At 71.2% G+C, this 53,241-nt stretch carries 60 protein-coding genes and 1 pseudogene (1 of these 61 cut by a window edge); 21 read left to right on the forward strand and 40 right to left on the reverse strand.

The annotated features are described in order from the left end of the window. The first annotated feature begins 103 nt into the window (after positions 1-103). A complete protein-coding gene (locus ACFWPQ_RS01255; protein ID WP_384028668.1) occupies positions 104-388 on the forward strand; it encodes a DUF6332 family protein in 285 nt (94 codons plus the stop codon). Here the strand turns inward: ACFWPQ_RS01255 and ACFWPQ_RS01260 are convergent. From ACFWPQ_RS01260 to ACFWPQ_RS01270, 3 genes and pseudogenes are all read right to left on the reverse strand, one after another. Next, on the reverse strand, positions 349-1,014 hold the full coding sequence (locus ACFWPQ_RS01260; RefSeq protein WP_384028670.1) for a response regulator: 666 nt from the start codon (positions 1,012-1,014) through the stop codon (positions 349-351). The two genes, ACFWPQ_RS01255 and ACFWPQ_RS01260, sit on opposite strands and share 40 nt — an antisense overlap. Then, positions 1,011-2,311: pseudogene (locus tag ACFWPQ_RS01265) on the reverse strand (histidine kinase). The gene ACFWPQ_RS01260 and the pseudogene ACFWPQ_RS01265 overlap by 4 nt, the downstream one beginning before the upstream one ends. Before the next feature lie 82 nt (positions 2,312-2,393). Further along, positions 2,394-3,056, reverse strand: coding sequence for a TetR/AcrR family transcriptional regulator (locus ACFWPQ_RS01270; RefSeq protein WP_384028672.1), 663 nt, complete (start codon positions 3,054-3,056; stop codon positions 2,394-2,396). 290 nt (positions 3,057-3,346) lie between these two features. Here ACFWPQ_RS01270 and ACFWPQ_RS01275 point away from each other — a divergent pair, with 290 nt between their 5' ends. Continuing rightward, positions 3,347-4,444, forward strand: coding sequence for a medium chain dehydrogenase/reductase family protein (locus ACFWPQ_RS01275; protein WP_384028674.1), 1,098 nt, complete (start codon positions 3,347-3,349; stop codon positions 4,442-4,444). Between the two features lie 11 nt (positions 4,445-4,455). Here the strand turns inward: ACFWPQ_RS01275 and ACFWPQ_RS01280 are convergent, their stop codons facing one another. Both ACFWPQ_RS01280 and ACFWPQ_RS01285 read right to left on the reverse strand, forming a co-directional pair. Continuing rightward, positions 4,456-5,757 carry a GDSL-type esterase/lipase family protein gene (locus ACFWPQ_RS01280; protein ID WP_384028676.1) on the reverse strand — a complete coding sequence of 434 codons (1,302 nt, stop codon included), beginning with the start codon at positions 5,755-5,757 and terminating at the stop codon, positions 4,456-4,458. Then, positions 5,754-6,356, reverse strand: a complete 603-nt coding sequence (locus tag ACFWPQ_RS01285; RefSeq protein ID WP_384028678.1) for a TetR/AcrR family transcriptional regulator — start codon at positions 6,354-6,356, stop codon at positions 5,754-5,756. The genes ACFWPQ_RS01280 and ACFWPQ_RS01285 overlap by 4 nt, the downstream gene beginning before the upstream one ends. A 93-nt stretch (positions 6,357-6,449) precedes the next feature. Here ACFWPQ_RS01285 and ACFWPQ_RS01290 point away from each other — a divergent pair, with 93 nt between their 5' ends. Next, the gene (locus tag ACFWPQ_RS01290) at positions 6,450-6,944 is read left to right on the forward strand and encodes an FBP domain-containing protein (RefSeq protein WP_384028680.1); all 495 of its coding nucleotides are present in this window, start codon (positions 6,450-6,452) and stop codon (positions 6,942-6,944) included. Between the two features lie 10 nt (positions 6,945-6,954). On the opposite strand, the gene ACFWPQ_RS01295 is transcribed toward ACFWPQ_RS01290, so the two are convergent. Further along, on the reverse strand, positions 6,955-7,653 hold the full coding sequence (locus ACFWPQ_RS01295) for a TetR/AcrR family transcriptional regulator (protein WP_384028682.1): 699 nt from the start codon (positions 7,651-7,653) through the stop codon (positions 6,955-6,957). A gap of 203 nt (positions 7,654-7,856) precedes the next feature. On the opposite strand from ACFWPQ_RS01295, the gene ACFWPQ_RS01300 reads away from it, so the two are divergent. Then, positions 7,857-8,306, forward strand: coding sequence for a nitroreductase family deazaflavin-dependent oxidoreductase (locus tag ACFWPQ_RS01300; RefSeq protein WP_384028684.1), 450 nt, complete (start codon positions 7,857-7,859; stop codon positions 8,304-8,306). Here ACFWPQ_RS01300 and ACFWPQ_RS01305 read toward each other — a convergent pair. After that, entirely contained in the window at positions 8,296-9,585 is a 1,290-nt protein-coding gene (locus ACFWPQ_RS01305) for a geranylgeranyl reductase family protein (RefSeq protein ID WP_384028686.1), read from the reverse strand. The two genes, ACFWPQ_RS01300 and ACFWPQ_RS01305, sit on opposite strands and share 11 nt — an antisense overlap. 198 nt (positions 9,586-9,783) lie before the next feature. On the opposite strand from ACFWPQ_RS01305, the gene ACFWPQ_RS01310 reads away from it, so the two are divergent. The 3 genes from ACFWPQ_RS01310 (at position 9,784) to ACFWPQ_RS01320 (ending at position 12,528) form a co-directional block, all read left to right on the forward strand. Beyond that, positions 9,784-11,139, forward strand: a complete 1,356-nt coding sequence (locus tag ACFWPQ_RS01310) for a dipeptidase (RefSeq protein ID WP_384028688.1) — start codon at positions 9,784-9,786, stop codon at positions 11,137-11,139. A gap of 68 nt (positions 11,140-11,207) precedes the next feature. Beyond that, entirely contained in the window at positions 11,208-11,477 is a 270-nt protein-coding gene (locus ACFWPQ_RS01315) for a hypothetical protein (RefSeq protein WP_384028690.1), read from the forward strand. A gap of 10 nt (positions 11,478-11,487) precedes the next feature. After that, complete coding sequence (locus tag ACFWPQ_RS01320) at positions 11,488-12,528, forward strand: protein kinase family protein (RefSeq protein ID WP_384028692.1); 1,041 nt, start codon at positions 11,488-11,490, stop codon at positions 12,526-12,528. Here the strand turns inward: ACFWPQ_RS01320 and ACFWPQ_RS01325 are convergent. From ACFWPQ_RS01325 to ACFWPQ_RS01355, 7 genes are all read right to left on the reverse strand, one after another. After that, the gene (locus ACFWPQ_RS01325) at positions 12,516-13,568 is read right to left on the reverse strand and encodes an ABC transporter ATP-binding protein (RefSeq protein WP_384028694.1); all 1,053 of its coding nucleotides are present in this window, start codon (positions 13,566-13,568) and stop codon (positions 12,516-12,518) included. The two genes, ACFWPQ_RS01320 and ACFWPQ_RS01325, sit on opposite strands and share 13 nt — an antisense overlap. After that, positions 13,565-14,695 (reverse strand): ABC transporter ATP-binding protein, encoded by a 1,131-nt coding sequence (locus ACFWPQ_RS01330; RefSeq protein WP_384028696.1) that lies wholly within the window; start codon positions 14,693-14,695, stop codon positions 13,565-13,567. The genes ACFWPQ_RS01325 and ACFWPQ_RS01330 overlap by 4 nt, the downstream gene beginning before the upstream one ends. Continuing rightward, a complete protein-coding gene (locus tag ACFWPQ_RS01335; protein ID WP_384028698.1) occupies positions 14,692-15,612 on the reverse strand; it encodes an ABC transporter permease in 921 nt (306 codons plus the stop codon). The genes ACFWPQ_RS01330 and ACFWPQ_RS01335 overlap by 4 nt, the downstream gene beginning before the upstream one ends. Continuing rightward, entirely contained in the window at positions 15,605-16,591 is a 987-nt protein-coding gene (locus tag ACFWPQ_RS01340; RefSeq protein WP_384028700.1) for an ABC transporter permease, read from the reverse strand. The genes ACFWPQ_RS01335 and ACFWPQ_RS01340 overlap by 8 nt, the downstream gene beginning before the upstream one ends. A 72-nt stretch (positions 16,592-16,663) precedes the next feature. After that, on the reverse strand, positions 16,664-18,481 hold the full coding sequence (locus tag ACFWPQ_RS01345) for an ABC transporter family substrate-binding protein (RefSeq protein ID WP_384028702.1): 1,818 nt from the start codon (positions 18,479-18,481) through the stop codon (positions 16,664-16,666). A gap of 257 nt (positions 18,482-18,738) precedes the next feature. Beyond that, complete coding sequence (locus ACFWPQ_RS01350; RefSeq protein WP_384028704.1) at positions 18,739-19,779, reverse strand: NUDIX domain-containing protein; 1,041 nt, start codon at positions 19,777-19,779, stop codon at positions 18,739-18,741. 144 nt (positions 19,780-19,923) lie between these two features. Further along, positions 19,924-20,115 carry a hypothetical protein gene (locus tag ACFWPQ_RS01355; RefSeq protein WP_384028705.1) on the reverse strand — a complete coding sequence of 64 codons (192 nt, stop codon included), beginning with the start codon at positions 20,113-20,115 and terminating at the stop codon, positions 19,924-19,926. Positions 20,116-20,309: 194 nt separating this feature from the next. Here ACFWPQ_RS01355 and ACFWPQ_RS01360 point away from each other — a divergent pair, with 194 nt between their 5' ends. Together ACFWPQ_RS01360 and ACFWPQ_RS01365 are read left to right on the forward strand one after the other, a co-directional pair. After that, positions 20,310-20,684, forward strand: a complete 375-nt coding sequence (locus tag ACFWPQ_RS01360) for a hypothetical protein (RefSeq protein WP_384028707.1) — start codon at positions 20,310-20,312, stop codon at positions 20,682-20,684. 162 nt (positions 20,685-20,846) lie between these two features. Beyond that, complete coding sequence (locus tag ACFWPQ_RS01365; RefSeq protein WP_384028709.1) at positions 20,847-22,862, forward strand: NPCBM/NEW2 domain-containing protein; 2,016 nt, start codon at positions 20,847-20,849, stop codon at positions 22,860-22,862. Positions 22,863-22,953: 91 nt separating this feature from the next. Here the strand turns inward: ACFWPQ_RS01365 and ACFWPQ_RS01370 are convergent, their stop codons facing one another. After that, on the reverse strand, positions 22,954-23,916 hold the full coding sequence (locus ACFWPQ_RS01370) for an ROK family protein (protein ID WP_384028711.1): 963 nt from the start codon (positions 23,914-23,916) through the stop codon (positions 22,954-22,956). Between the two features lie 213 nt (positions 23,917-24,129). On the opposite strand from ACFWPQ_RS01370, the gene ACFWPQ_RS01375 reads away from it, so the two are divergent. Together ACFWPQ_RS01375 and ACFWPQ_RS01380 are read left to right on the forward strand one after the other, a co-directional pair. Then, the gene (locus ACFWPQ_RS01375; RefSeq protein WP_361281880.1) at positions 24,130-25,215 is read left to right on the forward strand and encodes a LacI family DNA-binding transcriptional regulator; all 1,086 of its coding nucleotides are present in this window, start codon (positions 24,130-24,132) and stop codon (positions 25,213-25,215) included. Positions 25,216-25,222: 7 nt separating this feature from the next. Then, the gene (locus ACFWPQ_RS01380; protein WP_384028714.1) at positions 25,223-26,056 is read left to right on the forward strand and encodes a hypothetical protein; all 834 of its coding nucleotides are present in this window, start codon (positions 25,223-25,225) and stop codon (positions 26,054-26,056) included. Here ACFWPQ_RS01380 and ACFWPQ_RS01385 read toward each other — a convergent pair. Both ACFWPQ_RS01385 and ACFWPQ_RS01390 read right to left on the reverse strand, forming a co-directional pair. Further along, positions 26,002-27,891 carry a protein kinase gene (locus tag ACFWPQ_RS01385; protein WP_384028716.1) on the reverse strand — a complete coding sequence of 630 codons (1,890 nt, stop codon included), beginning with the start codon at positions 27,889-27,891 and terminating at the stop codon, positions 26,002-26,004. The two genes, ACFWPQ_RS01380 and ACFWPQ_RS01385, sit on opposite strands and share 55 nt — an antisense overlap. A gap of 104 nt (positions 27,892-27,995) precedes the next feature. Then, entirely contained in the window at positions 27,996-29,300 is a 1,305-nt protein-coding gene (locus ACFWPQ_RS01390; protein ID WP_384028718.1) for a DUF6986 family protein, read from the reverse strand. 194 nt (positions 29,301-29,494) lie between these two features. On the opposite strand from ACFWPQ_RS01390, the gene ACFWPQ_RS01395 reads away from it, so the two are divergent. Beyond that, positions 29,495-30,433 carry an endonuclease/exonuclease/phosphatase family protein gene (locus ACFWPQ_RS01395; protein WP_384028720.1) on the forward strand — a complete coding sequence of 313 codons (939 nt, stop codon included), beginning with the start codon at positions 29,495-29,497 and terminating at the stop codon, positions 30,431-30,433. A gap of 66 nt (positions 30,434-30,499) precedes the next feature. Here the strand turns inward: ACFWPQ_RS01395 and ACFWPQ_RS01400 are convergent, their stop codons facing one another. The 4 genes from ACFWPQ_RS01400 to ACFWPQ_RS01415 form a co-directional block, all read right to left on the reverse strand. Further along, a complete protein-coding gene (locus ACFWPQ_RS01400; RefSeq protein WP_384028722.1) occupies positions 30,500-31,462 on the reverse strand; it encodes an electron transfer flavoprotein subunit alpha/FixB family protein in 963 nt (320 codons plus the stop codon). 52 nt (positions 31,463-31,514) lie between these two features. Beyond that, positions 31,515-32,303 (reverse strand): electron transfer flavoprotein subunit beta/FixA family protein, encoded by a 789-nt coding sequence (locus ACFWPQ_RS01405; protein WP_361281867.1) that lies wholly within the window; start codon positions 32,301-32,303, stop codon positions 31,515-31,517. A gap of 241 nt (positions 32,304-32,544) precedes the next feature. Further along, positions 32,545-33,054, reverse strand: a complete 510-nt coding sequence (locus tag ACFWPQ_RS01410) for a flavin reductase family protein (RefSeq protein ID WP_361281865.1) — start codon at positions 33,052-33,054, stop codon at positions 32,545-32,547. Positions 33,055-33,262: 208 nt separating this feature from the next. Continuing rightward, entirely contained in the window at positions 33,263-33,676 is a 414-nt protein-coding gene (locus ACFWPQ_RS01415; protein WP_089105871.1) for a thioredoxin family protein, read from the reverse strand. 105 nt (positions 33,677-33,781) lie between these two features. Between ACFWPQ_RS01415 and ACFWPQ_RS01420 the strand changes: the two genes are divergently transcribed. Further along, positions 33,782-34,198: a DUF4395 domain-containing protein gene (locus ACFWPQ_RS01420; protein ID WP_384028725.1), complete on the forward strand. Its 417-nt coding sequence runs from the start codon at positions 33,782-33,784 to the stop codon at positions 34,196-34,198. Positions 34,199-34,386: 188 nt separating this feature from the next. Next, positions 34,387-35,115 carry a lysophospholipid acyltransferase family protein gene (locus ACFWPQ_RS01425; RefSeq protein WP_384028727.1) on the forward strand — a complete coding sequence of 243 codons (729 nt, stop codon included), beginning with the start codon at positions 34,387-34,389 and terminating at the stop codon, positions 35,113-35,115. A 30-nt stretch (positions 35,116-35,145) separates the two neighbouring features. On the opposite strand, the gene ACFWPQ_RS01430 is transcribed toward ACFWPQ_RS01425, so the two are convergent. The 5 genes from ACFWPQ_RS01430 to ACFWPQ_RS01450 form a co-directional block, all read right to left on the reverse strand. Beyond that, positions 35,146-35,847, reverse strand: a complete 702-nt coding sequence (locus tag ACFWPQ_RS01430; RefSeq protein ID WP_384028729.1) for a B3/4 domain-containing protein — start codon at positions 35,845-35,847, stop codon at positions 35,146-35,148. 10 nt (positions 35,848-35,857) lie between these two features. Further along, the gene (locus tag ACFWPQ_RS01435; protein ID WP_384028731.1) at positions 35,858-36,451 is read right to left on the reverse strand and encodes a transglutaminase domain-containing protein; all 594 of its coding nucleotides are present in this window, start codon (positions 36,449-36,451) and stop codon (positions 35,858-35,860) included. 78 nt (positions 36,452-36,529) lie between these two features. Next, entirely contained in the window at positions 36,530-37,600 is a 1,071-nt protein-coding gene (locus ACFWPQ_RS01440; RefSeq protein WP_384028733.1) for a threonine aldolase family protein, read from the reverse strand. Beyond that, entirely contained in the window at positions 37,597-38,343 is a 747-nt protein-coding gene (locus ACFWPQ_RS01445; protein WP_361282424.1) for an SDR family NAD(P)-dependent oxidoreductase, read from the reverse strand. The genes ACFWPQ_RS01440 and ACFWPQ_RS01445 overlap by 4 nt, the downstream gene beginning before the upstream one ends. 41 nt (positions 38,344-38,384) lie before the next feature. Beyond that, on the reverse strand, positions 38,385-39,782 hold the full coding sequence (locus tag ACFWPQ_RS01450; RefSeq protein ID WP_384028735.1) for a DUF6421 family protein: 1,398 nt from the start codon (positions 39,780-39,782) through the stop codon (positions 38,385-38,387). Positions 39,783-40,194: 412 nt separating this feature from the next. Between ACFWPQ_RS01450 and ACFWPQ_RS01455 the strand changes: the two genes are divergently transcribed. After that, a complete protein-coding gene (locus ACFWPQ_RS01455; RefSeq protein ID WP_384028737.1) occupies positions 40,195-40,878 on the forward strand; it encodes a glycerophosphodiester phosphodiesterase in 684 nt (227 codons plus the stop codon). Positions 40,879-40,893: 15 nt separating this feature from the next. Here ACFWPQ_RS01455 and ACFWPQ_RS01460 read toward each other — a convergent pair whose 3' ends face one another. Then, positions 40,894-41,433, reverse strand: a complete 540-nt coding sequence (locus tag ACFWPQ_RS01460) for a GNAT family N-acetyltransferase (RefSeq protein WP_384028739.1) — start codon at positions 41,431-41,433, stop codon at positions 40,894-40,896. A 123-nt stretch (positions 41,434-41,556) separates the two neighbouring features. Here ACFWPQ_RS01460 and ACFWPQ_RS01465 point away from each other — a divergent pair, with 123 nt between their 5' ends. Beyond that, on the forward strand, positions 41,557-41,949 hold the full coding sequence (locus ACFWPQ_RS01465) for a VOC family protein (RefSeq protein ID WP_384028741.1): 393 nt from the start codon (positions 41,557-41,559) through the stop codon (positions 41,947-41,949). 177 nt (positions 41,950-42,126) lie between these two features. Here ACFWPQ_RS01465 and ACFWPQ_RS01470 read toward each other — a convergent pair whose 3' ends face one another. Both ACFWPQ_RS01470 and ACFWPQ_RS01475 read right to left on the reverse strand, forming a co-directional pair. Next, positions 42,127-42,723: a MarR family winged helix-turn-helix transcriptional regulator gene (locus ACFWPQ_RS01470; protein WP_384028743.1), complete on the reverse strand. Its 597-nt coding sequence runs from the start codon at positions 42,721-42,723 to the stop codon at positions 42,127-42,129. Then, positions 42,720-44,393, reverse strand: a complete 1,674-nt coding sequence (locus ACFWPQ_RS01475) for an FUSC family protein (protein ID WP_384028745.1) — start codon at positions 44,391-44,393, stop codon at positions 42,720-42,722. Before ACFWPQ_RS01475 ends, ACFWPQ_RS01470 begins: the two co-directional genes overlap by 4 nt. Before the next feature lie 164 nt (positions 44,394-44,557). On the opposite strand from ACFWPQ_RS01475, the gene ACFWPQ_RS01480 reads away from it, so the two are divergent. Together ACFWPQ_RS01480 and ACFWPQ_RS01485 are read left to right on the forward strand one after the other, a co-directional pair. Further along, positions 44,558-45,100, forward strand: a complete 543-nt coding sequence (locus ACFWPQ_RS01480; protein WP_384028747.1) for a DUF5134 domain-containing protein — start codon at positions 44,558-44,560, stop codon at positions 45,098-45,100. 526 nt (positions 45,101-45,626) lie between these two features. After that, positions 45,627-46,250, forward strand: coding sequence for a GntR family transcriptional regulator (locus ACFWPQ_RS01485; RefSeq protein WP_384028749.1), 624 nt, complete (start codon positions 45,627-45,629; stop codon positions 46,248-46,250). 153 nt (positions 46,251-46,403) lie between these two features. Here ACFWPQ_RS01485 and ACFWPQ_RS01490 read toward each other — a convergent pair whose 3' ends face one another. Next, the gene (locus tag ACFWPQ_RS01490; protein WP_384028751.1) at positions 46,404-46,628 is read right to left on the reverse strand and encodes a hypothetical protein; all 225 of its coding nucleotides are present in this window, start codon (positions 46,626-46,628) and stop codon (positions 46,404-46,406) included. A 166-nt stretch (positions 46,629-46,794) separates the two neighbouring features. On the opposite strand from ACFWPQ_RS01490, the gene ACFWPQ_RS01495 reads away from it, so the two are divergent. After that, complete coding sequence (locus tag ACFWPQ_RS01495; protein WP_384028753.1) at positions 46,795-47,061, forward strand: GntR family transcriptional regulator; 267 nt, start codon at positions 46,795-46,797, stop codon at positions 47,059-47,061. A gap of 52 nt (positions 47,062-47,113) precedes the next feature. Beyond that, entirely contained in the window at positions 47,114-47,293 is a 180-nt protein-coding gene (locus ACFWPQ_RS01500; protein WP_384028755.1) for a hypothetical protein, read from the forward strand. A 110-nt stretch (positions 47,294-47,403) separates the two neighbouring features. Here the strand turns inward: ACFWPQ_RS01500 and ACFWPQ_RS01505 are convergent, their stop codons facing one another. Next, on the reverse strand, positions 47,404-47,616 hold the full coding sequence (locus tag ACFWPQ_RS01505; RefSeq protein WP_384028757.1) for a hypothetical protein: 213 nt from the start codon (positions 47,614-47,616) through the stop codon (positions 47,404-47,406). Positions 47,617-47,697: 81 nt separating this feature from the next. Then, entirely contained in the window at positions 47,698-47,904 is a 207-nt protein-coding gene (locus ACFWPQ_RS01510) for a hypothetical protein (protein ID WP_384028758.1), read from the reverse strand. A 24-nt stretch (positions 47,905-47,928) separates the two neighbouring features. Between ACFWPQ_RS01510 and ACFWPQ_RS01515 the strand changes: the two genes are divergently transcribed. Further along, on the forward strand, positions 47,929-48,282 hold the full coding sequence (locus ACFWPQ_RS01515) for a DUF6233 domain-containing protein (protein WP_384028760.1): 354 nt from the start codon (positions 47,929-47,931) through the stop codon (positions 48,280-48,282). Positions 48,283-48,302: 20 nt separating this feature from the next. Here ACFWPQ_RS01515 and ACFWPQ_RS01520 read toward each other — a convergent pair whose 3' ends face one another. From ACFWPQ_RS01520 to ACFWPQ_RS01555, 8 genes are all read right to left on the reverse strand, one after another. After that, positions 48,303-49,322, reverse strand: a complete 1,020-nt coding sequence (locus ACFWPQ_RS01520) for a tyrosine-type recombinase/integrase (protein WP_384028762.1) — start codon at positions 49,320-49,322, stop codon at positions 48,303-48,305. Beyond that, a complete protein-coding gene (locus ACFWPQ_RS01525) occupies positions 49,319-49,666 on the reverse strand; it encodes a DUF6248 family natural product biosynthesis protein (RefSeq protein WP_384028764.1) in 348 nt (115 codons plus the stop codon). Before ACFWPQ_RS01525 ends, ACFWPQ_RS01520 begins: the two co-directional genes overlap by 4 nt. Continuing rightward, on the reverse strand, positions 49,659-50,267 hold the full coding sequence (locus ACFWPQ_RS01530) for a hypothetical protein (RefSeq protein WP_384028766.1): 609 nt from the start codon (positions 50,265-50,267) through the stop codon (positions 49,659-49,661). Before ACFWPQ_RS01530 ends, ACFWPQ_RS01525 begins: the two co-directional genes overlap by 8 nt. A 410-nt stretch (positions 50,268-50,677) precedes the next feature. After that, positions 50,678-50,956 (reverse strand): hypothetical protein, encoded by a 279-nt coding sequence (locus ACFWPQ_RS01535; protein WP_384028768.1) that lies wholly within the window; start codon positions 50,954-50,956, stop codon positions 50,678-50,680. Positions 50,957-50,959: 3 nt separating this feature from the next. Then, the gene (locus ACFWPQ_RS01540) at positions 50,960-51,994 is read right to left on the reverse strand and encodes a hypothetical protein (protein WP_384028770.1); all 1,035 of its coding nucleotides are present in this window, start codon (positions 51,992-51,994) and stop codon (positions 50,960-50,962) included. A 15-nt stretch (positions 51,995-52,009) separates the two neighbouring features. Continuing rightward, positions 52,010-52,456: a hypothetical protein gene (locus tag ACFWPQ_RS01545; protein WP_384028772.1), complete on the reverse strand. Its 447-nt coding sequence runs from the start codon at positions 52,454-52,456 to the stop codon at positions 52,010-52,012. Beyond that, positions 52,456-53,118: a collagen-like protein gene (locus ACFWPQ_RS01550; RefSeq protein ID WP_384028774.1), complete on the reverse strand. Its 663-nt coding sequence runs from the start codon at positions 53,116-53,118 to the stop codon at positions 52,456-52,458. The genes ACFWPQ_RS01545 and ACFWPQ_RS01550 overlap by 1 nt, the downstream gene beginning before the upstream one ends. Next, positions 53,115-53,241, reverse strand: partial view of a hypothetical protein gene (locus ACFWPQ_RS01555; RefSeq protein WP_384028776.1) — the end only. 140 nt of this gene lie beyond the right edge of the window; only the last 127 of its 267 coding nucleotides appear in the window; its start codon lies beyond the right edge, outside the window; its stop codon occupies positions 53,115-53,117. Before ACFWPQ_RS01555 ends, ACFWPQ_RS01550 begins: the two co-directional genes overlap by 4 nt.

A 53,241-nucleotide genomic window follows, 5' to 3' on the forward strand; every position in this document is an offset into this window, starting at 1 on the left:
GGGGCGGCGCGCGCGCCCGCGCGCTTGGCCGCGGCCGCCCCCCCCCCCGGCGGGCGGGGGGGGGGCGCGCCCCCCCCCCCCCCACGGCTGTGAGACTGCCGGGATGACGATGCACGGGGGACGGCAAAGTCAGGCCGAGCGGGACGCGGTCACCGTCGAGATCGGATACGCGCTGTGCAGTGCGGTGTTCGCGGCCGTGGTCGTCTTCGGGGCGGTGGCCGGCCCGGCGCTGCTGTTCGAGCTGCCCGGCGTCCTGGAGCACGCCCTGCCCGTCGTGAGCGTGGTGCTCGCCGCCGTGGTGTTCCTCGCCCGGGTGGTCAGCGTGCTGGTCCGTTTCCAGCGCTCGGCTCAGCCCAGCCAGCCCGGTCGCACCAGTCCCGACTCATAGGCCAGGACGACCAGTTGGGCGCGGTCGCGGGCGCCCAGCTTGATCATGGTGCGGCTCACGTGGGTCTTGGCGGTGAGGGGGCTGACGACCAGGCGGCGGGCGATCTCCTCGTTGGACAGGCCGATACCCACCAGGGCCATCACCTCCCGCTCCCGCTCGGTGAGCCGGGCGAGAGCGTCCGCGGCGGCCGGTTCCTTGGAACGGGCCGCGAACTCCGCGATCAGCCGGCGCGTCACCCCCGGCGACAGCAGCGCGTCCCCGGCCACCACCGCCCTGACCGCCCGCACCAGTTCGTCCGGCTCGGTGTCCTTGACCAGGAAGCCGGAGGCGCCGGAACGGATCGCCTCGAAGACGTACTCGTCGAGCTCGAACGTCGTCAGCATGACCACCCTGACGTCCTTCAGCTCCTCTTCCCCCGTGATCCGGCGGGTCGCGGCCAGGCCGTCCAGACGCGGCATGCGGATGTCCATCAGGACGACGTCGGGGCGCAGTTCACGCACTTTGCGCACCGCCTCCTCGCCGTCCGCCGCCTCACCGGTCACCTCGACGTCCGGCTGCGCGTCGAGCAACGCCCGGAAACCGGCCCGCACCAGCGACTGGTCGTCGGCGAGCAGCACCCGGATCATCGGTCCTCCCGGTCGTGGTTGTCGCGCCCGTCATACCTGCTGTGCCTGTCATGCCTGTCATGCCCGTCGTCCAAGGGCAGTACGGCCAGCACCCGGAAGCCGCCGTCGGCGGACGGCCCCGCCTCGATCGTGCCTCCCAGGGCGGCCGCCCGTTCCCGCATCCCGGCCAGCCCGTTCCCGCTGCCGCCCGCATCCGCCCCGGTCGCCGGACCGTCGTCGTCGATCCGCAACCGCAGCTCCCCTCCCCCGTGTTCGAGCCGCACGCGCGCCTGCCGTGAACCCGAGTGCCGTACGACGTTGGTGAGGGCCTCCTGCACGATGCGGAAGGCGGCCAGGTCGGCGCCCGGCGGAAGGGCCGGCGGCTTCCCCGTCACGGTCACGGCGAGTCCGGCGCCCGCCGCCTGCTCCACCAGCTCCGGCAGCCGACCCAGACCGGGCGCCGGCCCCCGCGGCGCGTCGCCCGGGGCACGGAGGGTGTCGAGCACCTGACGCACCTCGCCGAGCGCCTCCTTGCTGGCCGCCTTGATGGTGGTCAGCGCGGCCCTGGCCTGCTCGGGGTCGGAGTCGAGGAGCGCGAGACCCATGCCCGCCTGGACGTTGATGACCGAGATGCTGTGCGCGAGGACGTCGTGCAGCTCCCGGGCGATCCGCAGCCGTTCCTCGTCCGCGCGCCGCCGGGCCGCCTGGGCCCGGTCGGCCCGCTCGCGCGCCCACTGCTCGCGCCGCAGCCGGACCAGCTCGGCCACCGCGACGATGATCAGCACCCAGGTGGCGATGATCACCTCCTGGCCGAGGTTCGCCCCCGTGTCGCCCGGCGGCGGCAGCCCGCGGTACAGCCAGAGCGAGATCAGCAGATGCCCGGCCCACAGCATCCCGAGCGCAGTCCAGGCGGCCCGGCGGTGCCCGGCGACGACGGCACCGAAGCAGGCCACGGCGACGGCCGCGAAGACCGGTCCGTACGGGTAGCCGGCACCGAGGTAGACCAGGGCCGACGCGGCCGTGCCGAAGGCCACGAACACCGGGTGCCGGTGCCGCCACAGCAGCAGGGCGCAGGTGACGAGGAGCAGCAGGCGGGCGTACGGGTCGAGGGGCTCGCGGTGGGGCTGCGCATGGGCCGCGAAGTTCGAGACGACCAGCACGAGGACGGTGAGCAGCACGGTGGAGCGCCACGGCAGGCGGGGCGACGGGTCCCGAGGCCGGGGCCGGTGGCTTCCGGGAGGTTCCACCACGGGGGTCCGTGGTGCCACCACTGCGCGGGGCCGCGCTCCCGTGCCCGCTGCTCGTCCATGACCGCCACGCTAGACGCAGCCGGAGCACGCGGGCGTCAGCCCGGCGAGGTGATCACGCGTACTCCCCGGGAAGTAGGCCGCCGGGCCTGGTCAGCGGCCGGACGTCAGCTCCGCCACCTCGGCCTCGAACAGCCGGTCCGGGGCGAAACCCATGCCCGTGAAGTGGCCGGCGAGTTCGAGGGAGAGGACTCCGTGCATCCGGGTCCAGAACGCCAGCGCCCGCCTTAGCACCCCCGGCGGTGCGGGGTGGCCGCCGGCCCACTCGCGGTGCTGGGAGAGGTGTGCGGTGAAACCGGCGGAGGCCGGCGGGGGCGCCTCGGGCTCGGCCGCCGCGCAGACGTCGAGCAGGGCCGCCATGATCTCCTGGGCGATGCCGGTGATGTCGTCGGGCGCCCGGTAGCCGGGGACCGGCGTGCCGTAGACGAGGAAGTACCGCTGGGGGTCGTCGAGCGCCCAGCGGCGCAGGGCGTGGGCGAGGCCGCCGATACCGGCCGTGGCGTCGGCGGCGGCCCGGAAGGTGTCGGCCAGGCTGCGGTAGGCGTCCCGGATCAGCTCGGTGATCAGCTCGTCGCGGCTGCCGAAGTAGCGGTAGAGGGCCGGGCCGCTCATGCCGAGTTCCTTGGCGATCGCGTTCAGGGACAGGCCCGACGCGCCCGCCTTGGCGATCTGCTCCCAGGCCCGCGCCTTGATGTCCGCCCGCACCTGGGTCCGGTACCGCTCGCGGGGGCTCACCGCGTCCGCGTCTGCGGCCATGGCCGTCACGCTCCTCTCTCGCCTTCGCCTTCTCGCTTTCACTGCCGGGCGCCTCGGCTGGTCGTCGCCTCGCCGCCACAGAGCCCGGTCATTTCAGGCTTAGAGCTCTCATCTTTGTTTCAACCTATCACTCTCGGCAGTGGATCTAACAGATGCGATGACCGCACCCAACGCGAGGGCTTGACACTCCAGCGAGCACCAGTCATGTTTGTTATAGCTTCTAACGCAAGCGAGAACCCCTCCCGCTTGCGAGCACATCTCCACACCGTCTGTACACGGAGGCCGTCGTCATGGGAACTGCAGGAACCGCCGGAAACACCGGAAACGCCCAGCTCATCGAGATCGTCCTGCCCGGCGTCGTGGAGCCGGAGGGCCTGCGCGTCGAGCGCCGCGAGATCCCGGCCCCGGCGGCCGGCCAGATCGTCGTCCGGGTGGAGGCGACCGGTGTCTCCTTCGCGGAGCAGCAGATGCGCCGCGGCCGCTACTACGACCAGCCGCCCTTCCCCTTCGTCCCCGGCTACGACCTGGTCGGCACGGTGCTCACGGCCGGTGCGGGCGTCGAGCCCGGGCTCGTCGGCAAGCGGGTGGCGTCACTGGTGAAGGTCGGCGGCTGGGCCAGCCACGTCGTGCTCGACGCGGCCGACGCCGTGCAGGTGCCCGCCGGTGTCGGCGCCGCGGAGGCGGAGACGCTGGTCGTCAACGGCATCACGGCCTGGCAGATGCTGCACCGCAAGGCCAGGGTGCGCAGCGGCGGCACGATCCTGGTGCACGGGGCCAACGGCGGCGTCGGCACGGTCCTCGTCCAGCTCGCCCGGGCGGCCGGCCTGCAGGTGATCGGCACGGCTTCGGTCCGTCACCACGACGCGTTGCGGGAGCTGGGCGTGACCCCGGTCGACTACCGCACCGAGGACGTCCCGGGACGGGTCCGGGAACTGGCCCCCGGCGGTGTCGACGCCGTCTTCGACCATCTCGGCGGCCGCAGCGTCGTCGACTCCTGGCGGCTCCTCGCCCCGGGCGGCACCCTCGTCGCGTACGGCAGCGCCACCACCCGCGACGACTCCGGCTCCAAGCAGCTCCCCGTGCTGAAGATCCTCGGACGGGTGTGGCTGTGGAACGCGCTGCCCAACGGCCGGCACGCCTACTTCTTCAACGTCTGGGAGGGCCGCGCCCTCGGCAAGGACCGCTTCCGGGCCCGGCTGAACGCCGACCTCACCCAGGTGTTCCAGGCCCTCCAGCGCGGCGAGGTCACCGCGCGCATCGCCGCCCGGCTGCCCCTGACCCAGGCCGCCGAGGCCCTGCGGCTCGCCGAGTCGGGGACGGTCGCGGGGAAGGTCGTACTGGTCCCGGACGGTGGCGACGAGGCGTCGGCGTCCGACTCGGCACGATGAGGACGGCCGGCTCAGCGGCCGCCGCCCTCCGCGAAGCCGCCGCCCTCCGCGAAACCGCCGCCCTCCGCGAACGTCCCGCCTTCCCCGAAGGCGTCGCCCTCCCCGGAGGCGCCGCTCATCGCGAACGCGCCGCCGTCCGCGAAGGCCAGCCCGGCGAAGCGTTCGCCGATACGGCGGTGGGTGGCCGCGTCCGGGTGCAGCCCGTCGGGCAGCGGGAGTTCGGCGGCGTCGGCCTCGCCGTAGAGGGCACGGCCGTCGAGGTGGTGGAGGTGCGGGTCCTCGGCCGCACGCTGGGCGACGATCCGGGACAGCTCGTCCCGGATGACGTTCAGGGTGAGCTTGCCGCCGGCCCGCTCGGCCGGGTCGCCCGCGGCCGTGAAGGCGAGCCGGCCGGCGCCGAGGGCGCCCAGGTCCATGGCGGTGGGGCCGGGCGTGTCCTCGTGCATGGGGCACAGGATCGGCGACACGACCAGCAGCGGGGTGGTGGGGTGTCCCTCGCGGACGGTGTCGAGGAAGCCGTGCACAGCGGGGCCGAAGGCCCGGAGCCGCATCAGGTCGGCGTTGACGACGTTGATGCCGAGCTTGAGGCTGATCAGGTCGGCGGGGGTGTCCCGGACGGCCCGGGCGGTGAACGGGTCGAGCAGGGCGCTGCCGCCCAGCCCCAGGTTGACCAGCTCCACCCCGGCGAGCGCGGCCGCGCGGGCCGGCCAGATGGCGGTGGGGCTCGCGGCGTCGGAGCCCTGGCTGATGGAACTGCCGTGGTGCAGCCAGACCTTGCGGCCGTGGCCGGGTGCGGCGGCGAGCGGGGCGTCGGTGCGCAGCGCGACCAGTTCGGTGGTCTCGTTGTGCGGCAGCCAGATCTCCACGACCTTCTCGCGCTCGGGCAGACCGGTGAAGCGAAGGGTGCCGACCGGCCCGGGGGGCAGCTCGCTGGTCCCCGCGCTCATGTCGACGACCTGCACCCGGCCGCCGGGCACGCTGCCCTGGCCGGTCAGGGTGCCGTCGACGAGCAGGTCGTAGACGCCGTCCGGGCGGGCCGGGGCGCCGACGTAGCGGCGCTTGGTGGGCAGGGTGTCCAGTTCCACGGCGGTGGCGCGGGTGCGGAACACCAGCCGTACGCCGGAGGGCTGGGACTCGACCATGGCGAGCTGCGGGTCGGCGCACTGGGCGCGGGCCCGGGCCGGGAGCCGGTGCGGCAGGATGCCGTGCTCCGTGTGCTCCAGGTCGAGGGCACCGCGCAGGAGGTCGGCGGTGATCGGAGTGGTGACGGGAGTGGTGATGGGAGTGGTGATCCGGCGGGGGTCGGTGTTCATCGCCTCTGTGTTCCGTGCGAAGGGGGGCAGGTCGGGGTCGGCCAGGTGCGGAGCAGGGCGTCGAGGGCGTCGAGGACCCGGGTCCAGGACTGCTGGCTGTCCGGGGCGCTGTGGCTGAAGCCGCCGCTCAGTTCCAGGTCGACGTAGCCGTGGAAGACGCTGCCGAGCATTCGGACGGCATGGGTCTCCTCCGGTTCGGCGAGGTCGTAGCCGCGCAGGATCGCCCGGGTCATCTGGGCGTGCCGGACGCCGGCACTGCCTGCCGCCGTCTCCGGGTCGAGGCGCAGCCGGGCCGCGGTGTAGCGGCCGGGGTGAGCGCGGGCGTAGTCGCGGTAGACGTCGGCGAACGCGACGAGCGCGTCCTTGCCGGCCCGTCCGGCCAGCGCGTCGGCGGCCCGGTCGGCGAGTTCCTCCAGCGCCAGCAGCGCGATCCTCGTCTTCAGGTCATGGGAGCTCTTTACGTGCGAGTACAGGCTCGCGACCTTCACGTCGAACCGTCTGGCCAGCGCCGAGACGGTCACCTGGTCGAAGCCGACCTCGTCGGCCAGCTCGGCTCCGGCCCGGACCAGTCGTTCCGTGCTCAGTCCCGCTCGCGCCACACCCGCTCCTCACCCTCGCCTCTGACCTCTAGCCCCTGACCTGAATCGATTATTGGTTTGCCTAAAGCATTTAGGCAAATTAGCGTGCGCAGTGTGAGACAGCTGACCGAGCAAGAGATCCGCGCCGCGTTCGTGAACTGCACCAAGGGCGCGGCGAAACGCCTGCACATCCCGCACGACCTGGACCAACGCCCGTGGGCCGACCTGGACTACTTCGGCTGGCGCGACCCGCAGGCGCCCGACCGCGCCTACCTGGTGGCCGAACCGGACGGCGGCCGCGCGCGGGCGGTGGCGCTGCGCTGTCCGAGTCCCTCCTCCTGGCAGACCCGGCGCAGCATGTGCTCGATCTGCCTGACCACGCACACCGGAGGCGTCTCCCTCATGGTCGCCGCCAAGGCGGGGAAGGCCGGGCAGCAGGGCAACTCCGTGGGCGCCTACCTCTGCAGCGACCTCGCCTGCTCGCTGTACGTGCGGGGCAAGCGGGACGCGGGCGTGGGCGGGCGCATGCCGGAGTCGCTCACGCTGGAGGAGAAGATCCGGCGGACGGTCGGGAACCTCGCCGCGTTCCTGGACAAGGTGACAGGGTGACCGAACACCGTCAGGGGAAGACCAGCCCGACGCCGTGGGCGAGTTGGGCGGCCGCATGCCGGAAGAACCGCTCCCGTTCCCCTTCCTCCACGACCCCCTTGAACTGACCGAACAGTTCGAACCCCACCAGCCCGAACAGCTGGGCCCACGCCGCGGCCATGGCCACCGCCGCCTCCGGAGGCAGGCCCGGCACCAGTTCGTCGGCCATCCGGCGGGCCTCGGGGGCGAGTTCGGCGGGCACGGGGGTACGGGCCAGACCGCGCCCTTCGAACGCCTCGCGCAGGATCCCGATGAGGACCAGGGCGACCCGGGCCGCCGGCGGAATGGTGGTGTCCGGCGCCGAGTAACCGGGTACCGGCGAGCCGTAGATCAGCGCGTACTCGTGCGGGTGGGCCAGCGCCCAGCCGCGCACGGCCTCGCAGACCACGACCCAGCGCTGCGCCGGGGCCACACCTGCGGCAGCGGCGTGCGCGGTCTCGGCGGCTTCGCCGAGGGAGTCGTAGGCGTCGATGATCAGCGCGGTGAGCAGGTCGTCACGGCTGGGGAAGTAACGGTAGAGCGCGGAGGAGACCATGCCGAGCTCGCGCGCGACGGCCCGCAGCGACAGCTTGGCCGCACCCTCGGCCGCGAGCTGTCTGCGCGCCTCGTCCTTGATGGCCGTGGTGACTTCCATCCTGGCTCGCGCGCGGGCGCCCTGTGCAGTGGTCATGGACAGAAGTCTGCCACGCAAGGAGAGCGGTGCACACAGTTCGGAGCGGCGCACTTGGTGTGGAGCGACGCTCACATACGCGAGCACCGACCGCGATCAAGTGCACCGCTCAAAAAAGAGAGCACTGCTCTTGTCATGGATTACCAATCCCCGCACACTGTTCTCAAGCGAGAGCACCGCTCTCCCAAGCCATGGGGATCATCATGTCGGAACACGTCCAGAAGCCCGGCTGGTTCACCGTCAATATCTTCAATCGGGCCGTGTCCTGGCTCACCCGCCGCGGTATCAGCGTCTGGGGCTCCCGCGTCCTCGCCGTCCGCGGACGCAAGAGCGGCGAATGGCGCACCACTCCCGTGAACCTGCTGACGGTGGACGGACAGCAGTACCTTCTCGCACCGCGCGGCCACGTCCAGTGGACCCACAACATGCGCGCCGCCGGCGGCGGCGAACTGCGGCTCGGCAAGAACGTGGACGTCTTCACCGCCACCGAAGTCGCCGACGACGACAAGGTCGAGCTGCTCAGGGCCTACCTGAAGCGCTGGAAAGTAGAGGTCGGCGTCTTCTTCGACGGGGTCGGCCCCGACTCACCCGACGCCGACCTGCGCCGCATCGCCCCCGACCACCCGGTGTTCCGGATCGCCGTCACGAGGTGACGGCGTCCTCCTCCGCCGGGTCCGGGTCCTCGGGGGCCGTCTGCTCCTTGGCCGTCGGGCTCGGGTCGAACGCCGTCAGGGCGCGCTGGGCGAGCGGGTGGGAGCGAATGAGCTCGCCGAGGGAGGTGCGGCCCTGGGTGATCTCCTTGAACGCCCGCCAGGCGGGACGGAACCCGGTCAGCGCCGCGTGGAACAGTCCGGGACGGCGCTCGAACACCGCGAGCATCCGCTTGCCGACGCTCATCTCCACACCGAGGCCCGCCTTGACGGCGAAGGCGTAGTTCAGCGCTTGGCGGCGGGTGTCGACGGCGTCGTGGGCCTCGGCGATCCGCACCGCCCACTCCCCGGCGAGCCGCCCCGAGCGCAGCGCGAACGAGATGCCCTCGCGGGTCCACGGTTCGAGCAGGCCCGCCGCGTCACCGCAGACCAGCACCCGGCCCCGGGACAGCGGGGAGTCGTCGGCGCGGCAGCGGGTCAGGTGGCCGGAGGAGATGCTCGGTTCGAAGCCGGCGAGGCCGAGCCGGGCGATGAAGTCCTCCAAGTACCGCTTGGTGGCGGCGCCTTCGCCGCGCGCCGAGATCACGCCGACCGTCAGCGTGTCGCCCTTGGGGAAGACCCAGCCGTAACTGCCCGGCATCGGGCCCCAGTCGATGAGGACCCGGCCCTTCCAGTCCTCGGCGACCGTCTCCGGCACCGGGATCTCCGCCTCCAGGCCGAGGTCCACCTGGTCGACCTTCACCCCGACGTGGGCGCCTATGCGGCTGGCGCTGCCGTCGGCGCCGACCACCGCGCGGGCCAGCAGGGTCTCGCCGCCCTGGAGCACGACCGCGACCGTCCGCCGGTCGGGGACGGCCGAACCGTGCTGCTCGACGCGCTGCACGGCGGCACCCGTGCGCAGCTCGGCGCCCGCCTTCTGGGCGTGCTCGACCAGCTGCTGGTCGAACTCGGGGCGGTTGATCAGCCCGAACATCATCTGCTTGGAGCGGCGGGTGCGGGTGAACCGTCCGTTGTTGGAGAAGGTGACCGCGTGCACCCGGTCCTTGAGGGGCAGCTCGAAGCCGGGCGGCAGTGCGTCGCGGGAGGGGCCGATGATGCCGCCGCCGCAGGTCTTGTAGCGGGGCAGCTCGGCCTTCTCCAGCAACAGCACGCGCCGTCCCGCGACGGCCGCCGCGTAGGCGGCCGAGGCCCCTGCGGGTCCCGCGCCCACCACGACGACGTCCCACACCCGCTGCGCGTCGTCCGCCTGCACGTCGTCCGCCGAAGAATTCTCGCCGCTCACGATGGTCCGCTGCTCCGATCAAGCCGTAGAAGCCGTATCAAGCCGTCACGCTGTCAAGCCGTGGGGCAGGTTCTGTCCGTCCGTAGGCCGACACCTGCCACCTGTCCCCCCGCATCCTACGGCGGAGATCGCCGCAGGCCACTGTGGGAGGATCGGTCCACTCACCAGTTCAACGTCGCACCCACGAGGAGCGTGCCCATGTCGTCCAATCCGGTCGCCGAGACCGTCGCCGCCCTGCTGCCCAGGGCCAAGGCGGAGCTCGCCGAGCTGGTGGCCTTCAAGTCGGTGGCGGACTTCGCCCAGTTCCCGAGGAGCGAGAGCGAGGGCGCCGCGAACTGGGTGGCCGACGCACTGCGCGCCGAGGACTTCACGGACGTCGCCGTACTGGACACCCCGGACGGCACGCAGTCGGTGTACGGCTATCTGCCGGGCCCGGCGGGTGCCAAAACGGTCCTGCTCTACGCGCACTACGACGTGCAGCCGCCGCTGGACGAGGCCGCCTGGACCACCCCGCCCTTCGAGCTGACCGAGCGGGACGGCCGCTGGTACGGGCGCGGTGCCGCCGACTGCAAGGGCGGCGTGATCATGCACCTGCTGGCGCTGCGCGCGCTGAAGGCGAACGGCGGTGTCCCGGTCAACGTCAAGGTGATCGCCGAGGGCTCGGAGGAGATGGGCACCGGCGGTCTGGAGCGGTACGCCGAGCAGCACCCCGAGCTGCTGGCGGCGGACGCGATCGTCATCGGCGACGCGGGCAACTTCCGGGTGGGGCTGCCGACGGTGACCACGACGCTGCGGGGCATGACCATGGTCCGCATCCAGGTCGACACGCTGCGGGGCAACCTGCACTCGGGCCAGTTCGGCGGGGCCGCCCCCGACGCCCTGGCCGCGCTGATCCGCGTCCTGGACTCGCTGCGCGCCGAGGACGGTTCGACGACGGTCGACGGGCTCGCCCCGGAGACGCGCTGGGAGGGGCTGGAGTACGACGAGGAGCAGTTCCGCAAGGACGCCAAGGTGCTGGACGGTGTCGGGCTGATCGGTGACGGTTCGGTCGCGGACCGCATCTGGGCCCGTCCGGCGGTCACGGTGCTCGGCATCGACTGCCCGCCGGTGGTCGGCGCCACCCCGTCGGTGCAGGCCGGCGCCCGCGCCCTGGTCAGCCTCCGGGTGCCGCCGGGCGTGGACGCGGCCGAGGCCGGCAAGCTGCTCCAGGCCCACCTGGAGGCGCACACGCCGTGGGGCGCCCGGGTGCGGACCGAGGCGGTCGGCCAGGGCCAGCCGTTCCGCGCGGACCCCACCAGCCCGGCCTACCGGGCGATGGCCGAGGCGATGGCGGTCGCCTACCCGGACGAGACGATGCAGTACGCCGGTCAAGGCGGCTCCATCCCGCTGTGCAACACCCTCGCCGGCCTCTATCCGCAGGCGGAGATCCTGCTGATCGGCCTGAGCGAGCCGGAGGCGCAGATCCACGCCGTCAACGAGAGCGTGTCGCCGGAGGAACTGGAGCGCCTGTCGGTGGCGGAGGCGCTGTTCCTGCGGAACTACGCGGCGGGCTGACGCACCCGGGCCGGCCGGCATCCACGGTCCGTCGGCGTACGCGGTCCGCCGACGTCCACGGTGCGCCGGTGTACGAGGTGGGCGGAACCGCTCTGCCCACAGCGGAGGACCCTCGTCGTGGACGGGGGTCCTTCGGCGACGCGGTGGCGGCCGCGTCGGCCACCGGTGCGGTGATGCTCGGGGTGTTCAACGTCTACCGGGACCTGGCCGTCGCGTCCTTCCGGCGGTCGGCGGCCCTGGACGCGGAGACGGCGTGCTTCGGCCACGGTGGCCGGGTGACCGCCGACGCGTCGCGGGCGCTGCGGGAATCCGCGGACGCCTGTGCACCGACGCGGTGACCATGGGGAGATGACCGACTCCGCGCGCCGTATCGCCGCCCACACCGGCATCACCAACACCCTGGCCCTGCTGAACGACGTCGAGCTGGCCGAACTGGTCGCGGCCGGTGAGCCGCTCGGCGCCGGGATCGGCGGGAGAGCGGTGCGGCTCGTGGTGGACGGCAGGCCGGTGTTCGTGAAGCAGATCCCCTTGACGGACCGGGAACGGGAGCCCCGGCACGCCCGCTCCACCGAGAACCTCTTCGGTCTGCCGGCGTACTGCCACTACGGCATCGGCGCGATCGGCGGCCCGGGGTTCGGGGCCTGGCGGGAGCTGGCCGCGCACGAGGTGGCGACGGACTGGGTACTGGCGGGCCGGTTCCCCGGTTTCCCGCTGCTGCATCACTGGCGGATCCTGCCCACCACGCCCGTCCCGCTGCCCGGCGAACTCGCCGACATCGACAGGGCCGTGGCCTACTGGGGCGGCTCCGCGGGCCTGCGGGAGCGCATCGAGGGCCTGCGGGACGCCTCCGCGAGCCTCACCCTGTTCCTGGAGCACGTCCCGTACACCCTGCACGACTGGCTGGACGCAGAACTGCGCACCGGCCGGGCGGACGAGGCGTGCACTCTCGCGGCCCGAGGGCTGGACGGACTCACCGCGTTCCTCTCGGACAGCCATCTCCTGCACCTCGACGCCCACTTCGGCAACATCCTCACCGACGGCCGCCGGCTGTACCTCACCGACTTCGGGCTCGCCCTCAGCTCACGCTTCCGACTGGGCCCGGACGAACGGGACTTCTTCGACCGGCATCGGCACTACGACCGCGCGTACACGGTCTACTACCTGGTGATCTGGCTGGTCACCGCCCTGTACGGGTACCGGGCCGAAGAGCGCGCGGAGTTCGTGCGGGCCTGTGCCGGCGGGACCCGGCCCGAGGGCATCCCCCGGGCCGCCGCCGACCTGCTGGTGCGGCACGCCCCGCTCGCCGTCGGCATGGAGGTCTTCTGCCGACGGCTGGAGCGGGAGAGCCGGCTGACGCCGTTCCCGTACCCGGACGGTCACAGCAGCTGAACGCTCTCCGCGTAGTGGCAGGCGACCGGGTTGCCGCCGCCCCGGTCGACCAGGTCCGGCACCTGCTCGACGCAGGCGGTGCGCTCGCTGTCGGTGAGCTGGTTCGCGAACTTGGGGCAGCGGGTGCGGAACCGGCAGCCGCTGGGCGGGCGGACCGGGCTCGGGACGTCGCCCTGGACGGTGATCCGTTTCCGGGCGCGTTCCTTGCGCGGGTCGGGCAGCGGGATCGCGGAGACCAGGGCCTGGGTGTAGGGGTGAGCGGGACGGGCGAAGAGCTGCCTGGCGGGGGCGATCTCCACCAGGCGGCCCAGGTACATCACCGCGACCCTGCCGGCGACATGGCGCATCACGGAGAGGTCGTGCGCCACGAACAGGAAGGACAGGCCCAGTTCGCTCTGGAGGTCCATCAGCAGGTTGAGGACGCCCGCCTGGATCGACACGTCCAGCGCGGAGACCGGCTCGTCCAGCACGATCACCTTGGGGCGCAGCGCCAACGCCCTCGCGATGCCGATGCGTTGGCGCTGGCCGCCGGAGAACTCGTGCGCGAAGCGGTTGCCGTGCTCGGGGTTGAGGCCGACCAGGCGCAGCAGTTCGCGTACCTCGTCGGCGGCGCCGGGGCCGTAGCGGCCGTGGATGCGCAGGGGTTCGGCGACGATCTCGTGGACGGAGATCCGGGGGTCCAGGGAGGCGTACGGGTCCTGGAAGACGATCTGCAACTCGCGGCGCAGCGGCCGCATCTGACGTCTGCTCAGGTCGGTCAGGAGCCGCCCACGGTAGTGGACGGAGCCCGAGGTGGCCGTCTCCAGGTTCAGCAGGGTGCGGGACACGGTCGTCTTGCCGGAGCCGGACTCGCCGACCAGGCCGAGCGTCTCGTTCTCGTACAGGTCGAAGGAGACCCCGCAGACGGCGTGCACGTCGCCGATCCGGCGGCGGACCACGCCCCTCGACATCACCGGGAAGTGCTTGACGAGGTCGCGGACCTGGAGGACGGGGTCGCCGGTGCCGCCGTGGCCGGGCAGCGGGGGCAGCGCATCGGTCATCGGGCATCGTCCTCCAGGTCCGCGAACCGGGCCAGGGCCTCGGTGTCGGCGCCGACGGCGTCGAAGACCTCGCCGGCCGCCGCGTCCACGAGTTCGTCGGCGAAGTGGCAGGCGCTGCGGTGGACGTCGGATCCGACGGGGCGCAGCGCGGGCTCCGTGCTGTCGCAGAGCTCCCGGCGCAACGGGCAGCGCGGGGCGAAGGGGCAGCCCGGGGGCAGGTTGAGCAGCGAGGGCGGGGAGCCGGTGATGGGGGTCAGGCGGTCCTCCTCGCGGTCGAGGCGGGGCAGGGAGCCGAGCAGGCCCAGGGTGTAGGGCATGCGCGGGGTGTAGAAGATGTCCTCGACCGAGCCGGTCTCGACGATCCGCCCGGCGTACATGACGGCGACCCGGTCGGTGTGTCCCGCGACCACGCCCAAGTCGTGGGTGATCAGGACGAGGGCGGCGCCGGTCTCGGCGCGGGCGGCCTCCAGGGCCTCGAGGATCTGGGCCTGGACGGTGACGTCGAGGGCGGTGGTGGGCTCGTCGGCGATGATCACGTCCGGGTCGTTGGCGATCGCGATGGCGATGACGACGCGCTGGCGCATGCCGCCGGAGAGTTCGTGCGGGTAGCTGTCGACGCGCCGCTCGGGGCTCGGGATGCCGACCGTGCCGAGGAGTTCGACGGCGCGTGCCCGGGCCGGGCGCTTGCCGAGCCGGGGGTTGTGTCTGAGGAGGGTCTCGGCGATCTGGTAGCCGACCGTGTAGACGGGGTTGAGGGAGGTCATCGGGTCCTGGAAGACCATGGCGATGCCGCTGCCCCGTACGTCGGAGAGGCGGGCGTCGGACATCCCGAGCAGCTCGGTCCCCTCGAACCGCACCGAGCCGCGCACCCGGGCGGAACCGGGCAGCAGCCCCATCACGGCAAGGGCGGTGACCGACTTGCCGGAACCGGACTCGCCGACGATGCCCAGTGCCTCGCCCCGCTCCAGCCGGTAGCCGACGCCGCGCACCGCCCGTACGGTCCCGTCCTCGGTGGGGAACTCCACGCTCAGGTCCTCGACTTCGAGGACGGCTCCGGACTCCTCGCCCCTTCCTACGACTCTGTCGATGCCCTTGCCCTTGCCCGTGCCGTTGCCGGTGTCGGTCACTGTCGCACCCTTTGCTGCCGGGGGTCGAAGGCGTCGCGCAACCCGTCGCCGATGAAGTTGATGGTGAGGGCGATGGCGATGATGAAGGCGCCCGGGATGTAGAAGAGCCAGGGCCGGGTGTCGACCGCGGTCTGCGCCTGGGCGACCAGCAAACCGAGGGAGGTGTCGGGCGGTTGGACGCCGAACCCGAGGAAGGACAGGGCGGTCTCGGTGAGGATGCCGGTGGCGACCAGGATCGTGGCGTTGACGATGATCGGGCCGAGCGCGTTGGGCAGCAGGTGCCGGAAGATGATCCGGGTGTCGGAGGCGCCGAGCGCCCGGGCGGCCTCCACGAACTCCTTCTCGCGCAGGGAGAGTACGGAGGAGCGCACCACGCGGGACACGTAGGCCCAGGTGAGTCCGGCGATCACCGCGGCGATCCAGTACCAGGAGCCGCCGCTGCGCGAGGAGATGACGAGCGCGATCGCGAACAGCGGGAGGGTGAGGACGAGATCGGCGATGCGCATCATCAGCGCGTCGACGAACCCCCGGTAGAAGCCGGCGACGGCCCCCCACACGGCTCCGACCAGGGTCGAGCCGAGCGCGATCAGGATGGCGATCTTCAGGGAGGTCTGGGTGCCGCGCATCACCTGGGCGTAGGCGTCGTACCCGGAGGAGTCGGTGCCGAACGGGTGCTTCCAGGAGGGTGGTCGGGAGTTGTCCGGGGTGTACTTGGCGTACGAGTAGTGCCAGAAGTGCGGGCCGACGAAGGCCCACAGCACGATCAGCAGGAAGACGACCAGGCTGATCATCGCGGCCCGGTGGCGCAGGAAGCGGCGCAGGACCAGCTGGGTCTGGCTGCGCTGCACGACGGTGAACTCGTGGTCGTCGTTCGGTGTCTGCGTACCGGCCGGCCCGAGTGCCCCGATGTCAGTCATAGCGGATCCTCGGGTCGAGTACGGCGTAGAGGAGGTCGGCGAAGAGGTTGAAGACGATGACGACGACGGCGGACAGCAGCAGCCAGGCCATGGTCCGGTAGACGTCGAGAGTGGTGGCGGCCTGGACGAGCATCTCGCCCATGCCGTGCCACTGGAAGATCGTCTCGGTGATGACCGCGCCGCCGAGGATGATCGCGATGTCGAGGGCGGTGACGGTGGCGAGCGGGATCAGGGCGGTGCGCAGGGCGTGCCGGACGAGCACCCGGCCGCGGCGCAGCCCCTTGGCGCGGGCGAGCCGGACGTAGTCGCTGTCGAGGACCTCCAGCATGGAGGCGCGGGTGTAGCGGGTCCAGGAGGCGAAGGACACCAGGGCCAGAGTGATGGTGGGCAGGATGAGATGGCCGACGCGGTCGGTGAACTCGTTCCAGGTGGTGTCGACTTCGAGGTACGGGGACTTCTCGCCGATGGTGCCGAGGAACTGGCTGCCGGTCTCCTGGTTGAACCAGATCCCGGCCTGCTTGAGCAGGACCGCGAACCAGAACACGGGCATGGCGAGGAACAGGAAGCCGAGGAAGGTGATGGTGTAGTCGGCGGCACTGTACTGGCGGATCGCGCTGAACACGCCGAAGACGATCGACATCACGAGGGCGAGCAGCATGGCGGCGGCGACCAGGGTGACGGTGACCCGGAAGCGGGTGAACAGGTCGTGGCCGATGTCCAGGTTGGTCTGGACGGACGGGCCCCAGTCGCCGTGCAGGACACCGGTGATCCAGTTCCAGTAGCGTTCCACGGCGGGCTGGTCGGCGTGGATGTGCCGGGCGAAGGCGGTCACGGCGGCCTTGCTGGGCGGCGGTTGCCGGGAGGTGGCGAAGTTGGCCACCGGGTCGCCGGAGTTGACGACGACCAGGAAGACGATGAACGTCGAGACGATCAGGACGGGTATGGAGACGAGGATGCGGCGCACGGTGTAGGCGAGCATGCGGTCTTCTCTCGCGGAGGCCCGGCCCCGGGGTCACCGGGGCCGGGATTCGGATCCGACGGGGCGCCGGGGCTACTTCTTGAGGCCCCACTCGCCGACGTTGTACGGCGGTCCGACATTGGTGGAGTTGTTGCGCATGTTGACGAACCGGGTCTGCACCGCGAGGAAGGTGGGCTTCTGGTAGAGCGGCAGCACGTAGGCGTCGTTCACCATCAGCTGGTCGGCCTGGTTGAGCAGGGCGGCGGCCTTGGTCTGATCGGTCTCCCCGATGGCCGTGCTGATCAGGGAGTCGACCTGCTTGTTGCTGTAGCCGCCGTAGTTGCCGCCGGCTCCGGTGGTCCACAGCTGCTGGGCGCCACTGATCGCGAACGGCGAGGCGACCCAGGCGAAGACGATGATGTCGTACTGGTGACCGGCCAGTACCGTGCCGAGGTCGGCGGCACCGATGGGCTTGATCGTGACCTTGATCCCGAGGTTGGCGAGGTCGCTCTGCAGGATCTGGCACTCGCTCTGCCGGATCTGGTTGCCGGTGGTGTAGCGGCAGTTGAACGGTCCGACTGCCGTGCCGTCCGGGGTCTTCAGGGCGGTGCCGACTCCGGTGAACTTGGCGTCGGTGAGGTACTTCTTGGCCTTGGCGAGGTCACCCGAGCCCTGGCCGCTGGCGCTGACCACGTCCTTGTAACCGGCCGTCCCCGGGACGAAGTTGTGGTTGTAGAGCTGCTTCACGCCGGGGTCGAACTGGGCGACCGTCTTGGCCATGATGTCCTTGACGCTGATCGCCGTGAACATCGCCTGCCTGAGGGCCAGGTACTTGCCGATCACCGGGTTGTGCAGGTTGAGGTCGAAGTGCTCCCAGGTCAGCCCGCTGCCGATGGTGTAGGTGACGTTGGGGATGGCCTTCACCTGGTTGACGAGGTCCACCTCGGGCTGCGGGTAGATGCCCTGGACCTCGTTGTTGCGCAGCGCGATCGGTTCCTGGGTGGCGTCCGAGATCACCTTGAAGATCAGCCGCTGCAGGGAGGCCTTCTTGCCCGTCCACTTCGGGTCGGGCTCGTAGGTGGCGTGGTCGTTGTCCACCCACTCGGTCATCTTGTACGGGCCCGCGGTCGCGTACTTGGTGGGCGGGTTCTTCTGGAAGTACTGCCAGCCCTGGGTCATCTGGGCGGCCGTCATGTGGGCCGCGTCGCCCGCCTTGGCACCGGAGACCTTCTCGGCGACGTGCGCCGGGTAGAACGGGTAGCCGGCGCCGAACAGGGACTTCCAGTCGGCGTAGGGCTTGGCCATCACCACGGTGACGGTCTTGCCGTTGTCGGAGCCGGTGACCGACTTGATGCGGTCGTAGCCGGCGGTGCTCTCCGGCAGACAGCCCTTGGTCTGGGTGGAGTCGCTGGCGGGCGGCGGCGGGCAGTCCTTGCCGTCGTTGGTGCGCCAGTAGTAGACGAAGTCGTCGGCGGTGATGGCGGTCCCGTCGTTCCAGGACGCCTTGGGGTTGATCTTGTAGACGATGGTCTGCGGGCTGGCACCGGTCTGGGTCGCCGAGGTCACCAGGTCGGTGTTGAGCTTGACGCTGAAGTCCGGCTGCGGGATGTAGACCTGGGGCAGCACGGGGCTCAGCGCCTCGGCGTTCTCGAAGGTGTTGCCGTTGGTGTCCTGCACGTTCCACTGCTGGATGTTCTTCTCGATGACATAGGTGAACGTGCCGCCGGCCTTGGTGGTGCCGGAGTTGCAGGTGTCCGCCTTGCCCTCGGTGGAGCAGGACGTGAGGCCGGCCGAGGTGCCCTTGCCGCCACTGCCCCCGCCGCCTCCCCCGCTGCTGCAGGCGGCGAGCGCCAGAACGAGCCCGGCGGTCAGTGCGATGCCCCTCGTGAGGGCCGAAGAGTGCGCGCGCATGTCCCTCCTTCAGCCGGCGGTTGTCCGGCCTGTGCACGGCGGCCGATGGCCGCGAGGAAGTTGAGCTGCGCACCGACGGTAGAACGTTTGTGTACCTCCTTCACGTTCTTGTTCATACCGGGACGGCGACAATTCACCCTCGTTTTCCCCCAGGAACCTTCCGCCCCGCGCAAAATCCCCTACACACACCCCGGAAATGCCAAAGTCCCCGCCAACATCACCGATGCGGCAAGGACTTGACGAAACATCAGGAAATGTCAACCGACCGGGACACCGGCCTCCAGATAGAGCGCGGCACCGCGCTCGCGGGCGCGCAGGGCCCAGCGGAGCCGTTCGTAGCGCACCGGCGGAAGCAGTTCGGCGGCCTCCTGCTCGGTGACGAACCGCCAGTCGCGCAGCTCGGGTCCCGGCAGCACCAGCCGCCCGGCCTCGGCAGAGTCCAGCCGGCCGCCGTCGAAGAGCAGCCGCAGGCCGCCGTAGCGGGGCGGGGCGGGCTGCTCCCAGTCGACGACGAGCAGCCCCGGCAGTTCCTCCAGCCGTATCCCGGTCTCCTCCTCGACCTCCCGCACGCCCGCCCGGGCGGGGGCCTCACCGGGCTCGACGACACCGCCCGGGAACTCCCAGCCGGCCTTGTAGGTGGGGTCCACGAGGAGGACGCGGTCCTGTTCGTCGAAGAGGAGGACGCCTGCGGCGACGGTTTCGGCGGTGGGTTCAGGGGTTTGTACTATGTCACATACCACTGCTTCGCCACTGCCGACCGCCCCCGCGATCCGCACCGCCGCCTCGTAAGGACTGAGCGCGCTGGTGTCCACGAGATGCGCGTCGGCGCTGATCCACGACGCGAGGGCGGCACGGTAGGGCTCGATGCGGTCGTAGGACCACTGCCGGATCCGCATCTCGCCGTCGGGCAGGTCGGGCGGGATCTCGCGGCCGGCTATTCGCTCGCGCAGGATCGTTTCCGCCGGAGTGAGGCACAGATGCCGGACGGCGATCCGGCGGGCGGCGAGGCCACCGAAGATCTCGTCCCGGTACTCCTGACGCAGCAGCGTCATCGGAACCACCAGGGTTCCGCCCAACTCGGCGAGCATCGCGGCCGCCGTGTCGATCACCAGCCGTCGCCAGATCGGCAGATCCTGGAAGTCCCCGACGTCGGCGAGGTGTTTGGCCGGCAGCAGGTGCGTCAGTACCCCGCCGATGACCTCGGGGTCGAAGAGCGTGCTGTTCGGGATCAGCTCGATGAGTTCACGTGCGGTGGTCGTCTTACCCGCACCGAACGCCCCGTTGACCCAGACGATCACGGACTCCCCCTCTTCTGTTGGCCCCCTGTGGCTTGCCCGCTCCACACTGCCACGGAAACCAGCTCCCGTTGAGGGCGCGCAAACCGAGTGCCGGTGTCCCCTGACTGGAACACCGGCACCGTCGCCCGCTCCCGCTCCGCCGGGCTACTCCTGGCCCAGGAGGTTCTGGTCGGCCTGGAAGCTGTCCTGGCCGACGACGTGGTCGACGTGCTCCAGGGTGCCCGAGACGTTCAGGTCGCCGAGCGGGCCTTCGTCGGCCGCGTGGGACGGGGTGATGGCGGCCACGACGAATCCGGTGGCCAGGCTGGCGATGGCGAGCATGCTGCGCTTCTTCATGCCCGTTTCAACTGCGGGGACGTCCGGGGGTCACGGGCGTACCCGCGAGGAGAGCAACGGTCGGCGTCGAGCGGAAACCGGGTGGCCGGATGATCACCACGCCGATACCGTCGGGCACCCCGGCCGCACCCACCCGGCCCACACGCACATTGCACCCGCACCCGCACCCGCACCCGCACAGGAAGCCGTACGCCATGACCACCTCGCGCCCGACCACGACCCTCTGGCGACCCACCGGCCCGGTGGAGCTCGGACTGGTCCGGGAGCTGGAGTGGCGCGCCTGGCCGCCCCGGCTGCCCGAGCAGCCGATCTTCTACCCGGTGCTCGACGAGGACTACGCGATCAGGATCGCCCGGGACTGGAACGTCAAGCACGACGGCGCGGGCTTCGTGACCCGCTTCGAGGTCGACGCGGAGTTCCTCCGCCGCTATCCGGTCCGGCAGGCCGGCGGCAGCACGATCCTGGAGCTTTGGGTGCCGGCCGAGGAGCTCGGCGAGTTCAACGCGCACATCGTCGGGACGATCGAGGTGGTCCACGAGTTCCGCCCGGTCGACCGGAACATCGGATGACCCGATTCGTTCCGGTCTGGACCAAACAGATCCAGGGCGAATCGTCGAACCACCATCACCGCTCTCTATTCAACACACTCCGACGGGTTCTAACGTAACCGCACAGAGCGATGGCGCATACATGCCGTCATCGCACCTTTCGCGAGTCGGAGGAGCGTAACGATGCGTCACCCTCACACCCGCACGACCCGCCGAAGAGTGGTCGGAGGACTGGCAGCTGCCCTGTTGTGCACGGCGGGCCTCGCCGCACCCGCCGTCGCCGACGCGAAGGCCGCCTCCCCCGCCCTGGCCGACGGTCTCGCGCAGACCCCGCCGATGGGCTTCAACAACTGGAACTCCACGCACTGCTCCGCGGACTTCAACGAGGCGATGGTCAAGGGCATCGCCGACCTGTTCGTGGCGAAGGGCCTCAAGGCCGCCGGCTACCAGTACGTCAACCTCGACGACTGCTGGGCCCTGCCCGAACGGGACGCGGACGGCAAGCTGGTCCCGGACCCGGCCCGCTTCCCGGGCGGGATCAAGGCCGTCGCCGACTACGTGCACGCCAAGGGCCTGAAGCTCGGCATCTACACCAGCGCCGGCACCAGGACCTGCAACGACGCGGGCTTTCCGGGCGCCTTCGGCCACGAGTACAGCGACGCCCGCCAGTTCGCCGACTGGGGCGTCGACTACCTCAAGTACGACAACTGCAACAACCAGGGCGTGGACGCCAAGCAGCGGTACACCACCATGCGCGACGCGCTGCAGGCGACCGGCCGGCCCATCGTCCTCAGCATCTGCGAATGGGGCGAGAACAAGCCCTGGGAGTGGGCCGCCGGCGTCGGCCAACTGTGGCGCACCACCGGGGACATCAGCGACAGCTGGGGCTCGATGGTGTCGATCCTCAAGCAGAACCTGCCGCTCGCGCCGTACGCGGGCCCCGGGCACTGGAACGACCCGGACATGCTGGAGGTCGGCAACGGCGGCATGACCGACACCGAATACCGCTCGCACTTCTCGATGTGGTCGGTCATGGCCGCCCCGCTGCTCATCGGCACCGACCTGCGCAAGGCCTCCCAGGCGACCTTCGACATCCTGGACGACAAGGAGGTCATCGCCGTCGACCAGGACCCGCTGGGCAAGCAGGGCACGGTGGTCTCCTCCGAGGACGGGCGCTGGGTCGTCGCCAAGGAGATGAAGGACGGCAGCCGCGCGATCGCCCTGTTCAACGAGTCGAACTCGCCGCAGCGCATCGCGACTTCGGCAACGGCCGTCGGCCTCCCGAAGGCTCCCGCCTACACCCTGCGCGACCTGTGGCAGCACCGGAGCTACAACACCGCGGGCACCGTCTCCGCGATCGTCCCGGCGCACGGCACCGTCCTGGTGCGGGTCGCCGCCGACCGGCGCTGGGCGGCCCACCCGCCGGCCGTCGAACTCGGCCTGGACGGCAGCCGGTTCAGCGAGCCCGGCAAGGCGTCCGCGCTCACCACGTCGGTCACCGACCTGGGCCGCACCACGGCCGAGAAGGTCTCCGTGTCACTCACCGGCCCGGCAGGCTGGACCGTCAGGGCGGCCTCGCCGACGAAGGCCTCCGCCCTGCCGACCGGCCGTGCGCTGCGGACGAGTTGGAAGGTGACCGCTCCCACGGGGACGCCGAAGGGCTCGTACGACCTTGAACTCAAGGCGAGTTACCGGTCGCCCGCCGGAGTGCGCGCCGAGAACGCGACGACGGTCACGATGACCGTCGCGGACCCGCCGCCCGCCGGCAGCTCCTACCTCAGTGACCTGCCCTGGCTGTCGACCACCAACGGCTGGGGACCGGTGGAGCGCGACACCAGCAACGGGGAGACCGAGGCGGGCGACGGGCACCCGATCACCATCGACGGGGCCGTCTACGCCAAGGGGCTCGGCACCCACGCCCAGAGCGAGGTCGACTACTACGCCGGGAAGGCGTGCGAGAAGGTCACCGCGGACGTCGGCGTGGACGACGAGGAGGCCGCCAACGGCACCGTCTCGTTCGAGGTCTGGGCGGACGGCACCAAGGTCGCCTCGACCGGCGTGCTGACCACCGACATGCCCGCCCAGCCGCTCACCGCCGACGTGACCGGCGCCGAGGTGGTCAGGCTCGTCGTCACCGACGGCGGCGACGGCATCACCTCGGACCACGGGGACTGGGCGGACGCGCGGATCACCTGCTGAGGTCCCACGCGTCCGTCCATGGCCCGGTCGGCCGGTCCTGAACACCGGCCGACCGGGCCTGAACGTTCCTGCGCAGCCCCTGCGAGCGCCGTCAGGCCCCTGGGACCCCCGCGGCCTCCGCGTCCGGCCTGGCGGCCAGCGCGGCCGCCGCGGCGCCCACCAGACCGGCGTCCGTGCCCATCTGGGCCGGCACGACCGTCAGGCGCTGGACGAAGGAGAGGGTGGCGTAGTCGGTGAGGGCCTTGCGCAGCGGCGTGAAGAGGATGTCCCCCGCCTTGCCGACGCCCCCGCCGATCACCGCGATGTCGATCTCGACCAGGGTCGCGGTGGCCGCGATCCCGGCCGCGAGCGCCTGTGCGGCCCGCTCGAAGGAGGCCACCGCGACCGGGTCGCCGGCCCGGGCCGCGGCCGCCACCGCCGCCGCCGAGGTGTCGCCGTCGGGCCCCGGCTGCCAGCCGCCCTCCAGCGCGCGCCGGGCGATGTTGGGGCCGCTCGCGATGCGCTCGACACAGCCGCGCGACCCGCACGGGCAGGGATCCCCGTCGAGGTCGACGCTGATGTGGCCGATGTGGCCCGCGTTTCCGGTGGGGCCGGGGTGCAGCCTGCCGCCGAGCACCAGGCCGCCGCCGACACCCGTCGACACCACCATGCACAGCGCGTTGTCGTGGCCGCGGGCCGCGCCCTGCCAGTGTTCGGCGGCCGTGATGGCGACACCGTCGCCGATCAGCTCGACCGGCAGCCCGCCGGCGGCCGCCCGCACCCGCTCGACGAGCGGATAGTCCCGCCAGCCCGGCACGTTGACCGGGCTCACGGTGCCGGCGGAGGCGTCCACCGGGCCCGCGCTGCCGATCCCGAGCGAGCCGGCCCGGCCCCACAGGGGTGAACCGGAGAGTTCGCCGATCACCTCCTCGACGGCCCCCATGACCGTCTCGCCGTCCTGCTGGGCGGGTGTGGCGCGCTGGGCACGCGCCTGGATCCGTCCGTGACCGTCCACCAGCGCGCCGGCGATCTTGGTGCCGCCGATGTCGAGGGCCGCCACGAGGTCGGTGTGCATCAGATTCAGTTCTCCCCGTCAACCATGAGTAGCCGAGTGACACAACAGGCCGGTCAAGCGGTGGGGGCGCAGGCCGGAGATTGCGGTGGACAGTCTCCCTCGCATCTGACAACGTTGTCCAGGCTCTATGCTCGACGCCACATCCTCATACAAACCCACGAGCCTGTGTATCCCTGATACAAACCCATGAGCCCAGACACATTCCATGAGCCCATGCACCCCGTGGACGACAGGACAGGACGCCGCATCGTGCCCGACACCTCCCGCCGTGCAGACCGTCTCCCCGGGTCCCGTTACGGGACCCGGCCGACGATGAAGGACGTGGCGGCGCGGGCCGGTGTGGGCCTCAAGACGGTGTCCAGGGTGGTCAACGGCGAGCCCGGGGTGACCCCCGACACCGAGCGCCGGGTCCAGGAGGCGATCGACGCGCTGGGCTTCCGCCGCAACGACAGCGCGCGGGTGCTGCGCAAGGGCCGTACCGCGAGCATCGGCCTCGTCCTGGAGGACCTCGCCGACCCGTTCTACGGCCCGTTGAGCCGCGCGGTGGAGGAAGTGGCGCGGGCGCACGGGGCGTTGCTCATCAACGGCTCCAGCGCCGAGGACCCGGACCGGGAGCAGGAACTGGCGCTGGCGCTGTGCGCGCGGCGGGTGGACGGCCTGGTGGTGATCCCGGCCGGGGACGACCACCGCTACCTGGAGCCGGAGATCAGGGCGGGTGTGGCGACGGTGTTCGTGGACCGTCCGGCCGGGAAGATCGACGCCGACGTCGTGCTGTCCGACAGCTACGGCGGTGCCCGGGACGGGGTCGCCCACCTGATCGCGCACGGCCACCGCCGGATCGGGTTCATCGGTGACATGCCCAGGATCCACACGGCGGCCGAACGACTGCGCGGCTACCGGGCGGCGATGGAGGACGCCGGGATAACCGTCGAGGAGGCGTGGACCTCCCTCGGGGTGACGGACCCGGAGCGGGTGCGCCGCGCCGCCGAGGAGATGCTGTCCGGGCCCGACCCGATCACCGCGATCTTCGCGGGCAACAACCGTGTCACCGTCACCGTGATCCGTGTCCTCGCCGAACAGGCCCGCCCCGTCGCTCTCGTCGGCTTCGACGACATCGAACTCGCCGATCTGCTGCACCCGGGCCTCACGGTCGTCGCCCAGGACTCGGCCCTGCTCGGCCGCACGGCCGCCGAACGGCTCTTCCGCCAGCTGGACGGCACCCTCCTGGCGCCGGAGCGGATCGAGCTGCCGACCAGGCTGATCACCCGCGGCTCGGGCGAGCTGCCGCCGGCGGACTGAGCCGCGCATGACGGACCGGACGCGCGGGGAACCGTACCGCTCGACGACCGGCCGTACGCTCGCCGAGCTGGGTCTCGACGAGGCGCCGCGCGACCGGCCGCTGGCCTACCCCGGCGTCTGGCCGGCCGACTCCGGGCTCCTCGACGGGGACCGGCTGCTGCCGCTGGAGCGGCTGGTGCACGACGGCGACCGGGTGCCGGTGCTCGCGGTCGGCTCCAACGCCTCACCCGCCCAACTCCGGAACAAGATGGCCGAGTCCGGCACGACCGGGCCGATCCCCATGGTGCGCGCCCGGGTGACCGGTCTCGACGTGGGCGTCTCCGCGCATGTCAGCCGGCTCGGCTATGTGTCGGCGTCCCCGGTCGCATCCCCGTCGGCGGTACGGGAGTTGTTCGTCCTCTGGCTGGACGGGCGGCAGCTCGAGGTGATCGACGCGAGCGAGGGCGTACCGCTGCCGCACGGCAACTTCGGGCGGGCCTGGCTGCCCGCCCCGGCCGTCCGCGCCACGCTCGCGGACGGCACGACGCTCCCCGGCGTCCACGCCTACGTCAACCGGCACGGCGTGCTGCACGACGGCACCGGCACACCCCGCCGCCACCCCGGCGAGCGCGCCCTCCTCACCGAACTCCTCACGGAGTCAGCCGAGTTGAGAGAGCTGTTCGGTGCCACGCCGGAGCAGTTCTGCGCGCGGGCGCGGGCCGACTCCGCGCTGTGCGGGCGGGGCACCCGGCTGTTCGCGGAGCGGAAGTGGGCGGTCGCGTCGGGCCTGGAGCGGTACGTCCGCGCTCAGCAGACGGGAAGTCCGGGGAGCGGCTCGTCGTTGGTGCCGCCCTTGATGTAGACGTCGCTGACGTACACGCCGGTGTTGCCCTTGTCGTCGTCGGTCCGGGCCCACCAGACGTTGGTCCGTTGGCCGTGGGTCTCCCGGCGGCCCAGGTCGACCTGGCAGTAGAAGGAGTGGGCGCCCTTGCCGACCCTGCCGACCTTGACGCCGTCGGCGGTGTAGGACTTGGCACCGCCGTTGCGGACCAGGCAGGTGTACGTGCCGTCGCCCGTGGCCTCGCAGACCGGGGCGGGGGTGGTGGGGGCGTCGGCCGTGGCGGTCGCGGAAGCGGTGGCACCCGCGGTGCCGGAACCCCCGGAGGGGCCGGCGGTCTGCGCCGCGGACGGTGTGGCGGAAGCCCCTTCGGCCGGGTCCGCCGAATCTCCCCCGGCGGCGCGCGTGGCACCGGCGGCCGGTACGGCGCCCGTCTCCGCGCCCTGTCCCACGGGATCCGCGTCGGCCTTGCGTCCGGCCCCGGTGCCGCGGACGCTCTCCGAGACGCCGGTCACGGTCGGGGCGGGCGGTCCCGCGTCCGTGTTCGCCGTCTGTCCGCTGTCGTTGAGCAGGGCGACGGTCAGCCCCGTCGCCGTGAGAACGACGGCGACGGTCACCACGACGAGCGTCCGGACCCGGCGGCGGGTGCGGATCGGCCCGGTGGGGCTCGTCGAGCCGTCCGGTGCGCCCGGTCGGGGCGCGGGATCTAATCTTCGGGCGGCGACGAGACCGGGCCCCGGGGTTCCGGTCCCCTGGAGCCCGGCGGCGGACCCTGGAGCAGGTTCCTGGGCAGGTCCCTCCATGGCCGCTTCAGCCGTCCCGTCCGCAGGTCCGGCCACGGCCCCTTCGGCGGTCCCGTGCCCAGGTCCGGCCGCGCCCCCTTCGGCGGGCCCCTCATCCCCGCCTCTGGCGTCTCCGGGCCCCGGAGACACCACCGGGACACCGGTTCCGGTCTCCGGCTGCGCGCGCTCCCGCAGGGCCGTCGTCGGGGTGTCCGCGACCGGTTCCCGTGCCACGGTCCGCAGCAGCGCGCAGGCCTCCTCGGCGTCCGGGCGGGCGTCGGGGCGCTTGTCCATCAGGCGCCGCAGGACGGGGGCGAGCGGGCCGGCCCTGCGGGGCTCCGGGAGGGGCTCGTCGATGATCGCGGTGAGCGTGGAGAAGGTGGACGTACGGCGGAAGGGCGAGTCGCCCTCCACGGCCGCGTACAGGGCGGCGCCGAGGGCCCAGATGTCGGAGGCCGGCCCGGGGGCGGCGCCCTTGGCCCGCTCGGGCGCCAGGTAGTCGAGGGAACCGACGAGTTCGCCGCTGCCGGTCAGCTGGGTGGCCGAGCCGTCGCCGGGATCGGCCATGGTGGCGATGCCGAAGTCGGTGAGGACGACCCGGCCCGAGCGGTCGAGGAGGATGTTCCCGGGCTTGACGTCCCGGTGCAGGACGCCGACCCGGTGGGCCGCGGCCAGGGCGTCCATGACCTCGGCGCCGACGCGGGCGGCCTCCTGTGCCCCGAGCGTGCCGCGCTCACGCAGCAGGTCGTCCAGGGAGGGTCCGTCGACCAGTTCCATGACGATCAGCGGGCGGCCGTCGACCTCGGCGATGTCGTGCACCACGACCACCCCGCGGTGGCGTACCCGGGCGGCGGCCCGCGCCTCGCGCTGCATCCGCAGCCGCAGGTCGGCCAGTTCGGGTCCGGCGCTGTCGGTGTAGGCGCGCAGTTCCTTGACGGCGACCTCACGGCCGAGGACCTCGTCGACGGCGCGCCACACCACACCCATACCACCGCGCCCGAGCCGGGCCACCACCCGGTACCGCCCTGCCAGCAGGCGACCGGTCCCGTCAGCCTGTCCGTACGAACCCGACACCACAGCCCCGTTCCTTGCGACACGTCCGTGAATGGCGCACCAGAGTACGGGTCAATGACAGGGTCGGTTCAAGTCGGCGGGAAAAGCTGTGACTTGACCGGTACGCGCTACTTCCCGGAGGCCGTCAGGCCGCCGCGCCGGGGCATCGCGAAGCCCTCCAGACCGGCCCGGGTCAGACCGGTCAGCCGGGCCACCTCGGCGTCGTCGAGGGCGCCGCAGTCGAGGCCGCGCAGCAGGTAGCCGCTGAGGGCCTTGGCGGTGGCAGGCTCGTCCATGACGTCGCCGCCGGCGCGGTTGGCGTAGCGGGCGAGCCGGGCGGCCGCCTGCTCCAGGCCCTCGCGGTAGAAGGCGAACACGGCCGCGTAGCGGGTCGGGAGGTGGCCGGGGTGCATGTCCCAGCCCTGGTAGTAGGCGCGGGCCAGGGCGCGCCGGGTGAGTCCGTAGTGCAGCCGCCAGGCGTCGTGCACCCGGTCCGTCGGGCCGACCGGCAGGACGTTGGTGGAGCCGTCCGACACCCGTACGCCCGTACCGGCGGCGGCGACCTGCATGATCGCCTTGGCGTGGTCGGCGGCCGGGTGGTCGCTGGCCTGGTAGGCGGCGGAGACCCCGAGGCAGGCGCTGTAGTCGAAGGTGCCGTAGTGCAGTCCGGTGGCGCGGCCCTCGGCGGCCTGGATCATCCGGGCGACGGTCGCGGTGCCGTCGGTGGCGAGGATGGACTGGCTGGTCTCGATCTGGATCTCGAACCCGATCCGGCCGGGCTCCAGTCCGTGCGCCTTCTCGAAGGCATCCAGGAGCCGGACCATCGCGGTGACCTGTTCGGGGTAGGTGACCTTGGGCAGGGTGAGCACAAGCCCGTCGGGTAGTCCGCCGGCCGCGATCAGCCCGGTGAGGAAGATGTCGAGGGTGCGGATGCCCCGGTCGCGGACCGCGGCCTCCATGCACTTCATCCGGATGCCCATGTACGGGGCCGCCGTGCCCTCGGCGTACGCCTCGGCGATCAGCCGGGCGGCGCGGGCGGCCGTCTCGTCCTCCTCGGCGTCGGGGCGGGGGCCGTAGCCGTCCTCGAAGTCGACGCGCAGGTCCTCGATCGGCTCCTGCTCCAGCTTGGCGCGGACCCGGGAGTGGACGGGCTCGGCGAGGTCGTCCGGCAGGCCGAGGACGGCGGCGAAGGCTGCGGCGTCGGGGGCGTGTTCGTCGAGGGCGGCGAGCGCCTGGTCGCCCCAGGAGCGGACGGTGCCGGCCGTGAAGTCGTCGCCGGGGACGTACACGGTGTGGACGGGCTGCCGGGTTCCGGGATCACCCGGATAGCGGCGCTCCAGTTCGGCGTCGACGGGTGCGAGGGAGGCGCTGATCTCCTCGCTGACGGCGCCCGCGAGGCTCGTGGCCACCTTCTCCTGCCGACTCTGGCCCATCCCGCACCCTCCAGTTTTCCACTGTACGGAATCAACAATCCGTTGAACGAAGGTATCCGGGCGCCTTCGGGTGGTCAACACCCTGTCCACGGGGCGACACGCCCCCATCTGGGCATGTTCACGCTCGTCACGCACCTGGGTATCACACTGCTCAACGCCCGCCCGTCCGGCTTGTGCCCCCTTAAGGAGCCGTCGTGCCGAACCAGCGCCGAGTCACCCGCCGGCTGGGACTGCAGGCCCTGTTGGCCGCAGCGGTCACCGTGCCCCTCTCCAGTGCCGCGATCACCACCTCCGCCGCCTCCTCCTCGCGGGTCCGCAGGGTCAGCGCCCTAGCGGCACCGTCCCGGCCGGCGCCCCGCCTCGACGTCATGACCTTCAACCTGCGGTACGCCAGTACCGCCGAACCCAACAGCTGGGCCGACCGCCGGCCGGTGATGGCCGAACTGCTGCGCCGGGCACAGCCCCAGGTCATGGGCACCCAGGAGGGTCTCTACCAGCAGTTGCGCGACATCGACAGCGACCTCGGACCGCACTACGACTGGGTCGGCACCGGCCGCGAGGGCGGCAGCCGCGACGAGTCCACCGCCATCTACTACGACATCCGTCGCCTGGAGCCGCTGGAGCACTACACCTTCTGGCTCTCCGACACCCCGGAGGTGATCCGCTCCAACACCTGGGGCGCCGCCTTCCCCCGTATCGTCACCTGGGTCCGCTTCCGCGATCTCGCCGACGACGGACGGGAGTTCTACGTCGCCAACACCCACTTCGACCAGAAGAGCCAGTACGCCCGCGAGCGCAGCGCCACACTCCTGGTGCGGCGGATCGCGGAGTTCGACCCGAAGCTGCCCGTCGTGGTGACCGGCGACTTCAACGCCTACGCGCACAAGAACCGGGCCTACGACACCCTGGTGGACTCAGGGCTCGTCGACACCTGGGACGCGGCGGAGCACCGTGGCCCCCAGTACGCGACCTTCCACGGCTACCACCGGCTCAAGCCGGACGGCGACCGCATCGACTGGATCCTGACCTCGCCGGGTGTGACCACGCACCGGGCGACGATGGACACCTATTCGTGGCAGGGCCAGTTCCCGAGCGACCACCTGCCCGTGCAGGTCTCACTGAGCCTGCGGTGACATGGCGAGGCCCCCGTGACCGGGTAGTACCGGTCACGGGGGCCTCGGACAGCCTGGCGGCCGCGGTCAGCCCTTGCGGGCCTTGACCTCCTCGGTCAGCTGCGGGACGACGTCGAAGAGGTCGCCGACCACGCCGAAGTCGACCAGCTCGAAGATCGGGGCCTCGGCGTCCTTGTTGACGGCCACGATGGTCTTCGAGGTCTGCATGCCGGCGCGGTGCTGGATCGCACCCGAGATGCCGTTGGCGATGTACAGCTGCGGGGAGACCGACTTGCCGGTCTGGCCGACCTGGTTGGTGTGCGGATACCAGCCGGCGTCGACGGCGGCACGCGAGGCACCGACGGCCGCGCCGAGGGAGTCGGCGAGGGCCTCGATGATCGCGAAGTTCTCGGCGCCGTTGACGCCACGGCCGCCGGAGACCACGATCGCGGCCTCGGTCAGTTCCGGGCGCCCGGTCGACTCACGCGCGGTACGGCCGGTCACCTTGGTGCCGGTCGCCGCCGCCGAGAAGGTCACCGCGAGGGCCTCGACCGCACCGGCGGCCGGGGCGGCCTCGACGGCCGCGCTGTTGGGCTTGACCGTGATGACCGGGGTGCCCTTGGAGACGCGGGTCTTGGTGGTGAAGGACGCGGCGAACACCGACTGGGTGGCCACCGGGCCCTCGTCGCCGGCCTCCAGGTCGACGGCGTCGGTGATGATGCCCGAGCCGATGCGCAGCGCCAGGCGGGCGGCGATCTCCTTGCCCTCCGCGGAGGACGGCACCAGGACGGCGGCCGGGGAGACGGCCTCGACGGCGGCCTGCAGCGCGTCGACCTTCGGGACGACCAGGTAGTCGGCGTACTCGGACGCGTCGTGGGTGAGGACCTTCACCGCACCGTGCTCGGCCAGCGCGGCGGCGGTGTCGGCGGCGCCGCCTCCCAGCGCGACGGCGACGGGCTCGCCGATGCGGCGGGCCAGGGTCAGCAGCTCCAGGGTGGGCTTGCGGACGGCACCGTCCACGTGGTCGACGTAGACGAGGACTTCAGCCATGGGAATGCTCTCCTGCTTGGATGAGTTGAGGGGCGGTCGGCGACTGCGGGGCTCAGATGAACTTCTGGCCCGCGAGGAACTCGGCGAGCTGCTTGCCGCCCTCGCCCTCGTCCTTGACGATCGTGCCCGCGGTGCGGGCCGGACGCGCGGTGGCGTCCTCGACCGCGGTCCAGGCACCCTCCAGGCCGACCTCCTCCGCCTCGATGTCGAGGTCGGACAGGTCCCAGGACTGAACCGGCTTCTTCTTGGCGGCCATGATGCCCTTGAAGGACGGGTAGCGCGCCTCGCCCGACTGGTCGGTCACCGAGACCACGGCCGGCAGGGAGGCCTCCAGCTGCTCGCTCGCGGCGTCGCCGTCGCGGCGGCCCTTGACCGTGCCGTCCTCGACCGACACCTCGGAGAGCAGGGTGACCTGCGGGACGCCCAGCCGCTCGGCCAGCAGCGCGGGCACGATGCCGGCGGTGCCGTCGGTGGAGGCCATGCCGGAGACCACCAGGTCGAAGCCGGCCTTCTCGATCGCCTTCGCCAGCACCAGGGAGGTACCGATGGCGTCGGTGCCGTGCAGGTCGTCGTCCTCGACGTGGATCGCCTTGTCCGCGCCCATCGACAGCGCCTTGCGCAGCGCGTCCTTGGCGTCCTCCGGACCCACCGTCAGGACGGTGACCTCGACGTCGTCGTCCGAGTTCTCGGAGATCTGCAGCGCCTGCTCGACCGCGTACTCGTCGAGTTCGGAGAGCAGACCGTCCACGTCGTCACGGTCGACGGTCAGGTCATCGGCGAAGTGCCGGTCGCCAGTGGCGTCGGGCACGTACTTCACAGTGACAACGATCCTCAGGCTCACGCCGGCTCTCCTACTGCATCGTCTCTTCTGGGCTGCCTCTTGCAGGCAGCATAGGCGCCTCAAGCGGCTCATCCCGGTCGGGGCGGCCGCGCGCTCCGAACGAAATATTACTCACCAGTACAGCCAGTTCATGCCCGCTAAGCAAGCGCTTTGAACTGTGACCTTCGCAACGCAGCGTAACCGGAACTCGACCCGTTCGCAGAACGAGGGGCGTGTGATCCCCGGAACCAGGAGCGTGTGATCAGTCCCGCAGACCGTTGAAGCCGCCCTGGTGGTACAGGAGCGGCCGGCCGGCGCGGGAGGGGTCGCCGACGAGCACCTCGGCCAGCACGATGCGGTGGTCGCCGGCCGGCACCCGCGCGACGACCCGGCACACCAGCCACACCAGCACGTCGTCGAGGACCGGGACACCCTCATGGCCGTCGCGCCAGTCGGTGGGCGCCCCGAACCGGTCGGCGCCGCTGCGCGCGAAGGTGGCCGCGAGCTCCGCCTGGTGCTCGCCGAGGATGTGGACGCCGATGTGCTCGGCGGTGGATATCGCGGGCCAGCTGGAGGCGCCCGTGCCGACGCCGAAGGAGAGCATCGGGGGCTCGGCGGAGACGGAGACGAGAGAGGTGGCGGTGAAGCCGACCGGGCCGTCGGCGCCGCGCGCGGTGATCACCGCCACACCGGCCGCGTGCCGCCGGAAGGCGGAGCGGAGCAGGTCGGGCGAGGCGAGCTGAGGAGTGCCGAGGTCGGGCGTGGCCGTCATGGAGTTGTCCTTCTGCGAGGGGCGGCGTTCGGGTCCGTGGCTGCTCAACAGCCCGGACAGCGCGCGCTCGCGGTGCGGGCCAGGTCCACGTGGACCCGCCCGTAGAGAAGGAGTTCCTGAGGCATACGGTCAGGCTGACGATAGGTGGTGCGCCCAGTCAAGTACGTTCCGGCATATGGGAGGTGCCTCACCGTCATCGGCATGTCCGTCAGACCGCCTCTCCCAGCGCCGCGATGACGTCCGCCTTGCGGGGCTGTCCGGTGGCGCGGCGCACCACCCGGCCGTCCGCGTCGAGCACCAGCACGGTGGGGGTCTTGAGGATCTCCAGCTCGCGCACGAGGTCCAGGCGGGCCTCGGCGTCGATCTCGACGTGGGTGACGCCGGGGACCATCCCGGCGACCTCGCCCAGCACCCGCCGGGTGGCCCGGCAGGGCGCGCAGAAGGCGCTGGAGAACTGCACCAGCGTGGCCCGTTCGCCCAGTTCGCCGCCGAGTTCGGCCGCCCCGAGCCGTTTGCCGTCGTCCCGCCCGCGCACGCGTACCCTCCCGCTCCGCCGCCTGTGCAGCACTCCGTAGACGCTCGCCGCCGCGAGCACCGCCACGCACACCACCAGTCCGGTCATCACCGGACAAGGATCCACGAGACCGCCCAACACCCGGAAAAGCGTTCACGAGACTGCAAAGATTCCCGGCTCCCCTACCGGGCCGCGGGGCGGAATCCTTGGTTCATGGACATCGACGCACGTGGGCCGCGGTTCGGCGCGGCCGTGACGACGGTCGTGCTGGCCGCCGCACTGATCACCCGGAGCCCCTGGATCCTCGCCTGGCAGACGCTGGCGTTCGCGCTCGGCGCGGCCGGGGGCGTGACCCGGTCGCCGTACGGCTGGGCGTTCCGGACCGCCGTACGACCGCGGCTCGCTCCCCCGGCGGAGTTCGAGGCGCCGGAGCCGCCGCGGTTCGCACAGGCCGTGGGGCTCGTCTTCGCGGGGCTCGGTCTGGTCGGATTCACGCTGGGCCCCGCGTGGTTGGGCCTCGCGGCGACCGGGCTCGCGCTCGCCGCGGCCTTCCTCAATGCGGCATTCGGGTACTGCCTGGGCTGCGAGATGTTCCTGCTCATGCGGCGGTTGACGGCACGTCCGGAGTAAAGGCGGGTTAAAAGCGCGAGGTGGATCAAGGGACGAACGTGACGAGAATCTCGCCGCGCCCGGGCACCAGGGCTGGCTCCCCGTCCGTTCTTCGGGCACGATCTGCGAGACGCCGTAAACCTACGGCTGCGTAACTTTCCCGCCGGGAGCCCCTTTCCCAGGCAGAGCAGAAAGGGTCCGTCCCGCCCATGGCAGAGCTGGTCTACCGTCCCGTCGTCGGATTCGCCAAGACGCTGTTCAAGGTCTGGGACCTCAAGATCGACTGCCAGGGTTCGGAGAACATCCCGCGCTCGGGCGGCGCCGTGCTGGTGAGCAATCACATCAGCTACCTGGACTTCGTCTTCGACGGTCTGGCGGCCCTTCCGCAGAAGCGCCTGGTGCGGTTCATGGCGAAGGAGTCGGTGTTCCGGCACCGGATCTCCGGACCGCTGATGCGCGGTATGAAGCACATCCCGGTGGACCGCAAGCAGGGCGAGGCCGCCTACCAGCACGCGCTGGACTCGCTGAAGTCCGGTGAGATCGTGGGCGTCTTCCCGGAGGCCACCATCTCCCAGTCCTTCACGCTGAAGAGCTTCAAGTCGGGCGCCGCGCGCCTCGCCCAGGAGGCCGGCGTCCCGCTCGTGCCGATGGCCCTGTGGGGCACCCAGCGCATCTGGACCAAGGGCCAGCCGCGCAACTTCAAGCGGAACCACCTGCCCATCACCATCCGGGTCGGCGAGCCGGTCGACGCGCCCCGCGACCAGTACGCGGGCGCCATCACCCGCCGGCTGCGCGAGCGCGTCCAGGAGCTCCTCGACGCCGCCCAGCGCGCCTACCCGGCCCGCCCCAAGGACGCGACCGACACCTGGTGGCTCCCGGCCCACCTGGGCGGCACGGCCCCCACGCTGGACCAGCTGAAGGCCGCCGAGGCGATCTGAGCCGCAGCTCCGAGCCGCCGGCCCCGGGCCTCAGTCCGCCGATTCCGGCGCGCGCACCTCGATACGGGCGCCCGGGCTGAACTTCTCCAGCAGTTCGGCGAGTTCGGCGCCCGCCGACGCCACCTCGGGCACCGGCATCGGGGCGAGGCTCTCCAGCAGGAAGACGGCCGAGGTCGTGCGTTCGGTGAGGCGGGTGCGGGGGCCCTGGCGCCAGTTCCAGCGGCGGCAGGTGACTCCGGTGCCGTCGCACCACACGACCTCGCCGGCGTCGGGGTGCTCGACGACCTCCTCGCCCCCGGCCGTGGTCACGAAGTCCTCCTCGCCCGTGGCGCGCACGAGGCGCATCCCGCCCCGGATCAGGCCGAGATCCTCGCCCCCGACCGGGATCAGGTGGGCCACGCTGATCGCGTTGTAGAGGTCCACGAGCAGGTTGATGCGGGGCAGGCCGCCGTCCGCGAGAGCCCGCTTCGCCAGCGCCTCGGCCGAGTTGCGGGTGCGGGACGGCTTGGAGCCGAAGGCCGTGTAGGCCGCTCGCCAGGCAGCCATGTGCGGGTCCTCGTGCGGGGCGCGCCCGTCGAGGCGTACGGCCAGGCGGCGGGCCGCGTCGTCGAGGAGCGCCGAACTCGCCTCGGTGCTGGGCCCGTTGACCAGGCCGTGGGCCTCGATCACGAGGTGCGTGAAGCCGGGCACGAGGGCGCGTACCTCGTCGGACACGGTGAGCGTGAGAGTCATCTGCGTTGCCTCAGAGTGCGGTGGGGAGCGTCTTCCAGAGGTACGGCCGGTCGGGCGCCGCTTTGAGTACGCCGAGCACGACCGGGTGAGGTTCAGCGTACAGGACCGGGTAGTCCATCTCACTGGACCGAGAGTCGGGGACCCAGGCCAGCCGTTCGCCGTCGAGGGAGAACTGCGCGTCCACGCCCGCCTTGTTGCCACGCGGGTCCTGCCGGTGCCAGGCGCCGCGGAACCGGACCGCGATCAGGCCGTGCACGACATGACCGGGACCGTCGTCGTCCGCCAGCCGCTGGTAGCACAGGGCCGCGGGGATGTCCTCGGCCCGCAGCAGGGCGGCCAGGGCGTGGGCCTTGGCGTAGCAGATTCCGGTGCGCTGCTCCAGCACGTCCGAGGCGCGCCAGGTCACGCGCAGGTCGCCGGAGTCCTGGGAGTGCGGGATGGCGTCCCGCACGAATTCATAGGCCGCTCGCGCATAGGCATACGAGTCCTCGACCTCCGCCGCCAGCCGGGCAGCGGTCTCCCGGACCACGGGGTGGTGATGGTCGATGACCTCGTCAGCGGCCAAGTAGGCGGACAGGTCGGCGGTGTTCTGGATCAGCTCCATGCCGGCAGAGCATAGGAATGCGGCCACCCGAGCGTCAATGACTTTTCAGGTAGCCGCATATTTATGCAATACATTCGGCTAGCGCGCCATCTCCTCCTTGAGCGCCGCCACGAACGCGTCCACGTCCTCCTCGGTCGTGTCGAAGGCGCACATCCAGCGCACGTCCCCGGCCGCCTCGTCCCAGAAGTAGAACCGGAAGCGCTTCTGCAGGCGCAGGCTCACGTCGTGCGGGAGCCTGGCGAAGACGCCGTTGGCCTGCACCGGGTGGAGGATCTCCACGCCGTGCACGGCCCGGACGCCCTCGGCGAGCCGCTGGGCCATCTCGTTGGCGTGCCGGGCGTTGCGCAGCCACAGGTCCTTGGCGAGCAGGGCCTCCAGCTGCACCGACACGAAGCGCATCTTCGAGGCGAGCTGCATGGACAGCTTGCGCAGGTGCTTCATGTGGCTGACGGCGTCCTGGTTGATCACCACGACCGCCTCGCCGAACACGGCACCGTTCTTGGTGCCGCCCAGGGAGAGGATGTCGACGCCGACGGCGTTGGTGAACGTGCGCATCGGGACGTCCAGGGAGGCCGCCGCGTTGGCTATCCGGGAGCCGTCCAGGTGCACCTTCATGCCGTGCGCGTGGGCGTGCTCGCAGATCGCGCGGATCTCGTCCGGCGTGTAGAGGGTGCCCAGCTCGGTGCTCTGGGTGATGGACACCACCTGCGGCATCGCCCGGTGCTCGTCGTCCCAGCCGTACGCCTGCCGGTCGATGAGGTCCGGGGTGAGCTTGCCCTCGGGGGTGGGCACGGTGAGCAGCTTGAGGCCGCCCATGCGCTCGGGGGCGCCGCCCTCGTCGACGTTGATGTGCGCGCTCTCGGCACAGATCACCGCGCCCCAGCGGTCGGTGACCGCCTGGAGCGCGACGACGTTCGCGCCGGTGCCGTTGAAGACCGGGAAGGCCTCCGCCGTGGCCCCGAAGTGGCTGCGGACGATCCGCTGGAGGTTCTCGGTGTACTCGTCCTCGCCGTACGCGACCTGGTGGCCGCCGTTGGCGAGGGCAAGCGCCGCCAGCACCTCGGGGTGGGCTCCGGCGTAGTTGTCGCTGGCGAAACCGCGGACCTCGGGGTCGTGGTGGCGACGCGCGTCGGTCCTGGGAGGGTTCACGGCTTCTCGGTCAGCCACAGACGGTTTCCGTTCACTTCGGCGGCGGACTTGCTCCAGACGCCCTCGATGGCCTCGGCCAGGTCCTTGACGTCCGTGAAGCCCGCGAACTTCGCGTTGGGCCGCTCGGCGCGCATCGCGTCGTGCACCAACGCCTTCACCACCAGGATGGCAGCGGCGGAGGTCGGGCCCTCGGGCCCCCCGGCCTTGCGGAAGTAGTCGGCCAGGGCGAGCGTCCACGCCTCGGCGGCGGCCTTGCCCGCGGCGTACGCGGCGTTGCCCGCGGTGGGCCTGCTCGCGGCGGCGGCGCTGATCAGGACGTACCGGCCGCGCTCGCTGCGCTGCAGCGCCTCGTGGAACGCGAGGGAGGTGTGCTGCACGGTCTTGACGAGAAGCAGTTCCAGGAAGTCCCAGTCGTCCAGGCTGGTCTTGGTGAAGGTCTCGCTGCCGCGCCAGCCGCCCACCAGGTGCACGAGACCGTCGACGCGCCCGAAGTCCTTCTCGATGTGGGTGGCCCAGTCCCGGGTGGACTGGAGGTCGAGCAGATCCACCGTGTCACCCGTGACGGTCGCGCCACCGGAGGCATAGCGGGCCGCGTCCACCGCCTCCGACAGGCGCTGCGGGTCGTTGTCCGCCCCGACGACGGTCGCGCCGGCCTCGGCCAGCCGCATCAGCGTCGCACGCCCCGCGGGTCCGCCCGCGCCGGCCACCGCGATCACCGTACCTCTGAGAGCCCCGTTGCCCACCATGTCGTTCCCCTCTTGAGCCGTGTTCCGCAGCCCGTCGCTCACGCGGCGACCGGCTCGGCGCTGTCCGCCGTGATGCCCTTGGTCTCGGCGATCACATTCTTCAGCTTCTTGGACAGGGCCTCGTAGAACATGCTCAGCGGAAACTCGTCCGGAAGCACGTCGTCCACGAGCTTGCGCGGCGGCAGGGTCAGGTCCAGGGCGTCGGGACCCTTGGCCCACTTGGAGCCGGGGTGCGGGGCGAGGTAGGTGGCGACCAGCTCGTACCCGGCGAACCAGTGGACGAGCTTCGGGCGGTCGATGCCGTCCTTGTACAGCTTCTCGATCTCGGCGCACAGCTGGTTGGTGACCTGCGGGGCGCGCTCCCAGTCGATGGCGAGCTTGTTGTCGGTCCAGCGGACCACGTCGTGCTTGTGCAGGTAGGCGAAGAGCAGCTGGCCGCCGAGCCCGTCGTAGTTGCGGACGCGGTCGCCGGTGACCGGGAAGCGGAACATCCGGTCGAAGAGGACCGCGTACTGCACGTCACGGGCCTGCGGGACACCGTCGGCGGCCAGCTTCACGGCCTCCTTGAAGGCGGTGAGGTCGCAGCGCAGCTCCTCCAGGCCGTACATCCAGAACGGCTGGCGCTGCTTGATCATGAACGGGTCGAAGGGCAGGTCGCCGTGGCTGTGGGTGCGGTCGTGGACCATGTCCCACAGCACGAAGGCCTCCTCGCAGCGCTTCTGGTCGTGGACCATGGCGGCGATGTCCTCGGGCAGGTTCAGGCCCAGGATGCCGACGGCCGCGTCGGTGACCCGGCGGAAGCGGGCGGCCTCGCGGTCGCAGAAGATGCCACCCCAGGAGAATCGTTCCGGCGCCTCGCGTACGGCGATGGTCTCGGGGAAGAGGACGGCGGAGTTGGTGTCGTAGCCGGCCGTGAAGTCCTCGAACTTGATGCCGCAGAAGAGCGGGTTGTCGTACCGGGTGCGCTCCAGCTCGGCCAGCCAGTCCGGCCAGACCATGCGCAGTACGACCGCCTCCAGGTTCCGGTCCGGGTTGCCGTTCTGCGTGTACATCGGGAAGACGACGAGATGCTGGAGGCCGTCCGCGCGGCCCGCGGCGGGCTGGAAGGCCAGCAGCGAGTCGAGGAAGTCGGGCACCTGGAAGCCGCCGACGGACCAGCGCCGCAGGTCCGTCACGAGCGCCCGGTGGTAGTCGGCGTCGTGCGGGAGCAGCGGGGACAGCTCTTCCACGGCCTCGACGACACGCCGAACGGCCGCCTCGGCGTCGGTCCGCGCGGGCGCGCCGTCGGCCTCGAAGTCGATCGACCCGTCCTTGGACTGCCATGGCCGGATCCGCTCCACGGAATCCTTGAGCACGGGCCACGCCGGGTGCTCGACCACCCTGGTCACGGGAGGAACCTGCTCCTCCGAACCCACCTGCACAAGAATTTCCGTCATGACCCATCCTCCACGGGAGAAGCTTCCGTAAGGACACCGTATGCATACGAGGTTTCTCCCAGCAAGGGGGCCCTCAGGAAATTATCCTGCGGCATCGCTTCTTCACCGCGCTTTTTCCTGTGCGAAACCGTGAAGGCGCTCACATTCACTACGGCCGGTGACGAGGCGTCAGCTCCGCAGGACCGCATGGATCCGGCCGGTCAATGCGCGGCGGGACGCGCCCACCACCGGGTGACCGCCGACCGGGGCACAAGCCAGGTGTCGCGCACCCGGCGCGCCAATCCCCCCGTGTACGTACGGGTTCATCGCGACGGGCGGCCATTAGGCTGCGCCCAGCCGCGTGGACAGCGACGTCCGTCGTACGGTTCGCGCGCCTGCCCCACCGCCGCCGTCGACGGAAGCGAGTTGAATCTTGAACTTCCTTACCATCGGTCACCGCGGAGTCATGGGCGTCGAGCCCGAGAACACCCTCCGTTCCTTCGTCGCCGCCCAGCAGGCCGGCCTCGACCTGATCGAACTCGATCTCCACCTCAGCAAGGACGGCGCCCTGGTCGTCATGCACGACGCGGAGGTGGACCGCACGACCGACGGCACCGGTCCGATCGCCGAGAAGACCCTGGAGGAGCTGCGCGCGCTGGATGCCGGCCGGGGCGAGCGGGTGCCGGTGTTCGAAGAGGTCCTCGACTCGGTGCGGACCCCGCTGCAGGCCGAGATCAAGGACATCGCGGCGGCCCGGGCGCTGGCCGAGGTCATGCAGCGGCGGGACCTGGTCTCCCGGGTGGAGGTCTCCTCGTTCCACGACGAGGCGGTCGCCGAGATCGCCCGCCTGGTGCCGGGGGTGCGCACCGCGCTGATCGCCAGCCGCTTCGGCACCGACGTGGTGGAGCGGGCCCGGGAGGCGGGGGCGGCCACCCTCTGCCTGAACATCCGGCGGCTGACCCTGGAGGTCGTCGAGCACGCCCGCAAGGCGGACCTGCGGGTGCTCGGCTGGGTGGTGAACACCCAGGACGACCTGCGGCTGGTGCGCGCGCTCCAGCTGGACGGCGCGACGACCGACTACCCGGAGATCAAGCGCACCGCCCGCTTCACCGCGTGAGCGCCGGCCCGTACCTCACACCAGCGGCTTGACCAGCAGCTCGAACTGCAGGTCGTCCCGCTGTGGAATGCCGAAGCGCTCCTCGCCGTACGGGAACGGCGTCATCCTTCCCGTACGGCGGTAACCGCGCCGCTCGTACCAGGCGATCAGGTCGTCGCGCACCGAGATCACCGTCATGTGCATCTCCGTGACGCCCCAGTCCTCGCGCGCCTGGCGTTCGGCCTCGGCGATGACGACCTTGCCGAGGCCGCCGCCCTGGAGGACCGGGCTCACCGCGAACATGCCGAAGTAGGCGTGGCCGTCGCGGTGTTCGAGCTGGCAGCAGGCGACGACCGCGCCGTCCCGCTCGACCACGAGCAGCTTGCCGTCCGCCCCCTTGATCACCTCTAGGACGCCCTCCGGGTCGGTCCGCTGCCCCTCCAGGATGTCCGCCTCGGTGGTCCAGCCGACCCGGCTGGCGTCGCCCCGGTAGGCCGACTCGATCAACGCGACCAGGACGTCCACGTCGTCGCCGGTGGCGTCGCGGAAGGCAAGTCCGGTGGCGGCGTTCTCCATGGGCGGTCTCTCCGATCTCGGGCGCGGCTCGGCCACCCACGAGCCTATCCCCGCCCCTCGGTACCGCTGACCGGCACCCGACCCGCCCGGCTCCCTCGGCCCCTGCCACTACGCTCCGGTCGCATGGTGCATGTACTGAGCAGCCGTACGCTGATCCACCCCACCGATCCCGAGCGGTCCCGCGCCTTCTACGGCGAGCAGCTCGGCCTGGCCGTCTACCGCGAGTTCGGTGAGGGCCCGGAGCGCGGCACGGTCTACTTCCTCGGCGGCGGGTTCCTGGAGGTCTCCGGGCGGTCGGACACCCCGCCCTCGCCGGCCGTGCAGCTGTGGCTGCAGGTCGCCGACGTCGCGGCGGCGCACGAGGAGCTGGTGGCGACGGGCGTCCCGATCGTGCGCCCGCCCGTGAAGGAGCCCTGGGGCCTGGTCGAGATGTGGACCGCCGATCCGGACGGGATCAGGATCGTGCTGGTGGAGGTGCCGGCCGACCACCCGTTGCGCTACCGGCCGGGCATCTAGAGGCTCCGCTGGAAGTGCCGCGACATGCTGTCGGTCGACTGCAACGCCGTCGTGGCCGGTCGCGCAGTTCCTCCCCCAGCCTTCGGCCGGGGGTACCCCCAGCGCCCCTTCGGGGCGCTGCCGAAACCGCAGCGGACTTCGCCGGTCCCGGGCGGGCAACGGGAGCCGAGCCGGCGGTCAGGCCCGCAGCGCGCCCATTCTGCCCTCCAGGCGGCCCAGCAACTCCGCGAGGAGCCCTGCCAGTTCGCCCTGCCCCTCGGGGGCGAGGACGGACAGCACGGCGGTCTCGTAGGCGAGTTGCTCGGGCAGCAGGCCGTCGACGAGGTCGCGGCCCGCGTCGGTGAGGCGGAGGTGGGCGACCCTGCGGTCACGGGCGTCGCCGCGCCGCTCGACCAGACCCCGCTCGGTGAGCTGCTTGAGGCGTTTGGTGACGGCGGCGCCGGACGAGAAGGTCTCCTTGGCCAGTTCGCTCGGGGTCAGCTCGTGGCCGGTGCGGCGGAGCGCGCCGAGCAGATCGAACTCGGGGCGGCTGAGGCCGGCCCGGCGCAGCGGGGCGTCCTCGGCCTGCTGGAGCAGGGCGGCGCAGCGGTTGATCCGGCCGATGACCTCCATGGGCCCGGTGTCCAGCCCGGGATGGACGCTCCGCCACTGCCGGACGACGGCGGCGACGGTGTCGTCCGGGCCCGCGCCGCGGTCCGCACCGTTGCCCGGGCCCCTTCCCGCACCCCTGTCCGCGTCGCTCCCGGCCGCCGGTCGTCCGTTGGTCGCCGTCATGGCCGTACGTCCTCCGTTGTCCTCGCGCCGTCCCAGGAGTGCGTTCCCTGGCGTCGTACCGTCGCGGCGAGCGTACGGTGTCCGGACTGCTCGGCGAGCACGACCCGCTCCTGGGGCAGTGCGCGTTGCCACCACTCGCCGGACGCGGCGTCGGCCGTGGCACGCAGGTCGGCCAGGGCGGCGGCCAGGGTGCGCCGGGCGGCCTCCAGGGCGCGCGGGGCCGGCTGCTCCCCGGCGAGCAGGCGGGCGGCCTGTTCGCGGGCCCGCTCGACGGCGGTCAGGGCGTGCTCGATGCGGTCGCCGGCGCGGCGGTTGGTGACGACCACCGCGGTGCCGAAGCCGACGAGCGCGCCGACCAGGGTGTCCACGACCCGCTCGGTGATCAGCTGCCCGGCGTCCTGGGTGCGGGCGAACTCGGTGACGAGCAGGGCCATCGGGGTGACGCAGACGCTGCCGAGCCAGTAGTTGCGGCCGATCAGCGCCTCGGCGCCGAAGTTGAAGGCGAGGCAGCACAGCACCAGGGCGGCCGGGTGGAGATGGGCGAGCGGTACGACGGCGGCGAAGACGAGGACGCCGAGGAGGTTGCCGACGACACGCTGGACGCCCCGGCTCCAGGTGAGGGTGACGTTGGCCTGGTAGAGGGAGGCGGCGGTGACCAGCGCCCAGTAGGGGCGGCCGACACCGAGGGCGAGGGAGGCGTAGCCGGCCAGGGCGCAGCCGAGCGCGGTGCGGGCGGCGAGAGGGGTGAGCGGGCCCAGCCGGCGCCACAACGGGCGCTGCGGGACCGAGAGTTCGGCGTCGATGCCGAGGAGGTCGTCGTCGGCGCCGGCGACGCGCGGGACGCGTCCGGTGCCGCGCAGCGCGCGGGCCCAGCCGCGCAGCAGCGTCGGGTCGGCGTCGGCGGGGGCGGCGAGGGCGACCTCGGCGCGGACGACGAGGTGTTCGAGGGCGCGGCGGGTGCGGTCGGTGCGGGTGCCGGTGGCGAGCAGGGTCTGCCAGGCGGCCTGTACGGCGGCGGCCGCGGCGGCGCGGGTCCGGTCGTGGCCGGCTCCGGTGCCGCGGGTGTCGGCGTGGGCGGCGTCGGCGTACGCGGCAGCGGCGTTCAGGGCGTGGGCGGTGGCCCGGCGTTCGGGGCCGTGCGGGCGCAGCAGCCCGGGGGCCATGCCGACCAGCCAGGCCCAGGCGCCCGCCGCCAGGGCGAGGCCGACGTGGCCGGGGACCTGGCCGAGGGTCTGCGGGGCGAACAGGGAGGCGGAGCTGATGAAGGTGAGGACCACGTTCCCGGGCGGGCCGACGCGGGTGGCGTCGCAGAGGACCTTCTGGACGGCGGCCATGAGCGCGCCGACGGTGACCAGGGCGACCGCGTCGGTGGTGAGCGAGGCGGCGACCAGGGCGACGGCGAGGCCGCCGACCATGCCGAGGATCACCCGGGCCAGGGTGCGGGCGCGGGCGGGGTAGGGGCGGTTGTGGCCGTAGAGGGCGCACAGCGATCCGGCCATCGTGTACATCGCCAGGTCGAGGCGGCCGAGGGCCAGCAGGGTCAGGTTGGGCGGGGCGACCGCCGCGACCACGCTGCAGGCGGGCTTGAACCAGATGTCGGAGGGCCGGCCGAGGCGCAGCGCACCGGCGAGGGACAGACGGCGGGCGGTCGAGGGGGTCGCGGTGCTCATACCATCAATTTAGCATGTGTTTTACTCGTAAAACATTCTCGAACGATCCTGGTCACGTGCTGCGCTCCGGCGAATGCTCCCCGCGTACATCCGCGCGCTCGCGTGCGCGCCGTGCGGCCGGGGCATCGCATCCATCGACGCGACGTCGAGCGGGGAGGTGCGCCGTGCACGGACCGGCTTCGCCCGGCTGGCTGCTGGTCGCGCTGTGCGCGGCGACCGGGGCCTACTGCCTGCTGCGGATGCGCAGCAGTGTCGAGGAGCAGCGGCGCGCCGCGGGCGGCGACGCGCTGATGGGATTCGGCATGGCCGTCATGGCCGTGCCCGCGACGGTGTTCACCCCGCCGGGGTGGGCGTGGCCGCTGTACGCGGCGGTGTTCGGCACGGCCGCGCTGCGCGCCCTGTGGAGCGGCCCCAGCAGCCCGCACCACCTGCACCATCTGGTGGGGACGGCGGCGATGGTCTACATGGCGGTGGCGATGGCGGCCTCCCCCGGCGCCCACCATCACGGCGGCGCCGGAGTCCCGCTGGTGACAGGCCCGTTGCTGCTCTACTTCACCGGCTACGTGCTGCTCTCCGGCACACGGCTCGTCCCGGTCGCGGTGACCGCCGGGGCGGGAGCGGTCAGGTGGGGCGACCGGCCCGAACTGGCCCGGGCGTGCAGGCTGTCGATGGGGATCGGCATGGTGGCGATGCTGCTGGCGTTGTGACTTTTAGGGTCGTGACCTGCTGACCAGCACGTTCACCTGCGATGACTGCGGCAGCAGGTAGCAGATATTAGCTACTTCTAGCGAGATCAAGCGGCTGCCCGCGTAGATCATCTCCCATCGGTCTCCCATCTCCCACGCCACAATGAGACACAACGGCAGATGGTGCGTAAATAGAGAGACCGGGACCGGGGTCGTCTTGCACACCTTGGGGGTATGGGCCGACCCCGGCCCCGGCTCACTGTTAACGAGTGCCCCGCGCGCCGAATTACGGCCTCTCGTTCACTCGTTCGGGTGGGCGCACGCTACGTGCTGCCAGCGTCCACCCCTACCCCGGGCCGACCGCCAATGGGGGTACACCGCGGAGCCCTGGGCAGATCGGCGCCAGCGGGAACCTGAATCCCGCGGATCCGACGTCTCTGCCGTTCGTATTCAGTTGTCGCGCGCCCTGACGGTCACCACTGGATATATCCAGTGTGAGGTGTGCCCCCTAGCGTCGGTCATCACGTCATGATCGACAGGGGTTTCGATGCCGGAGGCACGTCACCGGCGTATCGCCGCGGACCTCTACCGCCGCATCCAGGCCGGCGAGTGGGCCCCCGGCCAGGCGCTCCCCTCCCGGCGCCGGATGGCCGTCGAGTACGGCGAGCACGAGCAGACCCTGCGCCTCGCCTACGTGGCGCTGCGGACCGCGGGGATTCTGTACGGCGAGCCACGCAAGGCCGTGTATGTGGCGCATCCTCCTGCTATGCGCACCCTCACGGACGCCGACGCCGACTGGCCCTTCTCCAGCGAGACCACCGACACCAGCCCGCGCCCAGCCACGGAAGAACTGGCGCAGCGCCTCGACGTCCGTGCTGGTGCACTGCTTCACCACGAGACCATGGAGTGCCTGGATCCAGGCGGCCGGTCGGCGATGGTGGTTTCGGCGTGGTGGCGCGGTCAGCGCCGGCCGCACGCTTCGTACAGCGCAGAGGTGGGGTGCGTGGCGTTGACGGCGGAGCAGGCGCATGCCCTGGGTCTGTTGGTGGATGCGCTCGCATTCCGTGTCGTCCGCACTCGCTTCGACCATGACGGTCGCCCCCTGGAGACTGCTGATCTGATCTTGCCGATGGATCGGTGGCTGATCCGGCTCACGCCTGGGCAGGCATAAGCCGATGTCAGCGGCATAGTCCGCGCAATGCCTGAACGTTAGTCAAGCGGTAAACCGGCGGTAAGGGAAGGGTGGCTACCGCATATATCTGTACAGCCTGTGTACACCCCGCGTGAATCCGTAACCGCCCGCCGATGCTGTGGCCAGAGGTCTTCAACCCATCTTCTGGGCCGCCTGGTTGGCTATCGCCATGTACGCCCGCCACAGCACGCCGGCCGCCTCACACGAGAGCCCGGGATTCCGGCAGTCGTCGCACGCGATGGCGTGCTCCGTGTAGGCGGCGTAGGCCTCCTGGACCGGACTGAGCCGGGAACCAGCAGCCGCTAACGGCAGCCGCGGGGGTTGGGCGTCGTCCGTTGCTTCTCTACGCTCGTCCACGTCGACGGTCCGTTCGTCGGCTGCCCTGGGGTCGCCGGTCCGCGGCCTCGGGGCGCTTTGCTGTCTCGTGGGTTGCAGGCTAGCCCGACTTGTATCGCCCTGTCTCGCAACGTCTCGATACGTAGCCCAAGATGCTGACCTGTATTGACGTGTCTAGCTTCGGATCATGGCGACTGATCCTGACGCGGAGATCGATCACGAAGGGCCCGTGACCCCGTACCGACAGCTGGCGGAGATCCTGAAGGCCCGGATCGCCCGCGGCGACTGGGCGGACGGCCGGCCGATCGCGTCAGAGAACAGGCTGGTGCAGGAGTACGGGCTGGCCCGGTCGACGGTGCGCCGCGCGGTCGCGCTCCTGGCCGAAGAGGGCGTCGTGTGGACCGTGCAGGGCCGCGGCACCTACGTCGGGCAGCCGCCCGCCAGTTCGAGCTAGTCGATCAGTTCTCGCATGAGTCTCTGACAGTGCCCGCCGATAGACTGGCGGCATGTCCCCCACTCCCCCGGATCGCGCCCCGCTGCGCTCTGCCGACGTGGTGAACGAGGACATCCGTGCCCTGTGGTCGGATCCGCGGGTACGCCTGTCGGAGGCCGGGCGGGAGGCGTTGGAGCGGCTGTACGCGGAGTGGGCGGCCGCGGTGCGTGCGCAGGTCGTTGAGGCGGCGTGAGGCTCTGGCGGCCGCTAAGCTGGTCCGTGCTGACGTTGTCTTTGCCGGTCCGCAGCGTGCCCCCGGGGTGGTTCCCGGGGGCTTTCTCATGCCGTCCGAGCCGGAGGCGTCTAGCTGGGGATCTTCTCCGGCCAGACCCAGTTGAGGACGCTGACGATCCTGCGAGCGTCCAGGAGCCGGTCAATGTCTGGGTGGTCCGGGTGGAAGCGCATGCTGTCGAGGTTGGCGTCGATCTCGTCGACGGTGTCGATGCGGTAGACCGTGCCGTACACGCCATCCAGGACGAGGTGTTCGCCGATGGTTCGGATGAGACCAGCCTGCATGGGGGCTCCTCGGTTGGCTGTTGTCACCTTGTCTGACGGCAAACCGAGCATTCCGTCCGGGTCCCGCCGTCGGACGGCCCGCTACTCCTCCTCCGGCCACTCCGCCAACGTCTCGCCCGTCTCCTCGTCGACGAGGGCGATACGGGCCCCGGGCCGACCCCACACGCCGATCCACTCGCGGTGCTTGTCCCGGGCGGTCGCCTCGTCACCCCACCAGCCGTGCTGCGCGGGCTGGCCGTCGAGGGTGAGGAGCAGGTGGAAGCGGCCGACCTCTGGGTTGCTGTTCACGGCCACCATCATAGAATCGAACGCATGTCCGACCTGAATCCTGCCGAGCGCCTCGCCAAACTGCGAGCCGTCGAAGCATGGCTCGACTGGCAACTACGGGAGACCCGGCACCGGATCGAGCAGGTCGAGCAGCAGATACAGACGACAGGCGGCTATGTCACCGAGCAGGAACGCAAGGCCGGACAACCCGTCGGCGTCACCATCCACACCGCCGACTGCACCCGCATCGGCGAAGCCATCGCCATCCTCACCGAAGCAGAAGCCCGGTTCGCCCTCGCCAAAGACGGCGGATTCATGCACCCCTGCGTCCACTGCCACCCCGAGAAAGAACTGAAGCCCGACTGGAACAGCGAGGGCGGCGGCACCGCCACCGAGTAGCCGGGTACGGGCAGCCGTAGCTACAGCCCGATGTCCTCGGACGCGGCGTCGGTCCACTTGTCGGCTTCGCGGATGTAGCCCCAGAAGGCTGGGCTGTTGTCGGCGTGCCCGGACTGGGCGCGGATCTTCTCCTCGCGCTTCCCAGCGCGGCGGCTGGTGGTGATGAACCCGGCCCGCATGCTGTGGCCGGTCAGGCGGACGGCGATGCCTGCGCGTTCGGCGTTGCGGGCGATGATCTCGCGGACGGCTTCCGGGGAGAGGGCGCGGTCGCCGAGGCGGCCGTGGACGGTGATGGGTAGGAAGGCGGGCCCGGCGGTGATGCCTGCGGCGGCGCGCCAGGTGAGCCAGGCGCGGACGGGGCAGGTGTCGGGGTTCCGTCCGTAGCCGACGACGACGTCCCGGGGCGGGCGGCCCTTGACGGCGGGGACGTGGACTTCGAGGCCCTGGCTGACGTGGACGATGGTGTCGGCACGGAGGGCGGCGACTTCGGCGGAGCGGCCAGCGATGCCGAAGGCCATGAGCCAGAGTGCGCGGTCGCGGAGTCCTGTGAGTCCGTTGGCGACGGCGACGTTCATCTGGCGGAGCTGCTCGGGTGTGACGGCGGCGGCCTTGCCGCGGCCGCGGGCCATGCGCTCGGGGTCGTTCTTCAGCGGCTTGAGGGCCTGCCGGGCGGCGACGGTGGCGGCCTTGGGGACTTCGACGCCGTGTTCGTTCCGTGCGGTGACGGTGACGCCGGTGATCCTGCGGTCGATGCTGTTGGGCGCGGCGAGCTTGATGGTGTCGAGCCAGACGACGAACCCGACGAGCGTGCCCTTGGTGACGGCCGTGGACGGCAGCCGCTGCCCGGTGCGTTCGGCGAGCCAGTCGTGGAACTCTTCCCAGAGTGCCCAGTCGTTGGCGTATCCGCGCTTCGTGTTCTCGGGGCGGATCGCGTTGAGGTGCTTCTCGGCCGCCTCTTCCATCGCGGCCAAGACGGCGAGCGTCGCAGCGTCGTAGACGGCGGGGGTGGCGTCCGGCTGACGCGGGACGAGGTCGGTCACGGGGTCTCCATGTCAGATCGAGGCTTGCGGCAGTCGCAAATGCAGCCGAACTGGCGGCAGGTCCGGTCGGCGAGCCAGACGAACACGAGGGACCCCTCATAGCCGATGCGCCTCCCCAGGGCGTCGGCGATCTCTGTCTCACGGAAGGCTTCGCCGGTTCGCCACCAGCCGGTGCGGCTGTTGCAGTCATCGTGTTGGCCGTCGCGGCAGTGCCAGCACATCTCGGGCTCGCACCCGCACGACCAGTCGGTCTCGTTGCGGTAGGCGGGCGGCAGTACGTTCTCGCGTATCCACTGCGCTACGGCCCCCGGCAATGCCGGAGGCCGCACAGTCGGCTCATGCAAGGGTCAGCCCCTCCTCCGAGAGGACGTGCCCGGAGAAGCGCACGTCCGTGTAGTCGCTGAGCAGGTCCGAGCCGTTGTGGTTGTAGGCGTCCATGATGGAGCGCAGTTCGGCGGCGAGGGCCTTGAGTGCCGGGGTGGCGAACTTGCCGGTGTCGCCGAGGTCGTCGGTGCGCTCCTCCCACCAGTTGGCGGGTACGTTGCGGACCTTGATGTCGATGACACGGTGGGATCCGGCGTAGCGGCGGGCGGTCACGCCGAACTTGACCTCGGCAGGGGCATCGGCCAGCGGGTCCACGACGGCCAAGGAGCCGGGTGCGGCCGCCTTCTTGGCGACCTTGCGGGCGAGCTTGATGTCCTCGCGGATGAGCTTGGCGATGTCGCTGACGTCAAGTCGGCCGCTGTGGTCGTACTTGGCACCGTAGGTGCGGCTGTCGACGTAGCCGCTCTCGCTGATCTTTACGCCTTCGGCGGCGGCCTTGGAGATGACTCGCTGGAGCATGCGGCGGCCGGCGTCACGCTCGGCTTCCCCAGTGCGGGGGTGCGCGATGAGGGCGTTAAGGAGTTGGATCTTCTTCTGCACCTTCGATGCCCTGACGTCCATTGCCTCTCCCCTGTTCACCGCTTGTTTCTGTACCTACAGAATGCGCCTCGCGATGGCGCCTTGTCAAGCGGTCATGCGAGGTGGATGCTAGTTTCTGTACCTACAGACCCGAGGGGGAGAGATGGCCAGGCCAGCAACCGGTGAGACGAAGCTGCGGAACGTCCGCGTACCAGACGAGCTCTGGAGCGCCGCCATGGCAGAGGCGAAGGCGGAGGGTCGGACGTTGACTGACGTCATCGTGAGCGACCTGCATCGGTACGTGAACCGACGGCGACGCGAACGAGGTGCGCTCGACGGTGATTCACGGCGCGCCGAAGAGTCGGACAATCACCCCAAATAACGCCCGCGATATGGCATGTTATCGAGAGTCGACCACGGTCAACCGGCAGCGCCTGAGGGAACGTTATGCGCTACCTCTGGCTGATCGTGAGGTGGATCGACCGCTCGTCAATCAGCCCACCAGCGGTAGTGATCTGGCAGACCAGCGTGTACGCGCCGTCGACGTCCCCGCCCGACACCCGCTGCGTCACGATGCCGTCACCAACGACAGCCGACCCGACAGCCGTGAGCCCATCAGGCACCGTGACCGTCGCAGTGCTGATCGAGTCGTCCACGTCGGCAAGCCACAGCCCCCAGTCCCACGTGTACTCCAAGAGCGCGGACGGGTCCTTGATGAAGCTGTCGGCCATGGCCTACCTCACTGTCAGGGTGCGGTTCTCGGCAACCACAGTCAGCAGCCGAACCTCGGCGGGAATCCGGTACGTGCGCTCCGGGCTCGGCACGACACTGGAGGGGGCGGTCAGCGGCCGCGCCGTATCGAGCTCCAGGGCCGGCGTCAGGGTCGCGGTCTTGGAGCCCACCAGCGGCATCGCCGTCTCCACGACACCAGCGATCCCCAGCGCGGCCGACTTCGCCCCAGCGAGAGCCTGCGCGGTGCCCTGCTCGCCAGCCGGCACGAGCACGCCGGCCTTCGCTCCGCTGAGCGACTGCGCGGACTCGGCGGTGCCGGCCGTGCCGAGCGTCGCTGACTTGCCGCCCACAAGGGTCTGCGCCGTCTCCACTGCTGCGGCCGGCGCGAGCGCCGCGGTCTTCGCGCCGGCCAAGGCCTGCGCTGTACCTGCTTCGCCGGCCACCCCGAGCGTCGCCGCCTTGGCGCCGGCGAGCTGCTGCGCACTGCCGGCTTCCGACGCGATCCCGAGCGTTGCGCCGAAGGTTACGTCCCCGGCGGAGAAGTCGTCGTAGCGGACCGCGCTCGCTGAGTCGGAGCGGACACCCACGGCGGTGCCTGTCGTGACAGCCGTATTGGTGACCGAGACGCGGGAGACGCCGTTGACGTAGCCCGTGATCGTCGACCCGACGGCCTGGATCTTCGCGACGTCGCCCGGGACCGCCGCCGCCGAGTAGGTGCCGATGTTGGTGAAGCTGCCGCCGACGACGCTGAAGAGATCCCAGGTCGAGCCATTGTTCCGCCACAGGTAGCCCTGGCTGATGTTTGAGTTGCCGCGGCACCAGACGCCCTGGCTCGCTGTGGTGGTGGCCGTGATGGTGATCTGCGCGAAGTTGTCGTTCGACACCATCGCCGTGGCGGCACGCAGGATGATCGTCCCGCCCGCAGCGCCCGGGCTGAGCTGCTGGGAGGAGATCGACCAGTCGCCGGACACCTCAACCCAGTTGGCGCCCAGGTCGGTGCTGTCTGCGCGGTTGAAGTCGTCGCTGAAGCTCGTCACGGTGGGCTCCTCCCGTTACGCGGTGGAGCTCGCCCGGAAGAAGTCGGCAATGCTCAGGGTGAAGTTGTTGCCGTCTGGGGACCAGGTCAGGTCGTGCTTGGTCAGCGGGATGATCGCCGAGTCGCTCGGGGTCGTCGTGTCGGGGATGTAGCCGATGACGAGCGCGCCGATCGCGTTGCCGGTCGGGGCGGTCCAGACGACGTCTGCTGCGTCGAGCGCGACCCGGTCGTTGGTGTCGTCGACGGTCACGGTCACGGACGCGAGCGTCTTCCGGGTGACCGTGGTCTGCTCGTTCGTCGTACCTGCGACCACCGCAGCGAAGTCGTGCTTGTCGCGGAGGACGGCGTCGGTCTCCAGGCCGCTGGACTCCAGGGCGATCAGGACGAGGGAGTCGTTTGCTGCGGGTAGGCCGGCGTAGTAGGCCAGCTTCCCCAGCGCGATGTTGAAGACGATGTTGGCCATCAGAGCCTCCTGTACGTAGCGGTCATGGTGAGCGCGGCGATGCCGAGCAGGCTGCGGTTCTGCGGATCTGAAGTGGGGCTCGGGTCGGCCGCCCCGTCCTTGCGGCAGACAAGTGCGTCCGGGTCGTAGCTGGGGGCTTGGAGGCTGTAGCCGTCCGGGCAGGCTGGGCCCGGATCACCCTTGTCGCCCTTCTCGCCCTGCGGGCCCTGCTCACCCTGAGGACCCGCCGGCCCTGGCTCGCCCTGGACGCCCGTAGCCCCGGGAGCTCCAGGCTGCCCGGATGCACCCGGCGCCGGCGTGATGGTCGGTGCCGGCTTCCCTGATGCACCCGTCGCCCCGGTGTCGCCCTTCGGGCCAGGCGGTCCCGGGATGGGGACGGGAACCTCGGCGCGGTCTGGGAGGTTGCTGACAGCCTTGGTCGGGTCCGGTGCGACGGGGGTCTTCCCCTCCGCCTTGACCTGCTGGCGGAGCGCCCGCACGTCCCCGGCGAGGGTGGATACGGCCTGCCCGCGGAGGTCGGCTTCGTGGGCGAGTTGGTCGTTGAGGCGGCTACGGTCAACGAGCAGCCAGGACACGCCGACCGCGCCGCCGAGGAACAGCAGCAGGGCGATCGTCCACAGGAGGGTGCGGCGCCGGTAGCAGGCGTGCTGGCCGCGGGTCATACCGGAATCCCGTGCTGGGAAAGCAGCAGCTTGAGACGGTTGATCTCCAGCTCTTTCGCTGCGAGTTCGATGCGCACCGCGCGCAACTCCTCACGCAGCTCCTTGCGCTCCTCTTGGAGCTCG

This window comes from Streptomyces sp. NPDC058464 (assembly GCF_042721035.1).
Classification (GTDB): Bacteria; Actinomycetota; Actinomycetes; order Streptomycetales; family Streptomycetaceae; genus Streptomyces.

Bases quoted from the DNA above. Each gene is read 5' to 3' on its own strand.
- ACFWPQ_RS01495 (WP_384028753.1), top strand. From the start codon at position 46,795: ATGGCGACTGATCCTGACGCGGAGATCGATCACGAAGGGCCCGTGACC.
- ACFWPQ_RS01335 (WP_384028698.1), bottom strand. From the start codon at position 15,612: ATGACTGACATCGGGGCACTCGGGCCGGCCGGTACGCAGACACCGAAC.
- ACFWPQ_RS01365 (WP_384028709.1), top strand. From the start codon at position 20,847: ATGCGTCACCCTCACACCCGCACGACCCGCCGAAGAGTGGTCGGAGGA.
- ACFWPQ_RS01260 (WP_384028670.1), bottom strand. From the start codon at position 1,014: ATGATCCGGGTGCTGCTCGCCGACGACCAGTCGCTGGTGCGGGCCGGT.
- ACFWPQ_RS01475 (WP_384028745.1), bottom strand. From the start codon at position 44,393: ATGAGCACCGCGACCCCCTCGACCGCCCGCCGTCTGTCCCTCGCCGGT.
- ACFWPQ_RS01270 (WP_384028672.1), bottom strand. From the start codon at position 3,056: ATGGCCGCAGACGCGGACGCGGTGAGCCCCCGCGAGCGGTACCGGACC.
- ACFWPQ_RS01390 (WP_384028718.1), bottom strand. From the start codon at position 29,300: ATGGGCCAGAGTCGGCAGGAGAAGGTGGCCACGAGCCTCGCGGGCGCC.
- ACFWPQ_RS01505 (WP_384028757.1), bottom strand. From the start codon at position 47,616: ATGCAGGCTGGTCTCATCCGAACCATCGGCGAACACCTCGTCCTGGAT.
- ACFWPQ_RS01515 (WP_384028760.1), top strand. From the start codon at position 47,929: ATGTCCGACCTGAATCCTGCCGAGCGCCTCGCCAAACTGCGAGCCGTC.
- ACFWPQ_RS01360 (WP_384028707.1), top strand. From the start codon at position 20,310: ATGACCACCTCGCGCCCGACCACGACCCTCTGGCGACCCACCGGCCCG.
- ACFWPQ_RS01450 (WP_384028735.1), bottom strand. From the start codon at position 39,782: ATGACGGAAATTCTTGTGCAGGTGGGTTCGGAGGAGCAGGTTCCTCCC.
- ACFWPQ_RS01425 (WP_384028727.1), top strand. From the start codon at position 34,387: ATGGCAGAGCTGGTCTACCGTCCCGTCGTCGGATTCGCCAAGACGCTG.
- ACFWPQ_RS01435 (WP_384028731.1), bottom strand. From the start codon at position 36,451: ATGGAGCTGATCCAGAACACCGCCGACCTGTCCGCCTACTTGGCCGCT.
- ACFWPQ_RS01530 (WP_384028766.1), bottom strand. From the start codon at position 50,267: ATGGACGTCAGGGCATCGAAGGTGCAGAAGAAGATCCAACTCCTTAAC.
- ACFWPQ_RS01460 (WP_384028739.1), bottom strand. From the start codon at position 41,433: ATGGAGAACGCCGCCACCGGACTTGCCTTCCGCGACGCCACCGGCGAC.
- ACFWPQ_RS01370 (WP_384028711.1), bottom strand. From the start codon at position 23,916: ATGCACACCGACCTCGTGGCGGCCCTCGACATCGGCGGCACCAAGATC.
- ACFWPQ_RS01310 (WP_384028688.1), top strand. From the start codon at position 9,784: ATGTCGTCCAATCCGGTCGCCGAGACCGTCGCCGCCCTGCTGCCCAGG.
- ACFWPQ_RS01485 (WP_384028749.1), top strand. From the start codon at position 45,627: ATGCCGGAGGCACGTCACCGGCGTATCGCCGCGGACCTCTACCGCCGC.
- ACFWPQ_RS01550 (WP_384028774.1), bottom strand. From the start codon at position 53,118: ATGACCCGCGGCCAGCACGCCTGCTACCGGCGCCGCACCCTCCTGTGG.
- ACFWPQ_RS01340 (WP_384028700.1), bottom strand. From the start codon at position 16,591: ATGCTCGCCTACACCGTGCGCCGCATCCTCGTCTCCATACCCGTCCTG.
- ACFWPQ_RS01320 (WP_384028692.1), top strand. From the start codon at position 11,488: ATGACCGACTCCGCGCGCCGTATCGCCGCCCACACCGGCATCACCAAC.
- ACFWPQ_RS01500 (WP_384028755.1), top strand. From the start codon at position 47,114: ATGTCCCCCACTCCCCCGGATCGCGCCCCGCTGCGCTCTGCCGACGTG.
- ACFWPQ_RS01355 (WP_384028705.1), bottom strand. From the start codon at position 20,115: ATGAAGAAGCGCAGCATGCTCGCCATCGCCAGCCTGGCCACCGGATTC.
- ACFWPQ_RS01380 (WP_384028714.1), top strand. From the start codon at position 25,223: ATGACGGACCGGACGCGCGGGGAACCGTACCGCTCGACGACCGGCCGT.
- ACFWPQ_RS01545 (WP_384028772.1), bottom strand. From the start codon at position 52,456: ATGGCCAACATCGTCTTCAACATCGCGCTGGGGAAGCTGGCCTACTAC.
- ACFWPQ_RS01255 (WP_384028668.1), top strand. From the start codon at position 104: ATGACGATGCACGGGGGACGGCAAAGTCAGGCCGAGCGGGACGCGGTC.
- ACFWPQ_RS01400 (WP_384028722.1), bottom strand. From the start codon at position 31,462: ATGGCTGAAGTCCTCGTCTACGTCGACCACGTGGACGGTGCCGTCCGC.
- ACFWPQ_RS01465 (WP_384028741.1), top strand. From the start codon at position 41,557: ATGGTGCATGTACTGAGCAGCCGTACGCTGATCCACCCCACCGATCCC.
- ACFWPQ_RS01375 (WP_361281880.1), top strand. From the start codon at position 24,130: ATGCACCCCGTGGACGACAGGACAGGACGCCGCATCGTGCCCGACACC.
- ACFWPQ_RS01420 (WP_384028725.1), top strand. From the start codon at position 33,782: ATGGACATCGACGCACGTGGGCCGCGGTTCGGCGCGGCCGTGACGACG.
- ACFWPQ_RS01345 (WP_384028702.1), bottom strand. From the start codon at position 18,481: ATGCGCGCGCACTCTTCGGCCCTCACGAGGGGCATCGCACTGACCGCC.
- ACFWPQ_RS01535 (WP_384028768.1), bottom strand. From the start codon at position 50,956: ATGGCCGACAGCTTCATCAAGGACCCGTCCGCGCTCTTGGAGTACACG.
- ACFWPQ_RS01415 (WP_089105871.1), bottom strand. From the start codon at position 33,676: ATGACCGGACTGGTGGTGTGCGTGGCGGTGCTCGCGGCGGCGAGCGTC.
- ACFWPQ_RS01325 (WP_384028694.1), bottom strand. From the start codon at position 13,568: ATGACCGATGCGCTGCCCCCGCTGCCCGGCCACGGCGGCACCGGCGAC.
- ACFWPQ_RS01300 (WP_384028684.1), top strand. From the start codon at position 7,857: ATGTCGGAACACGTCCAGAAGCCCGGCTGGTTCACCGTCAATATCTTC.
- ACFWPQ_RS01470 (WP_384028743.1), bottom strand. From the start codon at position 42,723: ATGACGGCGACCAACGGACGACCGGCGGCCGGGAGCGACGCGGACAGG.
- ACFWPQ_RS01410 (WP_361281865.1), bottom strand. From the start codon at position 33,054: ATGACGGCCACGCCCGACCTCGGCACTCCTCAGCTCGCCTCGCCCGAC.
- ACFWPQ_RS01295 (WP_384028682.1), bottom strand. From the start codon at position 7,653: ATGACCACTGCACAGGGCGCCCGCGCGCGAGCCAGGATGGAAGTCACC.
- ACFWPQ_RS01275 (WP_384028674.1), top strand. From the start codon at position 3,347: ATGGGAACTGCAGGAACCGCCGGAAACACCGGAAACGCCCAGCTCATC.
- ACFWPQ_RS01280 (WP_384028676.1), bottom strand. From the start codon at position 5,757: ATGAACACCGACCCCCGCCGGATCACCACTCCCATCACCACTCCCGTC.
- ACFWPQ_RS01430 (WP_384028729.1), bottom strand. From the start codon at position 35,847: ATGACTCTCACGCTCACCGTGTCCGACGAGGTACGCGCCCTCGTGCCC.